Below are 57671 nucleotides of genomic sequence, written 5' to 3'. Positions count from 1 at the left end.
AGTTCAGCCCATGGGTGGAAGATCCGTACGCGGTCGCGAACATCCTTGAACTGTGCACCGGGTCGGCCTGCCTGGCGATCATGATGGCCGACTGCTTCCCCAATGCCGTGGTCGATGCGATCGATATTTCGACCGATGCGATTGCCGTGGCCGAGCGCAATATTCGCGATTACAAGCTTGATGGCCGTGTCAATCCGATTGTCTCGGACCTGTACCAGAATGTGCCGTTCAAGAAGTACGACATGATCATCACCAATCCACCGTATGTGAATGCCGATTCGATGGGCAAGCTGCCGCCGGAGTATTTGCGCGAGCCGCACATTGCGCTGGCCGGTGGCGAAGACGGCATGGATTTGGTGCGCAAGATCGTTGCGGGTGCGGCTGAACGCTTGACGCCGAATGGCATCCTGATGGTTGAAATCGGCAATGAGGCGGAGTATGCCGAGGCTGCGTTCGGGCACCTGGGGCTGACCTGGCTGACCACCAGCGCGGGTGATGATATGGTTTTCCTGCTGACGGCTGAACAGCTGCAGTTGCAGTAAAGTTTTTGGCGGCTCATGGCGGAATGCGCTTGCGCTTTTCCGCCCTACGGGCCGTATAAGTTTTTGGCGGAGCTTGGCGGAATGCGCTGACGCTTTTCGCCCTACGAAACCCGTCGCGGGCCGTAGGGCGGAAAAGCGAATGCGCATTCCGCCATGCTCCGCCACCACCATTTAGAAGAAGAAGTAATCAATGATCCGTTTCCTCAACGTTAGCCTCATGCGCGGCACCAAGCCGCTCCTCAAGGATGTCGACCTAACCCTCAATCCAGGCGATAAAATCGGTCTGATTGGCGCCAACGGCGCCGGCAAATCGAGCCTGTTCGCCATGCTGCGCAACGAGCTGCATCCGGATCAGGGCGAGATCGACTTTCCCGCCAAGTGGCGCATGGCGTACGTGGCCCAGGAAACGCCGCCGCTCGAACGCTGCGCGCTCGACTACGCGATCGACGGCGACACCACGCTGCGTAAACTTGAGGAAGAACTGGCGCGCCTCGAAGCGCAGCCGGAATCAACCGAGAACGGCATCGCCATCGGTAACATCTACAGCGCGCTGGCCGACGCCGACGCCTACACCGTGCAGTCGCGCGGCGAACAACTGCTGCTCGGCCTGGGCTTCACGCTCGACCAGATGCAGCAGCCGATCGTGAGCTTTTCGGGCGGCTGGCGCATGCGCCTGAACCTGGCGCAGGCGCTGATGTGTCCATCCGATCTGCTGCTGCTCGACGAGCCGACCAACCACCTGGACCTGGACGCCATCATCTGGCTCGAGGACTGGCTCAAGCGCTATCCGGGCACCCTGATCATCATCTCCCACGATCGCGACTTCCTCGACGAGATCGTCAACGTCATCGTCCACATCGACGAGTGCAAGCTAAAACGCTACTCGGGCAACTACTCGGGCTTCGAGCGCCAGCGCGCAGCGCAGATGATCCTCGCCGCCGGCGCACTGGCCAAGCAGCAGCGCCAGCGCGCCCACCTCGAATCGTTCGTGAACCGCTTCAAGGCCCAGGCGTCCAAGGCGCGTCAGGCGCAGAGCCGCATGAAGGCGCTCGAGAAAATGGAAGAGCTGGCCCCGCTGCGCGCGGCCGCCGAATTCTCGTTCGAGTTCCGCGAGCCGTTGGCCGCGCCCAACCCGCTCTTGGTAATGGAAGACGTCAACGCCGGCTACCATATCCTCGACGAACATGGCGACCGTGTATCGGACAAGGTGATCGTCTCGGGCATTAAGTTCTCGCTGCAGATCGGCCAGCGCATTGGCCTGCTGGGCGTCAACGGCGCCGGCAAGTCGACACTGATCAAGACCATCGCGGGCGAACTGCAACCGCTGACGGGCGACGCCACGCTCGGCAAGGGTCTGTCGATCGGCTATTTCGCCCAGCACCAGGTGGAGATGCTGCGCCACGACGAGTCGCCGCTGTGGCACCTGGCCAAAATCGCGCCCACGGTGCGCGAGCAAGAGCTGCGCAACTTCCTGGGCGGTTTCAACTTCCCCGGCAATATGGTGACCAGCTCGATCCGTCCATTTTCGGGCGGTGAAAAAGCGCGCCTGGCGCTGGCGCTGATTGTATGGCAGCGACCCAACTTGCTGCTGCTCGATGAGCCGACCAACCACCTGGACCTGGAAACGCGCGAGGCGCTGACGATGGCGCTGGCGCAGTTTGAAGGCACGCTGGTCGTGGTCTCCCACGATCGCCACCTGCTGCGCGCCACGACCGACCAGTTCATCATCGTCGCCGACGGCAAGCTGCAACCGTTCGACGGCGACCTGGACGACTACAAGGACTGGCTGTTCCAGACCAAGCTTGGCAAGGGCACCACTGTGCTGCCGGCGGCCGGCAAGGACAACAAGACGGAGTTCCCGACCGTGCCTGCGGTGGCCGTGCCGGTGACGCCCGCGGTCAACACCAAGGACCAGAAAAAGCACGACGCCGAGCAGCGCCAGCGCATGGCCACGCTCAAAAAACCGATCGAAAACAAGATCAAGCGCCTCGAAGAGCAAATCGCCAAGCGCAATGAACAGCAGGCCGAAGTCGATGCGAAGCTGGCAGAGTCAAGCGTCTACGAAGCGGCCAACAAGGCCAAGCTCAAGACGCTGATGGCCGACCAGGCCTTCTACAAGAAGGACCTGGCGACGCTGGAAGCGGAGTGGCTGCAATTGCAGGAGCAGCTCGAAGGACTGGCTGCGTAAAAAAGCATCACATCGTCCTCGCACGCGTGGCGCTTTGAGGACGATGGCCTTGCGTCGGGCTGTCCGATTCAGGGCGCCTTCAGCTGGCGTGATGCCGGAACGGATTGGCATGCTGCGCCGGGCGTCGGGCACAGGGCGGCACGGGTACGCCCACCGGTCGCGCGATCGCATGGTGCGCGGCCACCTTGACGGTTGGCGGCGCCAGATCGGTGAGCAAATAGGCCAGCCGCACGGCCTGGTATTCACTTTCCTGCACATCCGGCAAAATGGTCTCATTGTCGCTGGAGAGCTTGAGCACCCGCCATCCGCCCCCGGCGCGCCGCACGCACCACAGCGAACCACCATTATCCAGAAAGTCGCGCTCGATTTCGGTAAGTGGAACTGTTGACATGTTCTCTCCTGGCTGGGTTGATATCGGGATCGCCACCGTGGCAACTTTTACACATTTAATTTCCCAATAGCATCAGTATTAATTACTCTTGGAAATTTCTCTGTTAGCTAGCGAACAGAGATGCATAAAACCGACAGCAGGGGCGTGCGAAGTTGCCGAACGAGTGGAGTGATGACGCGAAGGGAAAGGTAGAAGACGCTGGCGGACGCTGCGGTGAAAAGAGCAGAACGCCCTTTCACCACAATGTTTTTTAGCAAGGCGGGAACTTACGCGACGCGCTTTTCATCGCGCGCGCTGTCGCGCTTGATCGACATAAGGCGGTCGATGTCGACCAGGATCAGGCGCCGGCCCTCGGCTTCGCCCAGCCCGAGCAGGTAGTCGCAATCGCCGTCGCCGTCAGTGCCGGGGATCGGCGTGATCTGGTCGGCGTACATGCGCACCACGTCGGTCACGCCATCGACCACCATGCCGACCACGCAGCTGGCCAGCTGCAAAATGATGACGTCGGTCGACGGTCCGGCCACGCCGGCGCGCGCATCAAAGGCCATGCGCATGTCGACAATAGGCATGATCACGCCGCGCGAGACGGCCACGCCGCTGATGATGGCGCCGTCCGAGGCGAAGCGTTCGAGCGACTTGAGCGTGCTCAGTTCCTTGACCTTGCGAAATTCAACACCGTAGTCGAGCCCGCCAAGCTGGAAACTGAGAAACTCCAACTTGCCGGCGGGCGCCGTCTTGGGTTCGGTGATGGACATGGTGTGCCTTTCGTTTCGTGCGTGGGGTAGCGCCGACGAAACCTATCGTAATGCGAGGGCATACTCCGCTCGTTGAGTGCGATCAATGTTTCCCAACGAACAGAACGACGCGCGCGCACGCCAGGACGCCCCGCGAGGAACTGATGGCCTTGCAAAGCGACTGGAACCCATTACAATGGGACAGCAATGCTGCGTGGGTAACATTGTAAAAATCAAGGACCGGACATGTTTCAATGGCTGCAGAAAATTTTTTCCTCCCCCGTTCCTGAGGCCCCGCCAACCGCGCCCGGCACACCGGCAGCCAGGCCGGCACCGCCGCCTGCGGCAAGGGCGATGGCCGCTGTCGCCGGTACCGGTACCGGCGACAGCGGCTCCATCGGCGGCTTGTCGTTCGACCAGCGTGACACCGTCAACACCACCTATTACAACTGGCTGTTCGGCAGCAAGGGGGCGTCGGAACTGGAGACCACGGAGCCTGAAAATCAGGTGCTGGGCGCCCTCGCCACCATCCTCAAGTCGCAGCAGTCGGGCGCCGCGCTGGTGCGCCGCCTGCCCGGCCTGATCCCGCAGCTGCTGCAAAGCCTGCGCAGCGATACTTTTTCAGGCGCGCACCTGTCGCGCACCATTTCCAGCGATGTGGTGCTGGTCGCGGCGGTGATCCGCGCGGCCAACAATTCCTTCATCGGCTACGGCACCACGATCACCAGCGTCGAACACGCGATCATGCTGATCGGGACCGAAGGCTTGCGCCACCTGATCACCAGCGTCGCCTTCCGCCCCATCATCGACATGAATTCGGGGCACTACACGCGCGCGCTGGCGCCGCGCATCTGGGACCAGTCCGAGCGGGCCGCCCTGGCCAACCGCATGCTGGCCGAAGAAATGGGCGTCGATCCTTTCGAAGCCTTCCTCGCCGGCCTGGTGCAGTACGTGGGCCTGATCGTCACGCTGCGCATCATGGACCAGTGCGACAAGGACGGCAAACAGCTCGGCTCCGACATGTTTTGCGCCAGCCTGCTGCGCGACGCCCGTGCGCTTAGCTGCAGTATCGGGCGCGAGTGGGATTTCCCGGCCAGCGTCGTCACCGCCATCGGCGAGCAGGCCGGCGCGCGCAAAGGTGTGCAAGTCTCGCCCATGGGGCGCCTGCTGTCGCAGTCCGACTACCTGAGCAAGGTGCGCATTTTGGCTGAAAGTGCGCTGGCCGACAGCGCCGATGCGGCCCTGTTCAAGGGCCTCACGCCTGCGGCGATGGCGTGCTATCACCGGCTCGACGCCATCGCCGACGAGGCGCCGGCCGCCATCGCAGTGCCTGCAGCGGCGTTGTGACGGCGCTCGTCAATCCAGCCGAAGTCGAGTTTTCCAACATCCGGGCCCAGGGCCCGGGCGGCCAGAACGTCAACAAGGTCTCGTGCGCGGTGCACCTGCGCTTCGACATCGCGGCCTCTTCCCTGCCCGAAGCGATCCGCGAACGCTTGCTGGCGCTGTCGGACCAGCGCATCACGCAAAACGGCGTGGTGGTGCTCAAGGCGCAGCAGTCGCGCAGCCTGGAACAGAACAAGGAGGACGCGCTGCGCCGCCTGCAGGAACTGGTCGACAGCGTGGCGGTGCTGCCTGCGCTGCGGCGCGCAACCAAACCCACCCGCAGCTCCCAGCGCCGCCGCCTCGATTCAAAAACCAGGAGCGGCCAGACCAAGGCGATGCGCGGCAAGGTCAGCGAGTAGTTCTCAGTAAAGCCGTGGCCGACGCCGCGTCACCCTGCCGGCAGGCTCCCCGGCCGGCCCGTCAGGTAGCCTTCCACCGTATGCACGCCCAGCTCGCGCAGCGTGCTCAGTTCGTCTTCCGTTTCCACGCCTTCGGCCACCACCTTGCTGCCGGTGGCCGCAGCAAACGTGATCAACGCGGCGGCCAGCGCGCGCGAGCCGGCCTCGTGATCGATGTTGCGGATCAGGCTCTGGTCAAGCTTGATCACGTCCGGCTTGAGCTTGAGGATGTGGCGAAAACTGGCGTACCCCGATCCCGCATCGTCCACCGCCAGGCGCAGCCCGTTCTTGCGCAACTGCGCCAGCGCTTGCGAAATCTGGTCGTAGTCGGTGATCGAACAATGCTCGGTCACTTCGAGCATCAGGCGATCGAGCGGCGCGCCGGCCAGCACCGCGTCGAGGACACCGGTCAGGATCGTCTGCGGCGAGACGTTGATGGCAAGGTAGACGCCGTCAGGTATCAGGGCCAGGCCCGCGAGCGCCTTTTCGATGGCAAGCATCTCAAGCCGGTGGCCCAGCTCCACGCCGTGCGCTTCGGTGAACCACTGATCCGGGCCGCGCCCGGACTCGGGCGCGAAACGGGCCAGCGCTTCGTAGCCGACCACGCGCTGGCGTTCGGTGTCGAACACACCCTGGTAGACCATTGTAAAGCGGCCGACGGAAATCACGTCGGTCAGCCGCTCCACGATCGCCGCGCGCGCGCGCTCGCCCACCACGCGCGACTCGATCAGTTCGCCGATCAGGTTGGCGAATGCGGCCAGCGTGCCTACATCGCAGTTCGACAAATTTGCTTCCGGGTTGCGGCTGTAGCAGCAAAAGGTGCCGAACACGGCGCCGTCGTGAAAGCGGATCGGCACGCCGACGTGGGCGCGGATGTCGAATTGATCGGTGGCGGCCAGCGCCACCAGCTCGGGATAGGCATGGCTGTCCTGCACGATCGCGGGAATGCGGCCATTGACCACCAGAGCGCAATAGCTTTCGTCGAGCGGATCGTAGTCGCCGGCACGCACCGGCGAAAAACCTTCGACCGACGCCACGTGGCGAAAAATGCGCAGGCCGTCGCGAAATTCGGTGACGAAGCCCACGTCCATGCCGAGGCAGGTGCGGGCCAGGCCCACGGCGCAGCGGATCAGTTCATCGGTTGAATGGGGCGCTGCCACCGCCATGCCTGCCACCGCAGAAGTTTGCTCAGCCATGTGTTCGTCCATCGAGAATTAAACTACCGCATCCACCAACGCCGTGCATGCGAGTGCTACTGGCTGCACCATTCGATCTTACCGCAATCGGCCGACAGGATCACTTCGCCGGCCTCGTAATTGGAGCGCAGGCGCGCCTTGATTTCCTTTGACGGCAAATCGTACAGGGTGCTGCCGTCCGGATTGAACTTCATCGACAGCAGCACCGTGTCGCCCGAGAGCATCTGCACGTTCACCGCGCTCTGGCCGGCATAGTCGCGGCGCTGCTGCTGCAACTGCGCGACCAGCGCCTCGGCGGCCTGCTGCTGGGTTTCGGTTGCCTTGACCTCGAGCGACACCTTGGCAATTGCCTTGAGCGCCGGCCCGACGCTGCTTGCCATCTTTTGAAACTGCGGCACCTGTTCGGGCGTCAGCGTCAGTTCATTCTTGCGAATTTTCGAGGCCAGCATCACGTACTTGCGCACCTCGCTCTGGCTGGTCAGGCTGTCCATCTCCACCTTGCAGGCCAGCGCCGCCGCGCCGTATTCGGTGGCTTTGGCCATCATGGCGGCGATCGCCTCGTCGATGCGCGCGCTGTCCGGCTCCAGCGCGAACAGCTGCATCTCGGTCTGCTTGCGGGGCCCGGCGCTCTCGATGGTGATCTTGCGCGCGGCAATCGCGCAGCCCTCGGCGTTCTTGATGATCACTTCATCGGCCATGATCTCGCAGTTGGCCGCGTGCTCGATAGTCACGCGGGTGCCGGAAATGATGCAGCTCTCGGCGCGGTTGAGCACCACCTCGCCCACGCTGGTCTGCAGCACAGAACCGGACACCACGCCCTTGACGCAAATGTCGCCGCGCGCGTTGTGGGCCGAGCCGCCCACCATATTATGGTTAAGCAGGATAGTGCCGCCGCGCGAGACGATATTGCCAAAGACGTCGGCGTGAATGGTCACGCTTTCGCCTTCGATCACGCGCTTTTCCTGCACCTCGCCGAATTCCTCGTAGTCGCCGGTCAGCTGCAGGTTGCCGGTGGTGCGCGAACTGACGCCGTCGCGGCTGACGATCTTGTCGTCCACCGAGAGCTGGTGCGTCTTGCTGTCCACGTTCAGAAAGCCGGCCTGCAGCGAGAGCAGGAATTCGCCCTCGGCGTTCGACTCGATGACAGTGCCGGGGCCGGCCATGGGCCCCATCTCGATATCCTTGGGCAGCGGCGGCTCGATCGGGATGCCCGACAGCTCGTAGCCGGTGGCGCCGTCCCGGCGTGGTATTTTCTGCAGCAGGCGCACGCCCGCCTTGATCTGCGGGAAGCGGTTCTGGAAGGCCATCAAGTCCAGTTTGCCGTTGGCCAGCTGGCGCGGCGCGTCGCTGCGGTGCAGCTCGGACGAGACTTCGATGATGTGCGCATCGATGCCGGGCACCGGATCGAGGCGCGCGGCGATCACCACCCGCTCAGTCTTGCCGGCAGCGATCGCAGCGCGCACGGCGGCCATGTCCAGGCCAAAGCGTATGCCCTTGGTCCACATGTCGGCGACAAATTCATCGGCCTCCAGCCAGGCTGGCGTGCCGGCGCCGTCCGGGTCGTTTGGGTCGGTCAGCACGACCGGCTCGAACTGGTATTCGGCGCGCCCGTCGCTCAGCTTGACGGCCTTGTAGAGCTCGCGCCGCTGCGGATCGAAGGGCAGCAAGTCGTCGGCGAAGCGGATCATCATCTCGGTGCCGGCCGCGCGCGGCAGATCGGGGCCGTGGTCGTAGATGGCCTTGATCAAGACCGTATGATTCAAGCCCGCAAAGTAGCTGTTGCCCGAAAAAACCCGGTCAATGGCGGCGGCGAACGTTGGACCCAGCACGCTGGGGTCGGCATACACGCCGTCAGGCCGCTTGACGATGCAGTGACCCACTTCGCCGGCGAGCGCGTCGCCCGCTGCTGGCGGGGTGTTGGCCACGGGTGAGTCAATCGGCACGGTCAGGCTCCATACGGAAAATGCTTACGCCGATGGCAACAGTATTTGCCATCAGTAAGATTTATGGAGCGTAACATGATGCAGCCCTGAAACGAGTATATCGCCGAGAAAAAATACCGCTGAGCCGCCCTGCCGGATGACGGCGTTGCGCGCGCCATGGTGACATAAAGCATGTGACAAGAATCACTGTAACGTCAAGCACTGTGACGGCGAGCGCCGCGATGTCAAGCGTGGTGACATAAAGCACGGTGACCTACAATATGGTGACGCGACGCACGGTGACGTGATGCATGCTGACGTAAAAACGGGCGCCTGGGGCGCCCGTCGCGGCTAACGGCGACGGCCGTGGTTGGGGTACAGGTCGGCGCCTGCCTCGTTGATCTGGCGCCGCAAATCGCGCCGTTCGTCGGCCGTCATGCGGCCATTGCGGCGCCCTTCATTGCTTTGCTGTTGCTGCTCGGCCTCGCGGCGCTGCTCTTCGGCGCGTGCCTGATTGGCGCGCTCGTCGTCCTGGCGCTGCTGACGCTCGTCGTACTGGCGCGGCTGCTGGCGGGGGTCGGCCTCGCCGCTGTACTCCTGGCGCTGCGGCTCGCCGCGCCGTCCCGGGCCGGCGTGCGCCGCCGACATCGCCGCACAGCCGATCAGCGCGCAGGCAAGCAGGCGCCGAACAAGCGCCGTACCGAAGACCGGCTGGCCTGCTGCCTTGCTGTTGAAATGCGCGTTATTCATGGTGAACCTCTTTGCGTTGCGACGCTGCCGGGGCGACTGATGGTGCGGCCTGTTGCGTTGCTTTATTCATTGTGCTCCTCTTCCGCGTTTGCTTATAAACAGATAAGCTCAATGACGCTGGATTCCAGTGTAGGGGGAATCAATTTTCCGAGTAAGCCGAATTGGGTAAAGTTTGTAATAATTTGTAATGCCCATGTCACCGCCCGTCGCATCGGGCGATAAGACGTTACCATAGCGACATCAATATGACAAATCTGACAGCGATATGAACTCACAATCGACACCAACAGCAGGCAACAATACAACGCCCGTGCAAACCAATGGTCACACCGCCAAGATTATGGTAGTGGACGATGACGTGCGCCTGCGCGACCTGCTGCGGCGCTACCTGACCGAGCAAGGTTTCAACGTGGTGACGGCCGAAAGCGCGCCGGCCATGAACAAACTATGGCTGCGCGAGCGCTACGACCTGCTGGTGCTGGACCTGATGCTGCCGGGCGAGGACGGCCTGTCGATCTGCCGCCGCCTGCGCGGCGCCGGCGACCAGACGCCGATCATCATGCTCACCGCCAAAGGCGAGGATGTCGACCGCATCGTCGGCCTGGAGATGGGCGCCGACGATTATTTGCCCAAGCCGTTCAACCCGCGCGAACTGGTGGCGCGCATCGGCGCCGTGTTGCGCCGCAAAGGCCCCGACGAAATCCCGGGCGCTCCGTCCGAAACGCCGCAAACGTTCGAGTTCGGCGCTTTCGTGCTCGACCTGGGCACGCGCACGCTGAAAAAAAACGGCGACACCGTGCCCCTGACCACCGGCGAATTTTCCGTGCTCAAGGTCTTCGCCCGCCACGCGCGCCAGCCATTGTCGCGCGAAAAACTGATGGAACTGGCGCGCGGGCGCGAATACGAAGTGTTCGACCGCAGCCTTGACGTGCAAATTTCGCGCCTGCGCAAACTGATCGAACCGGATCCCTCGTCCCCGCTGTATATCCAAACCGTGTGGGGCCTGGGCTACGTGTTCATCCCTGAAGGCCAGCCGCGCTAGTGCCGCGCGATCCGACCGGCGCCCGTAAAAGCGGCCCGACCTGGCTCAGGAGCGGGCTGTTCTGGCGCACCTTCTTGCTGATGGGGATACTGACGGCCGTGTCGATGGCGTCCTGGATCGGCATGATCAGCGCCGTGCAGCGCGGCCCGCAGGTGCAGCAGACGGCCGAACTGGTGATCTCGGTCGTCACCATCACCAAGACCGCCCTCACCAATTCGGCGCCCGAGCTGCGCACCGAACTGCTGTTCGAGTTGTTCAGCAACGAAGGCATTCGCATCTTCACGCTGGAAGACAGCGACATTGTCGACCCGCCTCCTGACAATCCTTTGATGAACGACATCGAAAAGATCGTCAAGGACAGGCTTGGCCCGGATACCCGTTTTTCCAGCCGCGTGAACGGCTCGCCCGGCTTTTGGATCAGCTTCAAGATCGACGACGACAAATACTGGCTGATGCTCGAACGCGAACGGCTCGAAGGGCTGACCGGCGTGCAGTGGTTCGGCTGGGCCAGCGTGGTGGGCGTGCTCTCGCTGCTGGGAGCGGGCATCATCTCGCGCCTGGTGAACCAGCCGCTGGCGCGCTTGTCGGTCGCCTCGCGCGCCATGGCCCAGGGCAAGCGGCCCGACCGCCTGCCCGAAAAAGGCCCCAAGGAAGTACGCGAAGCGAACCGCAGCTTCAACCAGATGGTGGACGACCTGCAGCGCGTCGATTCCGACCGCGCCGTGATTTTGGCCGGCATTTCGCACGACCTGAGAACGCCGCTGGCGCGCATGCAGCTCGAACTTGAAATGGCCAATCTGACGGACGAAGCACGCGAGGGCCTGCAGTCCGACATCGGCCAGATGGACGCGATCATCGGCCAGTTCCTCGACTACGCCAAGCCGACCGAAGCGGGCAGCTTTGTGCCGGTCGATTTGTCCGACCTGCTGCACGACTGCGCGCGCGAGGCCGGCCGCATTGCCGACGTGCGCATGACAACCGACATCGCGCCCGACGTGCACGTGCTGGGCAACGCGACCGACCTGCGGCGCGTCTTTAACAACGTCATTGAAAACGCGCGCCGCTACGGCAAGACGACCGGCCAGGACGCAACCCAGATCGACATCTGCTGCAAGATCGTCCAGCGCGGCCAGGGCCGGCGCGCCCTGATCGAGATGCAGGACCATGGCCTTGGGGTGCCAGAAGAAATGATCGAGAACCTGCTCAAGCCATTCACGCGGCTTGACAGCGCGCGCGGCCAGGCCAACGGCGCCGGGCTCGGGCTGGCCATCGTGCAGCGCGTCGTCACGCGCCACAACGCCGAACTGAAGGTGGGCAACCGCGACGGCGGCGGCTTGCGCATCCAGATCGCGATGCCGCTGGCCGACACTTGACCTTTACACGAGAGACCATCATGACCGACTATCGCGATATCGAGGCTGCGGCCGAACGCATCGAGGGTGTGGCCCACCGCACAGCGGTGCTCACCTCGCGCACCGCCGATGAGATCAGCGGCGCGCAGCTGTTTTTTAAATGCGAAAATTTCCAGCGCGCGGGCGCTTTCAAGTTCCGCGGGGCGTACAACGCGATTGCGCGTTTTACCGAGACGCAGCGCCAGGCCGGCGTACTCACTTACTCGTCGGGCAACCACGCGCAGGCCATCGCGCTGTCGGCCAGCCTGGCGGAGATACGCTCGGCGATCATCATGCCGCACGACGCGCCGGCGTTGAAGGTGGCGGCGACCAAGGCGTATGGCGGCGAAGTGATTTTCTATGACCGCTACAAGGAAGACCGCGAAGAGATCGGGCGCAATCTGGCGCGCGAGCGCGGCATGACCTTGATCCCGCCGTATGACCATCCGGACGTGATCGCCGGCCAGGGCACGGCGGCCAGGGAGCTGTTCCAGGAAACGGGAGAACTCGACGTGTTGCTAGTGTGCCTGGGCGGCGGCGGGCTGCTGGCCGGCTGCGCGCTGGCGGCGTCGGCACTAAGCCCGTCGTGCAAGGTAATCGGGGTGGAGCCGGAGGCCGGGAACGATGGCCAGCAGTCGCTGCGCAAGGGCGAGCTCGTGCATATCGGGGTGCCCGACACGATCGCCGATGGCGCCAAAGTCACGCACCTGGGCGCGCACAATTTTGAAGTGATACAGCGCCACGTGGATGACATCATAACTGTATCAGATTCACAACTAGTGGCCACGATGCGGTTTTTCGCCGAGCGCATGAAGATGGTGGTCGAGCCGACCGGGTGTTTGGCGGCAGCGGCCGCGCTGCATGGCGCGCTGCCGCTGCAGGGCAAGCGCGTGGGCGTGTTGATCAGTGGCGGGAATGTGGATCTGGCGATGTTTGCAAAGTATATTGCGTAGAGGCTCGCGAGACCGTCACAAAAGGTATGGGTAATGTGTAGGTCGGATAAGCGGCAGCGCAATCCGACATATGCGTCGCGTTGACGCATGTCGGATTGCGCTATCGCTTATCCGACCTGCTATCCGTAGCAGTGCGATGTAGTCCCCCACAAACGCTCTGCAACAGCCGCGTTTTTCATCAGCCAGCCGCCTCCACCGCTTCCTTCACCACATAATTGTCGATATCAAAGCGCCGCGTGATGCGCCGGTAGGTGAACGTGAACCCTGGCCACATAGTGTAATTGCGGCCCTCCTTGTCCAGGTACCAGCTGCGGCAACCGCTACTCCACACCGTCCCCTTCATCCGCCGGCGCAAGTCGGCGTTGAACGCCGCTTGCACCTCCTGCCTGACTTCCACCGAATGCAGGTCGAGGTCCAGGATATCCTTCACGGCGCCCAAGACATAACGCACGCCCGACTCGATCATGTAAATCATCGAGTTATGACCGAGCCCCGTATTCGGGCCGTTGATCATGAAGTAATTCGGAAAGCCCGCCACCGCGCACCCCTTGTACGCCTCGCGATTGACCGCGAACAGTCGCTTGCCGGCGCGCCCCACGATGTCGAGCGCGCTCCCCGCGTGCTCGACATCGAAGCCGGTGGCGAACACGATCGCATCGATTTGGCGCTCTTCGCCGGCGGCCGTGACGATGCCGTGCGCCGTCACGCGCGCAATCGGATCGGTGACCAGGGCCACGTTCGCTCTGGCGAGCGCCGGGTAATAGGTATTCATCAGCAGCACGCGCTTGCATCCCAGCGCATAGTTCGGCGTGAGCTTTTGCCGCAGCGCCGGGTCGGCCACTTGCGCGTGCAGGTGGCGCCTGGCCTTGCGCTCGGCCACGCGCAGCATGGTCGGCCGGTACACATACCAGAGCGCACGCGACTCGTACTGCACGTATGCGAGCGCCCGATACAGCCATTGCAGCGGCGGCGCCTTCGCCAGCAGCGACTGTTCGAGCCGGCTGATGGCGCGGTCCGGGCGCGGCAGTATCCACGGCGCCGTGCGCTGGTACAGGTCCAGCTGCGCCACCTGGCCGGCGATCTCGGGCACGAACTGGATGGCACTCGCGCCTGTGCCGATCACGGCCACGCGCTTGCCGCGCAGGTCGTAGCCATGGTCCCAGCGGCTCGAATGGAACATGGCGCCGGCAAAGTCGGCCAGGCCAGGTAGCGCCGGCAGCGCGGGCCGGTTCAGGGTGCCCAGCGCCCCCACCAGGCAGCGCGCCCTGATGACACCGCACCCGGCACGAACGTGCCAGCAGCCGCCCTCCTCGTCAAAGCGCGCGCTTTCGAGGGCGGTGCCGACGCGGATGTGCGGCGCCAGGCCGAACTCGCGCACCACGCGGCGCGTATAGGCCAGTAATTCTTCCTGGCGCGCGAAGCGGCGCGTCCAGCGCGCGTTCTGGGCAAAGGAAAATGAGTACAGGTGACTCGGCACGTCGACCGCGCAGCCGGGATAGCTGTTGGCCCACCAGGTGCCGCCATATTCGCGGTCCTGCTCGAGAATGATGAAGTTGTCGATCCCTTCCTGCTTGAGCCGGACCGCCATGCACAGCCCGGCAAAGCCGCTGCCCACGATGACGACGTCGAAGCGTTCCCTATTCATGCGCGTGGCATGTTCAGGGCAAAGCGTTCAACGGCGGGCGGCAACTGGCGCATAGTGATAGTCCACGACAAGGAGCCATGGACGATAGGCGCGGCATGCGGATTTGTCAACCGATGTCTATTCCAAAGTGTGTTGTGTGCCGCACATACCGATCGTATCTGGAGGGCGACAACTGAACTACATGAACTTGTCAGGAGTTGAAAATGATGAAAAAACTGTTAGTCGCTGCCATGCTCGCCGGTTCGCTTGGCACTGTCGCCGCCCCGGCGTCGTCTGCGATCATCGTAGTCCGGCAGGCGCCGCCCGCACCCCGCACGGAAGCCGTGCCGGCCGCACGTCGCGGCCATGTCTGGGTGCCAGGACACTGGGACTGGCGCGGCGAGCGCTATGTGTGGGTAAAGGGTAATTACATGCGCGAGCGCCGCAGTTACATGTACGACCAGCCAAGCTGGGAAGAGCGTGACGGCAGATGGCACAGGACTGGCGACGCCTGGCGGCGCGGCAACCGTGACAATGACGGCGACGGCGTGAAAAACCGCGACGACAACCGCCCTAACAACCCGAACCGCAATTAAGCACCAGTCAAGTCTCAGGCACCGCCAGCCTGAACAAGGCGGTCCAGGTATTCCCGGACCGCCTCGACGCTTGTAAATTCTCCAATCACCTGCTGTACGCCCTCGAGCGCCTCGCGCAGCGTTGCGTGATCGCTGTCGCTTGCCGGTACCAGGTGGTACACGCCGTTCTTGGTTGTAAACAAGCCGCGCTTGTTCGGAATGTCAAATTGCGCACCCAGCGCGTGCCCGTGTTCGTCCCAGAACAGCCACATGGTCGCCTCCACGGCGCTACCTTCGCAATAGGAGGCGGCGGTCAGCGCATCGGGGAAAACGTGTAGCGAACGGTCGTCAGTATCGGCGGCAAAAATCAATCTGGATTCCTCTTTCGAGTGTCGTCTCGCTGCGCGTGACGGAACTTTTCACGCGACAATATAATTAGTCCCTCCGGACAATACTTGGCACTGCCAGGCGCTTGCCTCAGTCGCCTGCAGCCAGTGCCTCGCGCACCTGGTCGGCATCGGCAGGGCGCACGATGCGCGCCAGCTCCTTGCCCTTGCGCAGCACCAGCAGCGTGGGCCACAGCTTGACGCGAAACGCACGGCCAAGCGCCCTGCCGCTGCCATCTTCGACCTTGATGTGCCGGACTGCGGGATAGGCGGCCAGCGCCGATGCGATCAAAGGGGCTGCATTGCGGCAATGGCCGCACCAGTCGGCGCCAAATTCAAGCGCAATCACGCCATCAAGGGCATCGACGGCCCGGCGTTCCGGCTGGGCAATGGTGTAAGGCTGGGACATGGAAGCTCCTGCACGTTCAGATGCACAAGCCTACCGCAGATTGGCTGATCGCTAACGCACGCATCGCAATCGCGCGCGCGATCGACGCTTGCCGGGGTGCTTCAGATTGAAGGGAAAACGCCACCGTGCTAATCTGGCATCAAAAGGCAGCCGCTGTTTGCCTTGGCGGCCCACATCCACGACAACCAGGAATCACTATGTTCAAGAAAATTGCCATTGTCCTCCTCGTCGTCATTGCCTTGATCCTAGGCCTGGCGTTCACCAAGCCCGACACTTTTGCGGTGCAGCGGGTGGCCACGATCACGGCGCCGCCCGAGAAAATCCTGCCTTTGATCAGCGACTTTCACAACTGGCCGGCCTGGTCGCCCTGGGAAAAACGCGATCCGGCCATGCAGCGCACCTTCAGCGGCGCACCCAACGGCAAGGGCGCGGTGTATCACTGGACCGGCGATGCTGACGTTGGCCGCGGTCGCATGGAGATCACGGACTATGCGGCGCCGGCCAGCGTCACCATCAAGCTCGAGTTCATCGAACCGGTCGCCATGGCCAGCATGACGCAGTTCGTCCTCACGCCGCAGGGCGAGCAGACCACCATCACCTGGAACATGTAAGGTCCGATGCCCATCATGAGCAAGATCATGAGCGTGTTTTACAGCATGGACGCCATGCTCGGCCCCGACTTTGAAAAAGCCCTGGCGCAGCTCAAGGCGGCGGCCGAGAAGTAGGCATGGCCGGCACCGAAAGCGGCATTGAGCGATAATCCCTGTTCTTGTTTTCGCCACCAGAGGAATAACCGTGCTCAATTTCGATTTCTACAATCCGACCCAGATCCTGTTTGGCAAAGGCCAGATCGCCGCACTGGCCAAGCAGGTACCACCGGGCGCGCGCGTGCTGCTCGTCTACGGCGGCGGCAGCATCAAGCAAAACGGCGTGTACGACGAAGTGATGCAGGCGCTCGCCGGCCACCACGTCAGCGAGTTTGCGGGCGTGGAGCCCAACCCCAGCTACGAAACGCTGATGGGCGCGATCGACCAGGTCAAGGCCGAGAAGATCGACTTCCTGCTGGCCGTGGGCGGCGGCTCCGTCATCGACGGCACCAAGTTCATCGCCGCCGGCGCGCTGCTGGCCGAGGACCCGTGGACCATCCTTGAAAAGCACGGCGCCAACGTCACCGCCGCCATGCCCTTCGGCGCCATCCTGACGCTGCCGGCTACGGGTTCCGAGATGAACGCGGCCAGCGTCGTCACGCGCAAGTCGACGCAGGAAAAATTCGCCTTCATGAACCGCAACGTGTTCCCGAAGTTCGCCATCCTCGACCCATCCAAGACGTTTTCGCTGCCCGTGCGCCAGGTCGGCAACGGCGTGGTCGACGCCTTTGCCCACGTCATGGAGCAGTACATGACCTACCCGGTCGGCGCCAAGGTGCAGGACCGGTTTGCCGAAGGACTGCTGCTCACGCTGATCGAAGAAGGACCGCAGGCACTGGCCCATCCCGACGACTATGACGTGCGCGCCAACGTGATGTGGTGCGCGACGCTGGCCTTGAATGGCCTGATCGGTGCCGGCGTGCCGCAGGACTGGTCGACCCACATGATCGGCCATGAACTCACGGCGCTGTATCACCTCGATCATGCGCAGACGCTGGCCGTCATCCTGCCGAGCATGCTGCGCACCCGCAAGGACGCCAAGCGCGCCAAGCTGCTGCAGTTCGCCGAGCGCGTATGGGACCTCAAGGGCGGCGACGAAGACACCCGCATCGAGGCGGCGATCGTCAAGATGGAGGCGTTCTTCAACCAGATGGGCGTCAAGACGCGCTTGAGCGACTATCAGCTGGGCGCAAAGGAGATCGATGCGGTGCTGGGGGTGCTGGAAAAGCACCGCATGGTCAAGCTGGGCGAGCATCGCGACGTGACGCTCGCGGTCAGCCGCAAGGTGCTGGAAATGAGTCTCTAGCAATCAAGCCACGACCAGCAATGCGCCAATGAGCGCCAGCACTGCAAGGGTGACGCCGAAGGCGTAGCGAAAAAGCAGGCTGATGCGCTTTTCATCATTGGCCTGCTCGTTCGAAGCGGGGGAACAAATTGCGGTAAGGGTTGTCATGCATATCTCCTGGTTGATGACGTTGTCGAAGAATTCAGCATAGATAACATCAGCAGGCAATACAATACGGTGAAATTGCACATCACTGTGTCTTCCGGAGAAACAATGGAATCCCTGTCCGACAATCTGGCTGATCTGTTCGTCTTCGTCAAAGTCGTGGAACTGAAAAGCTTCTCGGAAGCGGCGCGCGCGAGCGGCTCCACCAAGTCGACCGTGAGCAAGCAGGTGCGCCGGCTGGAAAATACGCTGGGCGCCAAACTGCTCAACCGCACCACGCGCCGCTTGGCGCTTACCGAAGTGGGCCAATTGGCGTACCAGCATGGCTTGCGCATTGTTGAAGAAACGGCCGCCCTGCGCGGCTCGGTCGAAGGCATGCAGGCCACGCCGCGCGGGCACTTGCGGGTCACGACCTCGGTCGCCTTCGGCAATTTGCACCTGAGCCGGCTGATCGGGCAGTTCCTGAACCTGTATCCGGATATCAGTGTCGCGCTCACGCTCAGCGACCGCTATGTCGATATCGTTGAAGAGGGCTTCGACGTCGCTATCCGGCTTACCAGCACGCCGATTGACAGTTTTGTCGCGCGGTGCCTGGCGCCAATTGCCTATGTGGTGTGCGCTTCGCCAGCGTACCTGGCCAGCCATGCGTCCGTTGCCACCCTTGCGGATCTGGCCTCGCACAACTGCATGGTCAATGGCCTGGCGCGCGACGCCATCTGGCGTTTCGCGCGCGATGGCCAGGTCAGCGACGTGAAGGTCACGGGACGGTTTGCCGTCAACAGCAGCGAATCGCTGCGCCGGGCGGTGCTTGACGGTATCGGCATCGGCTTGCTGCCGACCTTCGCCATCGCCGACGACCTGCGCGCCGGCCATCTCAACGTCCTTCTGCCCGAGTACAGCATCGAAGGCACGTTCGGAAACAGCATTCATGCGATTTTTTTGCCGAGCAAATTTGTCGCGCCCAAGATGCGTGTCTTCGTCGACTTCCTGCTTACCCGCTTCAAGGACGAAGAGCACTGGAGCCGCACACCGGCCGATGAGCCGGGACAGCCGTGGTAAGGACCGTTCTGCACAGGCATGCCATGCATCGACAGCTGGCAAACACGGCATGTGATAAAATCACGATTCGCTAGGGGTCCTGGAACGCACGTTCCGGGTGAGAGATACCCTCCGTACCTGATCTGGATAATGCCAGCGAAGGAAAGCGCAAGGTTGCAAGTCGTCCCTCCTTTGTCCTTCCCCCACGCGCGTCATTCCAGCTCTTTTTTTAAGCACGGCACCGGCACGCCCGGTGCGTAACAAGAGCCATTATGTCATCGCCAAACTTGAAGCAAACCCTCCTCGCCCTGGCCATCTGCCAGGCGTTCACCTTGCCGGCGCACGCGCAAGACAGCACCCAGGCCATGGCCGAAGTGGTCGTCACCGGCAGCAAATTTGTCGCCACCGACCGCGCCAGCGTGGCCGGCTTTTCCGAAACGTCGCTGATGCAAACGCCGGCCTCGGTGGTCTCGATTGGCCGCGAGCAGATGCAGGAACTGGGCATTCGCAATGCCACCGACGCCATGCGCTTCGACGCGAGCGTGAGCGATTCGTATAATGCAGTGGGCTACGCCGAGATGTTCTCGATCCGCGGCTTCAAGCTCGATAACGCCTCGAGCTACCGCAAGGATGGCCTGGTCATCTCGGGCGACGCCCAGATCCCGCTTGAAAACAAGGAACGCATCGAAGTCCTCAAAGGCATCGCCGGCTTGCAGGCCGGCGTAACCGGCCCTGGCGGCATCGTCAACTACGCCGTCAAGCGCCCCACCAACACCGCCCTGCGCTCGGCCACGATGGAATTGCGCGAGCGCGGCACCGCTTACGGCAGCGTGGACCTGGGCGGGCGCTTTGCGGACAAGCGCTTCGGCTACCGCTTCAACGCGGCCGCCGAAAACCTGAAGTCTTACGTCAAGGGCGCCGACGGCCAGCGCCAGTTTATCTCGGCCGCGTTCGACTGGCAGATTTCGCCGCAGGCGCTGGTGCAGCTCGACATGGACTACCAGCACAAGTCGCAGCTCACGGCACCTGGCTACCAGCTCATTCGCGGCACCGAACTGCCGTCGCACGTTTCGCCATCGATGCTGCTCAATGACCAGCCGTGGGCCAAGCCGGTCGACACCCGCACCAGCAACGTCGGCCTGCGTTTCGAATACAAGTTCAGCGACGCCTGGCGCGCCACGCTGGCCGCCAACCGCCACAGCTTCAAGCGCGACGACTACACCGCCTTCCCCTACGGCTGCAGCGAAGAAGGCAAAGGCTTCTATCCGGGCTACTGCTCCAATGGCGACTACGACGTCTACGATTACCAGAGCGCGGACGAGCGCAAAAATCCGTTCGCCAGCCAGGCGCTGTTGCAAGGCAAATTCGCCAGCGGCAGCGTGCAGCACGAACTCACGCTCGGCTACGCCGACATGGAGCGCAGCGACTATTACGGCGACTATGTCTACGACTACGCTGGTGCGAGCAACATCTACAAGAACGTGATCGTGCCGCCGGCGCCGGGCAACCCAGGCACCGGGCCGGTCACGGAGCGCAACCACGACGTGGAGCGCTCGCTGATCGTCCAGGATGTGCTCACGCTCACGCCCCAGCTCAAGGTGCATGCGGGCCTGCGCCACGTGGCGGTCAAGCGCAACGCCAACGTCGACACCAGTTTTAACCTGCCGAACCTGTCGCTGGTCTACAACCCGAATCGGGACTGGATGGTCTACGGCACCGTCGCGCACGGCATGGAGCATGGCGGTGAAGCGGAGTTCGGCACCAAGAACTACCCCGACGTACTGGCGCCGAGCCGCTCGCGGCAAATTGAAATCGGCGCCAAGGGCGTGGTCAGCAGCATGCTGACCCTTTCCGGCGCGCTGTTCCAGATCAAGCGCGGCAACGAATTCACCAGCACCGACAATTACTTCGTACGGGGCGGTACGCAGACCCACCGCGGGCTCGAACTGGGCGCCCAGGGCAACGCCACCAGCGCGCTGAAATACAGCCTGTCGCTCACCGCGCTCAACATGCTGATCGACGGCACCGGCAACGCGGCCTTCGACGGCAAGCGCACCGCCAACGTGGCGGCCTTCAAGTCGGCAGCCGTGCTGGAATATGCGGTGCCGTCGGTGGCCGGACTGAAGGTCAATGGCGTGTGGACCTATTCGGGCAAAAAAGCCTTTGACGCGGCGAACACGGTGTTTGTGCCCGGCTACCATGTACTGGGCCTGGGGACGGCGTATGCCACGCGCATCGGCGGCGTGGCCACGGTGATTCGCCTGAACGTGGACAACGTGACCGACAAGTTCTACTGGCGCGACGCCACCCCGGAACTGGGCGGCTACCTGTTCCCGGGCGCGCCGCGCACGGCAAGACTGTCGGCGCAGTTCGACTTTTAAGCGGGATTGATCAGGCGGCCGGCCTGGAGCACCCTCTGGTGCAGGCTGCCGCTCACCAGCAGGTACGGTATGGCGCGCTGCTGGAGATTCTCGATTAGCAGGGCATGCACGCACTGGCGCACTTGCTCCGATTCGCGCTGCAGGCCGTCGGCCTGCCACGGGCTGTCAAGTGCCGTCACCAGCGTGAATGCATAGTCGTGGCGGCGCTCGAGCAGCGCCAGCTGCGCATCCACCCTCCCCCAATACCAGCGGCTGTACACGCCCGTCATCAAGGGCGTCGTGTCGCAAAACAGAAAGCGCGACGCTTTCGCGCAGGCGGCGTCTTCGCGTTCCATCTGCGTGCGCGCGATGCCATACTGGTCGCTTTCGTCAGGCACGCGCGCGTGGATGTCGACAAACTCGCGCAGGTATTCGGGCACCCACAGCGTGTTGTACTGAAAGGCCAGAGCATGGGCCAGAGTCGATTTTCCGGACGATTCCGCGCCCAAAATGGCGACCCGTTTTACATCACTCATACCGGCTCGCGCGCGGCGTCGCGCTGCCAGGCGACCAGGCCTATGCCGGCCAGCACCACGAACAGGGCGTACAGAACGGCGGTCAGCGCCAGGCCCTTGTAGACGTACAGGCCGACGTACAAAATATCGACGATGATCCAGACGGTCCAGTTCTCCACTTTTTTACGCGAGAGCAGGACCTGGCCAACCAGACTGCCGGCGGTAAGAAAGCCGTCGATGTGGGGGACGTCGGTGTCGGTGTAACGCGCGAGGAAGACGGACAGGATGGCAAAGCCGATTGCCCAGCCGATGGCGCAGTAAACCAGGCTTTTGGGCGTGCAGCTTGTTACGGCCAGCGGCGCGCGCGCGGCGCCGCCATGCAGCCATTGGTACCAGCCCCATACCGATACAACGATGAACACGCCCTGCAGGCCCATGTCGCCGTACAGCCTTGCGTCGTAGAAGACGACGGCGTAGGTGGCCGAGGAGACGATGGCGAACAGCCAGGCCCAATGCAGCTGACGGATGTTCAGGACCACGGTCATGACCGACAGGACAAAGGAGATCAGTTCGAGGGGCGTGGTGGTAAAAAGGCCAAGCAGGTCGATGGGGGTATTCATTCGGGAAGGAGCGCAGGGATGGAGCGCTATTGTACTGAATGGTGAAAGCTGGCACTGAACTAATTGTTGCAGGTCGGACGAGCGCACGTGCCTTCCAACACGGGCCGCGGGCGGCTCTGAATGGTGAAGCTGGTACTGAACTAATTGTTACACGATGGCTTGTCGTAGGTCGGATAAGCGCAAGCGCAATCCGACACGGGCCGTCGGCGGCTCATGTCGGATTGCGCTTGCGCTTATCCGACCTACGTTGTGCAGCATCCTCGCGACGTGAAATTACTTTTTCGGATACTTGATCGTCATTTCCTTGAGCAGGTTGTCGGCGTGATCGATCTCCTTCATCACCCACAGCATGTACCGGATATCGACATGAATGGCGCGCGTGATGCCGCTGTCGAAGTACCAGTCCTTGGTGATCGACTCATAGGTCGAATCGAAGTTCAGGCCAACCAGCTCGCCGCGCTTGTTCATGACGGCGGAACCGGAATTGCCGCCCGTGGTATCGGCACTCGACAGGAAATTGACCGGCACCGTCCCCAGCGCAGCATCCTTGAACACGCCGTAGCGCTTTTGCTTGACGGCGTCGAGCAGCGGCTGCGGTGCAATGAAAGGATGCACGTTGGTGTGCTTCTCGGCGATCCCTTCCAGGGTCGAAAACGGCCCCTTGACCAGGCCGTCGCGCGGCGAGTAAGGCGACACGGTGCCGAACGTCACGCGCAGCGTCGAATTGGCATCCGGGTACACCGGTTTGCCCTGCGTCTTTTTGTAGGCGATCAGCGCCAACATGTATTGCGGCACCACGCGTTCCATGTTGCCGTCGATTTCCTTGCGCCGGTCTTCCAGCGCCATGTTCGCTTCATGCAGCTTGACGGCCAGCTTGATGAACGCGTCGTCCGACTTGACGAAGGCATCGGCATCCTTGTTCATCCACGCCAGGCGCTTGGCGGTGTCGCCCAATTCCGACTGCTTGTACAAAGCGGCAACCGCGCCCGGTGCAGGCAGCAAGGAATCCACGCCTTGCGGATGCATGTTGGAAGGCAGCTTGGCGTAGCGGGCCAGCGACGCGCCAAAGCGCGCCTCGTCAACCCGCGCATCATACGACTGCTCCAGGCGTGCCAGGCGCGCCTTGATGAACGACAGGTCGCGTTCCTGGTAGCCGCTCTCGCGCTTGGCGTCGGGTTTCTGCTTTTCCAGCGCCAGGCGGTACAGGGTGGCGGCGCTCTTGAGCAAGTCGCTTTTGGATGCCACCGCCGCGCCGAACTCTTCGTTCTGCAGCGTGATGTCGGAGGCGATCAGTGCATCGAGTTCGGCCAGCATGGTGCCCGACACGCCGCCCGTTGCGCCCTGCTTGCCGATCCAGGTACGAAACTCGGCGTCTTGCGCGTCCTTGATGGCGGCGATGTCCTTGCGCTTGAAGCCGTCAAGCAGGCCCTGGGTTTTCTTGAGCACGTTGTTGATGCTCTTAACCACGCTGGCGTAGCGTACTTCGCTGCCGCCTTTGCTGGACGCGGCGATCACTTCAAGGTCGGCCTGCATGTCGGCCACGCGCACCGGAAAACTGACGTCGCGCACAAAGCGAATTTCGGTGGGCAGCTTGTAGCGGCTGGTGCGGCCCGGGTAGCCGGCCAGCAGGATCGGGTCGCCGGCCTTCAAGCCTTCGGCCGAGACGACCAGGAAATCCTTTGATTTGAACGGCACATTGTCGGGCGACGGATCGGCCGGACGGCCATCCTTGCCGACGTAGGCGCGCAGGAAGGAGAAGTCGCCGGTCTGGCGCGGCCACTCGAAGTTGTCGACGTCGCCGCCAAATTCGCCAATCATGTCGGACGGCGCATACACCAGGCGCACATCGCGGATCATCATCTGGCGGATGCGGTAGTACTCAAGGCCGCGGTGAAAGCTCGGCACCGAGCAGCGGTAAGCCTTGTCAGTCTCGCATTCGGCGATCAAGGCCTTCACGCGCGAAGCGACTTCTTCGTAGCGCGCGCGGCCCGACATACCAGGGGTCAAGCCCTTGAGCACGCGGTCGGTGACGTTTTCCAGCTTGTCGGTCACGTACACGCGCAGGTTTGGGCCGCCCGGCAGTTCGGCCGCGCGCGTGGTGGCCAGAAAGCCTTTCGCGATCAGGTTGTTCGCGGGGGTCGAGTTGCGCTGGATGGCGTCGTAGCCGCAGTGGTGGTTGGTGACGACCAGGCCATCGCCGGAGACGAACGATGCCGAGCAACCGCCGGTGGAGACGATGGCGCTCATCGGATGCTTGGAAAGGTCAGCCAGTTTTTCAGCCGGGATGGTAATCCCGATGCGCTTCAATTCGGCTTTCAGTTGCGGCAGCTGGTGTGGCTGCCACTGGCCTTCATCGGCGTTCGCGGTAGCGAAGACGCTTAGCAAGGCGATGGGCAATGCGATGGATTTCAACAAGATATACCCCAAAAATAAATGCAAGCGGGGAGTATATCGTTGTTAGTGAGCGAGGGAAATTAATTTGAATCGGGGCGTATTGACGCCTTACAGCGTGCTGATGCTGGCGGGTGTTGCGCATGCTTTGAGAACATGAGGCTGAGCGGAAAAAGCTTTGACCGGTAACTGGAGCAACATCGGTACATCGGCAACATGATCAGCATCAGCAGCCTCAGCAGCCTCAGCAGTATGTGCAGCATGTGCAGCATGTGCAGCATGTGCAGCATGTGCAGCATGTGCAGCATGTGCAGCATGTGCAGCATGTGCAGCATGTGCAGCATGTGCAGCATGTGCAGCATGTGCAGCATGTGCAGCATGTGCAGCATGTGCAGCATGTGCAGCATGTGCAGCATGTGCAGCATGTGCAGCATGTGCAGCATGTGCAGCATGTGCAGCATGTGCAGCATGTGCAGCATGTGCAGCATGTGCAGCATGTTCGACGCCAGCTACATCGTCCTCGCGGGGACCCATGTAACAGTTGCTCAGTTGAACCGTTCCATGGGTCCCCGCGTTCGCGAGGACGATGTGGGTTTGGGGGTTCGCAAAAACATCCGGTTATCTGTTGCGGCGATGGGCGACACTTCCTTTCCAACAACCCCGCTGCATTTCAAAGTGTCCGGAACCGGACACTCCCCTGCACAGGCGGGCATTTTTCGGCCCCATACCCCCCCTCGCCCCTTGGCAGCGGCTGGCACAGCGCTTGCTATACCACCCGCATGGATATCCCAATCACCCCCGCCACCCTCCAGCGCCGCCGTCGCCTCACCATGCTGACCGGCGCCCTCGTACTGGCCGCGCTGTGCGCCAGCGCGTGGGGCGTGAACCGCATCCTGCGCCCAAGCGTCAACGCCGCGGACATCCGCGTGGCCGAGGTGCGCCTGGGCGACATCGCCAACACCATCAACGCCGCCGGCGTCGTCATCCCGATGCACGAAGAACTGGTCACCAGCCCGATCCAGAGCCGCGTGGCCAAAGTGCACGCCAAGCTCGGCCAGAGCGTGGCCGCCGGCGCCCTGCTGCTCGAACTGGACGACCACGCCATCGTCCTGGCCCGCGACAGCTTCAAGGAACAACTGGCGCAACAGGAAAACCGCATCCTGGGCCTGACGCTGGAACTGGAGCAAAGGCGCAAGCAGATCACCAGCGCCATCGAACTGCTGCAACTGGACCTGCAAAGCGCACGCGTCAAGTTCGAGCGCTACACCACCTTGCGCAAAGCGGGCGGCGTCTCCGGCGAAGACATGCTGACCGCAGAACTGAACGTCAAGCGCTTCGAAATCCAGTTGCGCCAGCAGCGCGAACTGATCGACGACACGCGGCGCGCCACCAGCAGCAGCATCGAAGGCGCGCGATTGCAAAAAAGCATCCTCCAAAAGCAGCTGGAGCAGCAACAGGAACTGCTCGAACGCACCCGCGTGCGCGCACCGTTTGCCGGCGTGCTCACGCTGCTGGTGGAGGACGAAGGCGCCAGCCTGGCTATGGGCCAGCAGGTGGCGCGCGTGTCGGAACCGAACAACTACCGGGTCGAGGCGTCGCTGTCGGACTTTCATGCGCGCAGCCTCAGCCCCGGCCAGTCGGTGCGCATCGAGCAGGGCAAGGAGACTTTAACGGGCCATGTGCAGACGGTGCTTCCTGAAATCCAGAACGGCACCGTCAAGCTGCTCGTCACGCTCGACCAGCCAAGCCACCCGCTGCTGCGTAACAAGATGCGGGTCGACGTCAACATCGTCACCGACCAGAAGCAGCAGGTGCTGGTGGCCGACAGCGGCCCGGCGATCAACGGCAAGGGCCGCCAGCAGCTATATATCGTCAAGGATGGTATCGCCCGCAAGACGGAAGTGAACATTGGCGCGGGCGACGGCAAGGCGGTCGAGATCATCGCCGGCGCCGCCCTGGGCGACAAGATTATCGTTTCCGACACCAGCGCGTTCAAGCAGCACGAGCGCATCAGAATCAACAATCAACACTAAAAACTAGCCATCAAGGAACATCGTGATCAAACTCGACAAAGTCAGCAAGACCTACCAGACCGACAAGGTCGAAACGCTCGCCATCAAGGAAATCGACCTGCATGTGAAGAAGGGCGAATTCGTCTGCATGATGGGCCCTAGTGGTTGCGGCAAGAGTACTCTGCTCAACCTGATTGGCTTACTCGACCGTCCCGGCACCGGCACCGTGCAGGTCGACGGCGTGAGCGTCACCAACTACCGCGACAAGCAGGTCGCCGCGCTGCGCAACACGACCTTCGGTTTCATTTTCCAAAGCTTTCACCTGATCAACGACTTGCGCGTGATCGACAATGTCGAACTGCCCCTGTTGTACCGCAAGCTGTCGGGCGGCGAACGGCGCCGTCTGGCGCGCGAGGCGCTGGAAAAGGTTGGCCTGGGCGCGCGCATGGATCACTACCCGAACCAGTTGTCGGGCGGACAGCAGCAGCGCGTGGCGATCGCGCGCGCCATCGTCGGCCGCCCGCAAGTGCTGCTGGCCGATGAGCCGACCGGCAACCTTGACAGCAAGATGGGCGCCGACATCATGGACATCCTGCTCAAGTTGAACAGCGAAGGCACCACCATCGTCATGGTCAGCCACAGCGAGCAGGACGCCAAGCTGGCCGGGCGCATCGTGCGCGTATTCGACGGCCAGCTGGTCAGCTAGGAGCGTACCGTGTTCAAAAACTATCTGCTGACCGCCTACAAGGTCTTCATGCGACGCAAGCTGTTTACCGCCATCAATTTGCTGTGCATCGTGCTGACGCTGGTGGTGCTGATGGTCGTTACGGCCATGCTCGAAAACGCCTTCTATCCGTCCGGTGTGGAAGGCAAGAGCAACCGATTCCTGCAAGTAATGCCCGTGCGCATGGAGTCGCTAGACAAGACGCGCACCTCGACCAGTCCGCTCGGCTACCGGATCATCGACAAATACTTGAAACCTCTGAAGTCGGTCGAGCTGGTCTCGGCGGTAACAATCACGTCGACCGTGGCGGTGTACCAGGAAGGGCGCGTCACGGAGTTGCAGATGCGCCGGGCCGACGCCAATTACTGGCGCATTCTGGACTTCACCTTGCTGGCCGGGCGCCTGACGACGGCGGACGATGACGACAAGGGGCGCTTCGTCATCGTCATCAATGAGTCGTCGGCCAGGAAGCTGTTCGGCCAGGCCGACGCGGTGGGCAAGACGATCAGCGTCAGCGGCCAAAAATTTGAGGTGGTCGGCGTGGTCAAGGATGAGCTGCACATCAATGCGTTTTCCGACCTGTGGGCGCCGATTACGACCTTTCCCTCCACGGAATACCGCGAGCAACTGTCGGGCGAATTTACCGCGCTGCTACTGGGCAAGAGCCCTGCGGACTTGCCGCTGATCCAGCAAGAGGTACAAATGGTCGCCAAGAGCGTCCAGGCGAGCGACCCGAAAGCGTGGGGGCGGGTCTATTTCTGGGCAGACAGCAAGCTTGACGCCATTGCACGCACGACCATCGGCGACCCGGACAAGGAAAATTCCGGCGCCGGTATTTTACTGGGGACAGTGGCGGGCGTCATGCTCGTGTTCATGATGCTGCCGGCGCTCAACCTGGTGAACTTGAATACGGGGCGCATCCTGGAACGCAGTTCCGAGATCGGTGTACGAAAAGCCTTCGGCGCCACCAGCGCCCAGTTGGTGTTCCAGCTGATTATCGAAAACGTGCTCTTGTGCCTGGCAGGCGGCATCATTGGCCTGTTGTGCGCAAAAGGCGTGCTGGTGTGGCTGGAACACTCGGGCTTGATTCCGTCCATGAAAATTGACATGAATTTCGCCGTGCTGTGCTACGGCCTGCTGCTGACCCTCGTGTTCGGCCTGCTCTCCGGTGTCTTGCCGGCTTGGAAAATGTCGCGCCTCGATCCTGTTCACGCCCTCAAGGGAGCCATTTGATGTTTCGCCACTTACTCAAGCTGATCTGGAAGCGCAAGTCCAGGAACCTGTCGCTGAGCCTGGAAATCCTGCTCGCCTTCGTCGTCGTGTTCGGCATTGCCGCCGCCGGGTTGCGCAATTATCAGCTGTACCAATTGCCAACCGGTTTCGTGAGCACCGACGTCTGGGCGGTGGATATCATCGGTGCCGGCGAAGTCCTTAACGGCCCCTCGCTGGGCACCTACGACCAGTTCAAGCGGGGCCTGCTGGCCGTGCCTGGGGTGCAGCAGGTGGCCTTTTCCAGTTCCGCACCCTATGCGCATGCCAATTTCCGCACCGGTTTTACGCTGGAAAACGGACGTCATGTCCGAACCGAAATTGCCTTTGTCAGCGATGATTTCTTCAAGGTGTTGGGCATCAAGGCTGTCCAAGGCCGCACCTTCGAGCAGAGCGACGCCGGCGCGGCGGCCGTACCGGTCGTCATCAACCGCCGCGTTGCGCTGGAGATGTTCGGCAGCACCGACGTGCTGGGCAAGCAATTCAATTCCGAAGAGCGCGGCAAAACCGTTTCCACGACGAAGCGCGTGGTGGGCGTGATCGACGATTACCGCAAGAAGGGCGAATTTGACGCGCCAGGCAACGTTGTCATCGCCCTTCACTCAGCGGCGAACAATGACGGCCCGCGCACGATCCTGCTCAAGATGGCGCCGGGCACGCCGCGCGCGTTCGAGGAAACGCTGAACCGCGAACTGAAACTGCTCAACAACGCATGGTCGTACCGTATTGTGCCGGTGGAAGCGCTGCGCGCCGCGTCGATCCGCGACATGGCAACCCCGCTGATCATCCTGTCCGTCATTGCCGCCTTTCTGCTGCTGATGGTCGCCTTTGGCCTATTCGGCGTGCTGTGGCAAAACACCACCCGCCGCATCCCCGAGATCGGCCTGCGGCGCGCGATCGGCGCCAACGCGGGGGACATTTACCGGCAAATCATCGCCGAGCAGTTCCTGCTCAGTTCCGGCGCCATGCTGATCGCCTTGTTGCTGCTGGTGCAGTTGCCGATCACCGGCGCACTGGGCGAAATGCTGAACTGGAACGTCTTCCTGGCGGCGACGGCAGTATCGATGGCAGTGATCTATCTGCTATCCTTGCTTTGCTCGGTGTATCCGGGCTGGCGCGCCAGCCGCATGAGCCCGACCGAAGCGCTGCATTACGAATAGCACGAACAGAAAAGAGACAATGGATTCACGTACCCAACGCATTTTGATTGTCGATGACGACGCCGCCGTCCAGGTGTCGCTTGCCCTGCTGCTCAAGCAGTCCGGGTTCGAGACGGCGTGCTGTGACAATCCGCGCCAGGCGCTCGAAGCGCTGGCCAAATCGCCGTATGACCTGGTGGTGCAAGATATGAATTTTTCGCTGCAAACGAGCGGCGAGGAAGGCATGGCGCTGCTGGCGCAGATCAAGGAAAAGTATCCGGCGCTGGCGGTGTTGCTGATGACGGCGTGGGGCTCGATCACGCTGGCAGTGCGCGGCGTCAAGGCAGGCGCGGCCGACTTTTTCACCAAGCCGTGGAACAACGCGCAACTGATCGAACTGATCGAGAGCACGCTGGAACTGTCGGCCAGCCTGTCGCCGCAACGGCTCAACCGCAAGGCGCTCGACCAGCAATTCGATTTTTCCGCGATCGTGGGCGAGCACCCTAAACTGCTGCGCGTGCTGGGCACGATCGGCCAGGTGGCGCGCACCAAGGCGCCTGTGCTCATCCTCGGCGAAAGCGGTACCGGTAAGGAATTGATTGCCGACGCCATTCACCGCAACAGCCCGCGCGCTACCCGTTCGCCCGTCAAGATCAATATGGGGGCGATCACGCCGTCGCTATTCGAGAGCGAAATGTTCGGCCATGTGCGCGGCGCCTTTACCGACGCCAAGGCCGACCGCAAGGGCCACGTGGCCTGCGCCCACGAAAGCACCCTCTTCCTTGACGAAATTGGCGAACTCAATCGCAGCGACCAGGTCAAACTATTACGTGTCCTGCAGGACCAGAGCTACCAGCCCGTGGGCGCCAGCCGCCCCGAGCAGGCCGACATCCGCGTGGTATCGGCCACCAACCAGGAGCTGGCCGAGCTGGTTGCGTCGGGCGACTTTCGCGAGGACTTGTTTTACCGGCTGAACCTGATCACCATCCGGCTGCCACCCTTGCGTGAACGGCGCAGCGACATTGCGCTGCTGGCTGAACATATCATCACGGGGGTGTCGCACCACTATGGCATTGATCCGGTAACGATTACGCCGCAGGCGCTGGAATGGCTCAGCGCCCAGCCGTGGCCGGGCAATATTCGCCAGCTCAAGCAGACGCTGGAACGCACCGTGCTGCTGGTCGGTAAAAGCCAGCTGACGCAGGCTGACTTTATCGCCGCCGAGCAGCGCGACGATGGCGGCGCGCACAAGCTGGGCGTCGATGGCATGACGCTCGAACAGGTCGAGCGCCACATGATCGGGCAGGCGATGGAACAGCATCGCGGCAACATCTCGCGCGTGGCGCAGGCGCTCGGTTTGTCGCGCACGGCGCTGTATCGCAGGCTTGAACGGCACGGCATCGGGGCCGGGGCCGACGAATGAAGCTGCGCTCGCAGTTTGGCACCTACCTGCTTGCCGTTCACCTGGGGCTGTTCGCCCTGACGGTGTTTCTGTTCCGCCAGAACATCGCGCTATTTCTGGCGATCGAAGTGCTGCTGCTTGCCAGCCTGGCATGCGGCTTTCGGCTGGTGCGGCGCGCCCTGCGCCCGCTCGAATATACGGCGCGCTTTCGCGACCTGCTGCAAGACCAGGATTACGCCGCCCGCATGACCGACAGCACCTTGCCCGAGCTGGACGAACTGGTCAGCCTGTTCAATACCATGCTCGCCACGCTCTACCGCGAAAGACTGGAATTGGGCGAACAGCGCGGCTTTCTCGACAGCCTGCTGGAAGCGACGCCAAGTGCCGTCATCGTGTTCGATTTCGAAGGCAATATCAGCCTGATGAACGCCAGCGCCAAGGCACTGCTTGCGCTCGACGACCCCAAGGGTAAACCGCTGAGCTACTGGGGCGAGAGCGGCCTGCCAAGCCAGCTCGACGCCTTGCCGTTGGGTGAAAGCCAGTTGCTGACCGACCGGGAAGGCCGGCGCTTTCGCGGCCAGCGCGGCCAGTTTTTTGATCGCGGTTTTGCACGCGGCTTCGTGCTGGTGGAGGAAATGACGGATGTGCTGGAAAGTTCCGAACGCGCCACCTACGACAAACTGATCCGCGTGCTCGCTCATGAAGTCAACAATACCGTGGCCGCGACCGGCTCGGTGATGGATTCGCTGCTGTACTACAAGACCCAGCTGGCAGAGCACGACAGCGAAGATTTTGGCACTGCCGTGGATGCCGTCAAGCGGCGCAATGTCAGTCTGGGCGAATTCATCGAGCGTTTTACGCGCGTCGTAAAAATGCCCGAGCCCGAGCTGCGGCCGGCGTCGGTGGCGGCGATGATGGACGACATCTTGTACCTCAACCGTGAACAGTGCAAGCGCAGCGGCATTGCGATTGGCTGGGCGCGGCGCTCCGAAGCGGCGCCGGTGCGGCTGGACAGCCACCTGATGGAACAGGCGCTGCTGAACATCGTCAAGAACGCGGTCGAGGCGGTGGAAGCGAGCCAGGCCGAAACGGGGGCGGCGGGCTACATTTCGTTCGAACTCGACGATGAAGGCGATCGCCTGCGCCTGTCGATCGTTGACTCAGGCAACCGGCTGGGCGAAGTGCCGGCGCGCCAGTTGTTCACGCCCTTTGTCAGCACCAAAAAAGGCGGCCAGGGCATCGGCCTGATGTTCGTGCGCGAAGTGCTTAACCGCCACGGCTTGCCGTACAAACTGGCCGCCAACGGCGCCAACGAAACGGTGTTCGATATCTGGTTTCCCGTCGCAAAACGCGTGTTAGCGCTTAGCAAGGAATGACGGAAGGGATTCAACGGCGCTGCCGCTGGTGTGAACGTGCCGCAGTGAGGAGCGTAGGTCGGATAAGCGTCAGCGCAATCCGACCTACCGCCGCCACGCATTAATTAGGAGAGCCATTGCCATCCGTTCTATAGGTCCCCGCGTGCGCGAGGACGATGTAACTGTGCTGCATCGTTGCCACTTTTGCGGCCGCCTCCTGCGCGAAAACGACCTTGCCACGTTCCCGATGCTGCCGACCTTTCTGTCACAGTTGCGCAGGCATACCAGCGCGTATGTGCTCAACTGTAAGGAACGCCAACTGCACCGGAAAGCGGGCATTATTCTTGGTGTAAGCTACGCATTGGTCACCCATCGGAGAAAAATATGGTCAGCAAAAACACGATTTGCCTCTGGTTCAACGGCTCCGCAGCAGAAGCGGCGCGATTTTACGCAGAGACGTTTCCCGACAGTGCGGTAGGAGCCATCTTTCGCGCACCCAGCGACTACCCCGCCGGCAAAGAAGGCGACGTCTTGACAATCGAATTCACCGTGCTTGGCATCCCATGTATCGGCCTGAACGGCGGCCCGGCCTTCAAGCACAGCGAAGCGTTCTCGTTCCAGGTTGCCACGGACGACCAGGCGGAAACCGACCGCTTGTGGAACGCCATTGTCGACAACGGCGGCGAAGAAAGCGCATGCGGCTGGTGCAAGGACAAGTGGGGCCTGTCATGGCAAATTACGCCACGCGTTCTCACCACGGCGATCGCCAGTCCTGATCGCGCGGTGGCGAAGCGCGCATTTGAAGCAATGATGCAAATGCGGAAAATCGACGTCGCCAAGATTGAAGCAGCGGTACGCGGATAACTTGTTGAGCGTCCGGCTGGCCATCCCCGCTGGCCAGCCACTGTCGTACTAAAGCGCTTATTTTTTCCTGGCGCGCTTTTTCGGCGCCAGCATGGTCCCCGTGCACGACGGCGCCCCGCAGCGGCACGCGAACAGTTTTTTCACGGCAGCCGTATGCCGCTCTTCATAGATGAGCGCGTAGTTGTAATTGAGTTCCTCGCCCTTTTCAATTTCTTGCAGCGAGTAGATGAACACGCGCCCTTCCTCCTCGTACGCCTCGCAGTTGGGCTCGCATGCGTGATTGATGTAGCGCGAGTCATTCCCGCCGCTGCCGCCATCGATCACATTGCCGTCCGCAAGCGAAAAGAAAAACGTATGGTTCACCGGCCCGCCGCCATTTTCGGCGCGGATGGCTGATTCGTCAGCCGTGATGCGCTCGCCCTCATATTCCACGATGCGCTCGCCGGCGTCGATCTTGCGGCGCGAAAAGACGCCATTGCCGTGAATGTGGGAGCGCCGCACTTCATATGCGACGCCATCGGCGCCGGCCGCCTTGGTGGTATTGGAGGTTTTATTGGTCATGGTGGCGCTATTCTAACGAAGCTTGCCAGCCGCCGCCCAACGATTGAATCAAAGCGACCGTAGTCGTCTGGCGGTCGGCCTGCGACTGCACCAGCGAGCGCCGCGCCGACAAGGCCGTAGACTGCGCCTGCACCACTTCGGTGTAGCCCACCTGCCCCGCCTTATAGCGATTCAACATCTGCGCTTCGACCTGGTCGGCGGCAGATGACGCCTGCCTGCGCAGCACCTGCTGCTGCGCCAGCACGCGCGTGGCGGACAGCTGATTTTCCACGTCGCCAAAAGCGTCCAGCACGGTCTGCCGGTAGCGCGCCACCGCAACGGCATGCTGCGCCTGGGCGCCGGCCACGTTGGCGCGCGTGGCGCCCGCGTTAAAGAGCGACTGCGCCACGCTGGCGCCAAACGACCATAACAGGTTCGAGGCGCTGAACAGCTCGCCCATCTTGCTGCCGCCCGCACCGAGCGAAGCGGACAGACCGATGTTCGGATAGTAGGCCGAGCGCGCGATGCCGATCTGCGCGTTGGCCGCCGCCACGCGCCGTTCGGCACCGGCGATATCCGGACGGCGCTCGAGCAAGGTCGATGGCACCAGCACTGGAATGTCCGGCACGTTGGCCGTCCACGGCGCGCTTACCAGCGCAAAATTGGCGGGCGCCTTGCCGATCAGGATGGCGATTGCGTGTTCGGACTGGGCGCGCGAGCGGGTCAGCGCCAGCTCGTCGATACGGGCATTGGCCAGCTGCGTCTCGGCCTGCAGCACGTCCGACTTGCCGACGATGCCGGCCTCGTAACGGTTCCTGGTAATGGTCAGCACGCGCTCATAGCCGTCCAGCGTGGTGGCCAGCAGCGCCTTTTGCGCGTCGCTCTGGCGCACTGCAAAGTAATTGATGGCCAGCTCACCCTGGGCTGACAGGCGCGCCGCCGCCAGGTCCGCCGCACTGGCCGCGGCGCCCGCGCTGGCGCCGCTCACGCCGGCGCGCAGGCGTCCCCACACGTCCGGCTCCCAGCTGCCGCCGATATTGAGCCGGTAATTGCTGGCACTGTCCTGGTCCCTGCCCCCTGACCGGTCGCCCAACAAGCCCAGGTTCACGCTCGGGAACAGCGATGCGCGCTGCTGCGCCAAGGCCGCGCGCGCTGCGGCATACGACGCCACGGCTGCGGCCACGTTCTGGTTCGATACTTCCACCTGGCTGGCCAGGCTGCTCAGCACCGGGTCGTTAAACAAGGTCCACCAGGGACCGCGGTCAAGCGCGTCTGCCGGGGCGGCCGGCGACCAGCCGGCGGCCTCCTTGAAGCTGGCGGACGTGGGCGCGGCCGGCACCTGGTAGGCCGGGCCGACAGCGCAACCGGCGGTGAGCGCCGCAGCCAGGACGAGCGGGAAAATGGGACGCATAGGAGCACTCATGGTTGGTTAGTTGATGGCACGCGCTCGGCATGGTGGCCGAACTCACGCTCGGCCGGGCTGCGGCGGCGCAGCTTGTCCATCACGATGTAGACGACCGGCGTGGTCAGGAGCGTGAGCAGCTGGCTGGCCAGGAGGCCCCCGATGATGGCCACGCCAAGTGGGCGGCGCAATTCAGAGCCTTCGCCAAAGCCGATCGCCAGCGGCAAGGCGCCGAGCGCGGCGGCCAGCGTGGTCATCAAGATCGGCCGAAAGCGCAGCAGGCACGCTTCGCGCACCGCCTCGTGCGGGCTCACACCACGCGTGCGCTCCGCTTCCAGCGCAAAGTCGATGATCAAGATGGCGTTCTTCTTGACGATGCCGATCAACAGGAACACGCCAATGAGCGCGATGATCGAAAAATCCATCTTGAACAGCAGCAGCGCCAGCACCGCGCCCACCCCGGCCGAAGGCAAGGTGGACAGCACCGTGATCGGATGCACCAGGCTTTCGTACAGGATGCCCAGCACAATGTAGATGACGACGATGGCCGCCAAAATCAGCAGCGGCTGCTCCTTGTTCGATTCTTCTGCCGCGCGGGCCGTGCCTTCAAAGCTGCCACGCACATTGTTGGGCATGGCGATGTCGGCCTCGGCCTGCTTGACGGCGGCCTTGGCGTCGGCCAGATTGGCCCCTTCGCCCAGGTTGAACGAGACGGTCGTGGTCAGCTCGCCATCCTGGTGGTTGATCGAGGTGGGCGTGGCGCTTTCGGCAAAGCTGGCAATGGCCGACAGCGGCACCATCGTGGTCGCTTCGCTGCTCAGCGCCTGGCCACTGGACGGGTCGCGCGCCGCAGTGGTGTTGGCCGGCGCCCCGGCCACCGACGTGCCGCGCGAAGGCACGTAAATGTCGCTCAGCGCTTGCGGCGTTTGCGCGTAGCGCTTGGCCACGCCCATGATGATGCTGTACTGATTGAGTTCATCATAGATGGTGGCAACCTGGCGCTGGCCAAAGGCGTTGTAGAGCGCATTGTCGACGTCGCGCGGGTTGATGCCCAGCCGCGCCGCGCTCTCCTTGTCGATCTTGACGAACATCTCGACGCCGTTTTCCGCCTGGTCGGTGTCGACGTCGGCCAGCTGGGGCTGGCGCTTCATGGCGTCGGCCAGTTTGCCGGCCCACAGCTTGAGGTCTTCGCGGTTGTCGCTTTTCAGGCTGTATTGGTAGGTCGAGTTGGACTGGCGACTACCCATGCGCAAGTCCTGCACCGGGTTCAGGAACATCGACACGCCCGTCACCTGCGCCAACTGCGGGCGCAGACGGGCAATCACGGCCTGGCCGCCAACGTCGCGCTGCGACACCGGTTTCAGGTTGATGAACATGAAACCGCCGCCGGCCCGTCCCCCGCCGGTAAAGCCAACCACCGTTTCCACGGCTGGATCGGCGCGGATGATGTCGACCAGCTGCTTGAGCTTTTCCTGCATCGCCTGGAATGAAATGCTCTGGTCGGCGCGCAGGCCGCCGTTGATCTGGCCCGTATCTTGCTTTGGAAAAAATCCTTTTGGCGCTGCCGTGAACAGGTAGACATTCAAGCCGATGACGAACAGGAAAATGAGCATGACCAGCGCCTTGCTGTCCAATGCCCAATCGAGCGAGTGTTCATACATCTTGTGAATTTTGTCGAAACCGCGTTCGGCCCAGCGCGCCAGGCGCCCGTCCTTGCGTTCGACCCCGCCCGGCTTGAGCAGCCAGGCGCACATCATCGGCGTGGTGGTGAGTGAAATCACCAGCGATATCAAGACCGCGGCCGACAGCGTGACGGCAAACTCGCGGAACAGCCGGCCCACCTGGCCGCCCATGAACAGCAAGGGGATGAATACGGCTACCAGCGACAGGCTGATCGAGAGCACCGTAAAGCCAACCTCGCGCGCGCCCAGCAAAGCGGCCTGCATGCGGTCCATGCCCTGCTCGATGTGGCGGGCGGTGTTTTCGAGCACCACGATGGCGTCGTCGACCACAAACCCGGTAGCGACCGTGAGCGCCATCAGGGAAAGGTTATTCAGGCTGAAACCGAGCATGTACATCACGCCAAAGGTGCCCAGCAGCGACACCACGGTGGCCACGGCCGGGATGATGGTCGCGCGCACGCTGCGCAGGAACATGCTCACCACCAGCACCACCAGCAGGATCGAGATGATCAGGGTGATTTCAATTTCGTGCAGCGAGGAGCGGATCGAATTGGTGCTGTCGGACGCCACCTGCAGCTTGATATCTTTGGGCAGCTGCGCCTGCAGCATGGGGATGAGCGCACGCACGCCGTCTACCGTTTCAATCACGTTGGCACCCGGCTGGCGCGTGATCAGCACCACCACCGCCGGCGCGCCATTGAACAGGCCCAGGGTATTGATGTTCTCGACGCCGTCGATCACTTCGGCCACGTCGTCCAGTCGCACGGCGGCCCCATTGCGCCACGCGACAACCAGGCTGCGGTAGTCGGCCGCGCTGCGCCCTCCGCTGGCGGTGCTGGCCTGCGAGTAGATCTGCAGGCGCATGCCATTGCCTTCGATCGCCCCTTTCGGACGGTTGGCGTTGGTCGACTGGATCGCGGCGCGCACGTCCTCGGTCGAGACGCCGTAGCGGTTCAGCGCATACGGCAGCAGTTCGACGCGCACCGCCGGCAGCGAGCCGCCGCCAATTTCCACGTCGCCCACGCCCTTGACCTGTGCCAGCTTCTGCTGCACCAGGTTGGAGACCGATTCGTAGATCTGGCCAGGCGACTTGCTCTTGGAGGTCAGCGCCAGGATGATGACCGGCGCGTCCGACGGGTTGACCTTGCGGTAGGTCGGGTTGCTGCGCAGCGTGGCCGGCAGGTCGGCGCGCGCGGCGCTGATGGCCGCCTGTACTTCGCGCGCGGCCGAGTCGATCTTGCGGTTCAGGTCAAACTGCAGGCTGACGCGGGTCGAACCGTTGCCGCTGTTGGACGTCATTTCGTTCACGCCCGAGATGACGCCAAGACGCCGCTCGAGCGGCGTGGCCACGCTGGTCGCCATGGTGTCCGGGCTGGCGCCGGGCAGCGAGGCGCTTACGGTAATGGTCGGAAAATCCACCTGCGGCAGCGGCGAGACGGGCAGCACAAAGAACGCGCCGATGCCGGCCAGTGCAATGCCCAGCGTCAGAAGTACCGTGGCGATGGGGCGCCGGACGAATGGCTCGGACAGGTTCACTTTGCCGCCCCGGATGGCGTGGCTTGGACCGGATTTACCTGCGCCCGATTGCGGTCCCAGCGCCGCGCCAGGCGGTCAAAGCCGAGGTAGATGACCGGCGTCGTAAACAAGGTCAACAGCTGGCTGACAATCAGGCCGCCGAAAATCGCCAGGCCCAGGGGACGGCGCAGCTCGGCGCCCTCGCCCCAGCCGAGCATCAGCGGCACGGCAGCGAACAGCGCGGCCAGCGTCGTCATCAGGATCGGCCGAAAGCGTAGCAGCGCCGCCTGCTGGATAGCTTCGCGCGCGCCCATGCCCTGTTCGCGTTCAGCCTCGATGGCAAAGTCGATCATCATGATGGCGTTCTTTTTTACGATGCCGATTAACAGGATGATGCCGATGATGCCGATCACGCCCAAATCCTGGCCGCTGATCATCAAGGCCAGCAAGGCGCCCACGCCGGCCGACGGCAGCGTCGACAAAATCGTCAGCGGGTGGATATAGCTTTCATACAGCACGCCCAGCACAATGTACACGCACACCACCGCTGCCAGGATCAGCCACAGCTGGTTGGACAGCGAATTTTGGTACGCACCGGCCGCGCCCAAAAAGCTGAGCGTGACCGAGGCCGGTAGCCCGATCTGCTTGGCCGCAGCGCTGATCGCCTCGACCGACTGGCCCAGCGACACGCCGGGTGCGGTGTCAAAGCCGATGGTGGTGGCCGGGTATTGCGCCACGTGGGTGATCTGGAGCGGCGCATTTTGCTCGGTGACGGTGGCCACGGCGGCCAGCGGCGTGGTGTTGCCCGAGCCTGTTTTCAGCGGCAGCTGGCCGAGCGTGGCGATCGACATGTTGGCGTCGCGCTGCGCCTCGAGGATCACGCGATACTGATTTGTTTCGGTGAAAATCGTCGAGACAATGCGCTGGCCGTAGGCGCTGTACAGCGCGTCGTCAATCGACGCTGCCGTGATCGACATGCGCGAGGCCGTATCGCGGTCGATGCTGACAAACGCCGCGGCGCCCGTCGCGCCGGCGTCGGTGACGACATTGCGCAGCTGTTTTTCATCCTGCAGCCGCTTGACCAGTTTGCTCGCCCATTCGGTGACGGTGGCGTTGTCGGCCCCTTCGATCGATGCGCGGTATTGGGTGGGGCCGGTTTCGGCATCGATGGTCAAGTCCTGCGTCGGCTGCACATAGAGCGTCACGCCCGCCACCTGCGCGGCGCGGCGGCGCAGTCGCTCCATGATGGCCGCCTGGTCGCTCGTGCGGTCGTGCTTGAGATTGATCAGCATGCGTCCGGTGTGCAGCATCATGTTGTTGGCCGCGTCAACGCCGACGTTGGAGCTGAGCGACTCGACATCCGGATCGGCCAGGATTTCCCTGGCCGTCGCCTGCTGCAGCTCTGCCATGCGGTCATACGAGATCGCCTGGCGCATTTCAACGCGCGCCTGCAACTGGCCGGTGTCCTGGGTCGGGAACAAGCCCTTGGGTATCAAGATGTAGAGCAGCACGGTGAGCAGTAGCGTTGCCAGCGCCACGATCAGCGTCAGGCCCTGGCGCGCCAGCACCCAGTTCAAGGCATGGTCGTAGCGCACGATCACGCGGTCGAAAAAAGCCTGGGTCTTGAGCGCGAAGCGGCCCGGCTTTTCATCTGCGCTTGCCCGAAGCCAGCGCGCCGACATCATCGGCACCAGCGTGAGCGAGACCACGGCCGAGATCAGAATCGTGATCGCCAGCGTGATGGCAAACTCGCGAAACAGGCGCCCCACCACGTCACCCATGAACAGCAGCGGAATGAGCACAGCGATCAGCGACACCGTCAGCGAAATGATGGTAAAACCGATCTGCTGCGCGCCCTTGATGGCCGCAGCCATCGGCGTTTCGCCTTTTTCGATGTAGCGCGCGATGTTCTCGATCATGACGATGGCGTCGTCGACGACAAAGCCGGTGGCAATCGTCAGCGCCATCAGCGACAGGTTGTTCAGGCTGTAGCCGAGCATGTACATGGCGCCGCAGGTGCCGATCAGGGAAATGGGCACGGCCAGGCTGGCGATCACGGTGGCGCGCACGCTGTGGAGGAAGGCAAAAATCACCAGCACCACCAGCAGCACGGCCAGCAGCAACTCCAGTTCCACGTGTTCGACCGAGGCGCGAATGCCGGTGGTGCGGTCCGACAGCACGTCGAGCCGGACCGCCGCCGGCAGGCTGGCCGACAGCTCGGGCAGGCGCTTTTTGATGGCGTCGACGGTGGCGATGACGTTGGCGCCGGGCTGGCGCTGCACATTCAGGATGATGGCCGGCTTCAGGTTTGCCCAGGCGCCGAGCTTGACGTTTTCGGCGCTGTCGACCACCTTGGCCACGTCTTTCAGGCGCACCGGCGCGCCGTTCTTGTAGGAGACGATCAGGTTTTCATAGTCGGGCACGGTCAGCAACTGGTCGTTGGCGTTGATCGCGTAGGAGCGCGTGGGGCCGTCGAAATTACCCTTGGCGCTGTTGGCGTTGGCGCCGGATATGGCGCTGCGCAGCGTGTCCAGGCCGAGGCCGTAGGACGCCAAGGCGCCGGTATCGGCCTGGATGCGCACCGCCGGCCGCTGACCGCCGCTGAGCGTCACCAGGCCGACGCCCGAGACCTGGCTGATTTTCAGCGCCAGGCGTGTATTGACGAGGTTTTGCACTTCGGTCAACGGCAGCGTGTCCGACGTAATAGCCAGCGTGAGCACTGGCGCGTCGGCCGGGTTGACCTTGGCGTAGACCGGCGGCGCCGGCAGGTCGGCCGGCAGCAGCGAGCCGCCCGCGTTGATCGCGGCCTGCACTTCCTGTTCGGCGACGTCGAGCGTTTCTCCAAGCCCGAACTGCAGCGTCACGACCGACACGCCCGAGGCGCTGTTTGAACTCATGCGCTGCAAGCCCGCCATCTGGCCGAAGCGCCGTTCGAGCGGCGCGGTGACGGTGCGCGCCATCACTTCGGGGCTGGCGCCGGGATACAGCGTTTGCACCTGGATGGTCGGGAAATCCACCTGCGGCAGCGCCGACAGCGGCAGGAACTTGAAGCCCACCAGCCCGGCCAGCACGATGGCCAGCATCAGCAGCGATGTCGCTACCGGGCGTTGGATGAACGGGGAGGACGGATTCATTGCGCCTCCGCGCCTTCACGCTGGCGCCGCGGGCGCTCGCCTGTGGGCGCGGTTTCGCCCGTGCGCGGCGGACGCTCGCCGGTGGCGCCGTCACGCGCACGGCGGCCCTCGCCGGCTGCTGGTGCGGCTGCCGGTGCGGCGGTTGGCACGGCGCTTGGTACGGTAGCCGGTGCAGGTGCCGCTGCCGCAGTCTCGGCAGCGGCACCTTCAGGCCGCTGGCGGCGGCCCGCGCCACCGCGTTCGCCACGTTTACCGCCGGCACCGGCTGCCTGCGGCTTGTCACCCGGCAGCGTCACCTTGGCGCCATCCTTGAGGCGGTCGGCCCCTTCGGTAATCACCTGCTCGCCGGCTGACAAGCCGGTCTTGATTTCGACCTTGTCGACGGTGGCCTGGCCGCGCGTGACGGGCCGCACGGCCACCGTGCGTTCTGCGGCGTTGAGCACATACACAAAGTCGCCCGTGCTGCTGTTGCGCAGCGCCGTTACCGGCACCATGACGGCGCCCTTGATGGTGCGCAGTTCCAGGCGCAGGTTGACGAACTGGCTCGGGAACAGCGATTGGTCGGCATTGGCAAAGCGCGCCTTGGCGCGCACGGTCCCGGTTTGCACATCGACCTGGTTGTCGAGGGCGGCGAACTTGCCCGTTGCAAGCGGCACCGTGCGGGTGCGGTCAAAAGCGGTCGCCGGCAAAGGGCTGTCGGCGCGCACGCTGGCCTGCAGGTCGGGCACGCGGTCTTGCGGCACGGCAAATTCAACGTCGATCGGCGAGAGCTGGGTTATGACGGCGATGCCGGCCGCGTCGCCGCTGCCGACCAGGTTGCCCATGTCGATCACGCGCAAGCCCACGCGGCCACTGATCGGCGCCTTCACTTGGGTATAGCTCAGGTTCAGCTTGGCGATGCCCTCGGCGGCGCGGTCGGTCATGGAGGTGCCTTCGAGCTGCTTGACGAGGGCAGCCTGGGTGTCGACCTCCTGGCGCGCGATGGAGTCTTGCGCCAGCAGCGTGCGAAAGCGTTCGAGCGTGACGCGCGCGCTGGCCAATTGGGCCTCGTTGCGCTGGCGCGTCCCGGAAGCTTGCAGCAGCGCCATCTCGAACGAGCGCGGGTCGATGGTGGCGAGCACCTGGCCGGACTTGACCAGTTGCCCTTCGCTGAAGTTGATTTTCTGGAGGATGCCGGACACCTGCGGGCGCACCGTGGCCGTGGCCGCTGCGGTAACGGTGCCCAGCGCGTCGACGCTGACGGGAATGTCGGCCAGTTCGGCAGTGGCCACGCCGACGGTGGTGGCCAGCCCTCCACGCCCGCCTCGTCCGCCGCCGCCGCCGCCGCCACCGGCGGCCCCGCGCGCACCGGCTGCGCCCTGCGCCGCGCCGCCTTCAGGCGCTTGGTGCGTCAAGTACCACGCCAGCCCACCCAGAGCGGCCATTGCCAGCACGGCGATAACGGTGCCAATGAGCTTGGCGCGCCGGGTACGCGCGGGTTTTGTCGTGAGGGCATCCATGTTTTTCCTTGTCTTGATAGCAACGATTGTTGTAAAGACTGTAGCATGTGGAGCGGTAAAAATATGTTTCGGACCGTACATTAAAGTTGGAACTTTTAAGCAAGCAGCCTTGTCGGGCTTGGCTGGTCAAGGCGCTGTCATAGTGCAACGCAATAAAAAACGGGCGCATGATCATCATGCGCCCGTCAAAATGGCCGTCTATTCAGCTACATAGCGTTACAAACTCGCTACAAAACTCCCGTTATGGTCGCCTTATGGCAGGGTGCACATGCAGTGGGTGATTGTCTGGAACGGGTTATGGCTGCCGCTCATGTCGGTCAGCCACGCCATGTCCTTGCCCACTTGCGCAACCGAACTTTGCGGCAAGCCGGCCGGCAGCAAGCCCAGTTTCACCTGGACCGTGAAGGCAGTTGACGCGCTGGCGCCGAACATTTCTAGGAAATGCTCGAAGGCCGAACCATCGCGCTCGATGTAAGCAACCCGAAAGCCCGGGGCCAGCTTGGCCAGCTTGGCGGCCGACTTGAGCGCGTCGCCGTAGCTGCCGATGGTGTCGACCAGGCCACGTTCCTGCGCCTGCAGGCCGGTCCATACCCGGCCCTGGCCCACTTCATTGATCTTGGCCGGCGTGGTCTTGCGCGCTACAGCCGCCTTGGTGGTGAAGTCCGTATAAATACGTTCCACATTGCTTTGCAACAGCTGGGCCACGCGCGGGTCGAGCGGGCGCAGGGGGTTGTAGGCATCCGCCAGCCAGGTCGTGGTGTGGCCCGCCGTGTGCACGCCCAGCTTGTCGGCCACCTTGTCGGCGGTCGGAATCAGCGCAAACACGCCGATCGAACCGGTGATGGTGGAGCGGTCGGCGATGACTTCATCGGCCGCCATCGCGATCCAGTAACCGCCGGACGCGGCAACGTTGCCCATCGACACCACGACCGGTTTGCCCGCCGCGCGCGTGAGTTCAAGTTCGCGCCGGATCAGTTCGGAGCCGTACGGGCTGCCGCCGGGCGAATCGACGCGCAGGACGATGGCCTTGATGGCGTCGTCTTCGCGCGCCTTGCGGATCATGTTGGCCGTGGACAGGCCGCCGATGGCGCCCGGGCTGGCGGTGCCGTCGGTAATTTCGCCTTCGGCCACGACCACGCCGACGCCGTCGCCAAACAGCTTGGGCGTCTGGCGCACCAGGTAGTCATGGAAGCTGACCTGGCGGAACGTCTTGTTGTCTTCATCTTTGGCGCCGCGCTTGATCATCATGGCGCGGATTTCGTCGCGCGTTTTCAGGCCGTCGACCAGTTTGTTGGACATGGCCAGCTTGCCGATATCGCCTTTCGCCTCTTCAAGCAGCTTGGGCAGATTGTCGATCAGCGTCATGACTGTGCCGGCGGGCAGCTTGCGGTTCTTTTCAATGTCGGCGGTGTAACCTGCCCACAGCGCGTCGTACAGGTAGGCTTCAGCCTCGGCTGCGGCGGGCGACGGGCCGTTGCCGATGAACGGCTCGGCGGCGCTCTTGTAGGTGCCCACTTTGAGCAGGTTGACCGTCACGCCCAGTTTGTCGAGCGCATCGCGATAGTAATTGCGGTGGCCGCCGAAACCGCGAATGAGCAAGGTGCCCATCGGGTGCATGTAGACCTCGCTGGCGTGCGAAGCGAGCAGGTAGCGCTTCTGGTCATAGCTGCCGCCCCAGGCGATGACGGGCTTGCCGGCCGCGCGCACCCGGTCGAGCGCGGAGCCGACTTCGTGCAGCGTGGCCAGGCCGGCGCCGTTGAGGTCGTCAAGCATGAGGACGACGCTGCCGATGTTTTTGTCCTTGGCGGCTGCATCGAGCACGGTGAGCACGTCGCGCAACTGCACCGAGCGCTCCTGTTCGCCGCTGATATTGGACACCAGCGCATCGCGCACGGTTCCGCTGTGCTGCTCGACCAGGTCGCCCTTGAGTTCCAGGACAAGCGACGTCTTGGCGGTGATCGGCTTGGCGCCGCCGCTGAACATGGCCGCGACGATGATAATCAGGATCAGCAGGAACAGCAGATTCAGGACAGCGCGGCGCGTGGCGTCGAGCGTTCTCCACACCGCGCCGAAGCCGCGGCGCAAGGGGGAAATGGGTTTGGATGACATTAAAGCTCCGGCAGGTAAAAGTTATGGTTATGGTGGGAAAAACGCGTACTGTAAGCGAAAGCGAGGTGATTATGGTCTAAATGATCATTGTATGGGGTGCGACGCGACGAGCAAGGGTTATATGCCGCTGAAACGCATCAATTCAAGAACGAACGCCTAAGCCAGGTTCAATTCGACGATGCGCGCGTGCATGGTGCCGTCGTTGACGTCGATGAGGGCCACCGAAACGGGCAGCTTGAAGCGGCGCGGCCCTGCGCTGCCGGGATTGAGGTAGAGCACCGGGCCGCGCTGCTGGGCCAGCGGGCGGTGCGAGTGGCCGTAAATGACGACTTGCACCCCTTCGCGCACGGGATCGATGTCGAGGGTGGCGATGTCGTGTACCGCGTAAAGCAACACCGATCCGACCTGCAGGCGCGCGCTGGCAGGCACGGCGCGCGCCCACGCCCCCGTGTCGTTGTTGCCGCGCACCACCGTCAGCGGCGCGATGGCGGCCAGCTCGGCCAGGATAGCGGCGTTGCCGATGTCGCCGCCGTGGACGATGTAGTCGCTCCCGGCGAGCGCCGCCATTGCTTCGGGCCGCAGCAGGCCGTGGGTGTCGGAGATGACGCCGATGCGGACCATGCGATCAGGTCTCCTGGCCCTGCATGCGGCGAAACGGCCCGATGCAAGCCTCAAGCGACTCGGACGCGCACATCAGGAACAGCGCGCCGGACGGATGAAAGTGAACGAAATGGGTCGCCTTGGCGCCTGCCTTGGTGATCTGGCCGACGCAATCTTTTTTGCCGTTGTCCTTGACCAGGCGGTCTTCGAGCTTGTAGAAGCCCTTGGCGCTGGGCTGGGGCAGGATGTTAAATTCGCTCTGGGCGATTTCTTCGGCGCTGGTGACGAGCGTAGTGCCGTCGCCGCGGAAGCGATAGACTTCGGAGCAGCTGCCGTCAGGGAGCGTGAGTTTCCAGATGCCGAGAATGGGATGGTCGGCCGCAGGCGGCGCCGCGATGGCGGGCTGAGCGAGAATGACCAGGGAAAGCATGACTCCAATGAGCGAACGCATGGCGGACTCCTTGATGCCTGATGGGTGTGCAGGTTAGACAGGGATGCTGCTTGTCAGTTTGCCCGTTTTTTGGAGATTGTGCATGGCGCAAGTGCGGATGGCAACAAGCGAAGTGCACGCATACGAGCACGTCAGTCCAGGTCTTTCGCGCTAAGGAGCGCAGCAGAGTCACGTCGTCCTCGCGCACGCGGCTGTCGCAAATGGGGCTGCAGCGCCGCAAAGTTACATCGTCCTCGCGCACGCGGGGACCCATGGAACGGTTCAACTGAGCAACTGTTCTATGGGTCCCCGCGTACGCGAGGACGATGTGGTGGTGCTCATAGCGCCACTTACCCCGCAAGAGTGGTGCTCACAGCGCCAGTTACTTCGCAAGTGCGGCGCTCACAGCGCCACTTACCCCGCAAGAGTGGTGCTCACACCACAAGTATCCCGCAAGAGTGGTGCACACAGCACCATTTACTTCGCAAGTGTGACGCTCACACCACCACTCGCCTCACAAGCGGAAAGCTTACTCCGCTTCCGCCTTCGGCTTGGCCGGCTTGCGCGGACGCGCCGCCGGCTTGCGGGCAGCCTTCTTCGGGGCCTCGGCTTCGACAGCAGCCTCGGCCGCCTCAGGCGCGTCTTCCACCCGCGCCTCGGCCACCGGCTCTTCGGCCACTGGCTCTTCCGCCATCAGCGCAGCGTCAACCTTGCTCACTGCACTCTTGCGCGCACCACGCGTGCTGCGGCGCTTTTCCTGCACGGGCTCTGGCACCAGCTCCGGGGCTGGCTCCGGCGCCACCTGAATTACTTCAGCGACGCTCTCGTGCTCGTCCTCATCGTCGCCTTGCGCCAAATGCATCTGGCGTTCCAGCTCGGCCTGATTAGGCACCGGCTCGTAGACATCGGCCCCCTTGCGACCATTGCGCCCGCCCCGGCCCGCACCACGGCGCGCGTCGCCCTTGCCCTGCGGCTTGGGCATCGGCGGCTGCAATTCGATCGGGTCGATCGCTTCGCTGTCCTGCGCCGGCGGCGCCTGGTCGTTGACCACTGCCTCGCTGCGGTAACCACGCCCACCACGGCGGCGCGCATCGGATTGGGGCGCCTGTTGCTGGCGCTCGCGCGGCGCTCTTGGCTCCCGCGGCGCGCGCCCTTCGCGCGGTGGGCGCGCTTCGCGTGGCTCCTGCACTTCACGCGCAGGACGCGCTTCGCGTGGCTCCTGCACCTCGACCAGCGCGCTGTCCTGCTCGCCCGCCTGCTCCGTCGCCGGCTCGCCGGCGGCCGCGTTCAGGGCCGGCGGATTGCTGCTGCGGTACACATAGGCGCCCGATTTCTCGTCACGGCCAAATTCAAGCATGCCGCGGTTCTGCGCTTCTTCGAGCAGGTTGCCGAAGGTGCGAAAGCCGTAGTAAGTCTCGTTGAAATCGGGACGGCGGCGCTTCAAGGTATCCTTGAGCAGCGAGGCCCAGATCTTGCCGCTGTCGCCGCGTTCGGATACCAGCGCGTCGAACATCTCGACCACCAGCTCGATCGCCTTGGCCTTGCGCTCTTCCAGTTCTTCCTTGCGGCGGATGGCTTCATCGGACGTGCCGGCAACAGCGGGACGGCGCGCTTCAGGCTTCTTGCGCTCGTCGCGCTTGGCGGCGGCGCGTTTCACTTCGCGTACCAGGTCGTCGTAGAAAATGAATTCGTCGCAGTTGGCCACCAGCAGATCCGAGGTCGACTGCTTGACGCCCACGCCGATCACCTGCTTGGCGTTCTCGCGCAGCTTGGACACCAAGGGCGAAAAGTCGGAGTCGCCACTGATGATAACGAAGGTGTTGACGTGCGATTTTGTGTAGCAAAGGTCGAGCGCATCGACCACCAGGCGGATGTCGGCCGAGTTCTTTCCCGACTGGCGCACATGGGGAATCTCGATCAGCTCGAAGTTCGCTTCATGCATGGTGGCCTTGAAGCCCTTGTAGCGCTCCCAATCGCAATACGCCTTCTTGACCACGATGCTGCCCTTGAGCAGGAGACGTTCGAGTACCGGCTTGATGTCGAATTTTTCGTAGTTCGCGTCGCGCACGCCGAGCGCGACGTTCTCGAAGTCGCAAAAGACGGCCATGCTGATGTTGTCGTTCGATGATGCCATATTGTGTGTTCTCTGATGATGGTTGGTCTGACTAAGGACAGATTATACGCAACAACCAAAAAAGGGCGGTTTGGGCTTGACCTGGCGCCTGCCACATGTCATTGGGCGATCCTTGCCAATCACTGCTTCGGGAGAAGAAACGATACTGATCGCGTCCCTACCGCCGTTTTCCCTCGCCTTTGCCCAGCGTGCGCCGGTTTTGCCATCAGCTACACATACCACATCGTCCTCGCGATCGCGGGGACCCAAAGAACGGTGGATCTGAGCAACTGCTCCATGGGTCCCCGCGTTCGCGAGGACGATGTTGTTTTAGTTTTTCGATTGCCGAACTTCGCGATTTCTGGGTCAGTCACCGCTTGTAAAAATGGATGACGACTGCCGCCTATGGCGCCACGCGGGTGTCCCCCTTGGCGCGCTCGATGTAGCGCTCGACATCTTCCTGCAGCAACAGTCCTTGGTCGCGCAGCTCGCGCGCGGCCAGCGCCACCGCCTTGGCGTATGCAATCCGGCTGGCGTATCGCTGGGCGATGGCGCGGCGCGAATCGCCGACGCGCTCGCTCGCCGGGAAAGGCAGGTGCATGCCGTTCAAGCCGCACAGCTGCCCTTCGGCGTAGCCCCTGCGGCGCAGGTTCCAGCCAGTGTAGGTCGCCAGCGGCACGGCCACGTCGGGCAGGCGGATGCCGGCGATGTCGTTGCCGTCCACATCGACCATCGGCACCTGCACGTTGTAGCGCAGGCCCGGCTGCGCGCGCGCCGACTCGCCGCTGTAATCGACTACTATCAACTCATTAAGCGCGGCTGGAAAATCCACTCCGGCCAGGTCGGGAAAGCCGACAGCCTCGCGCGTAGGCTGGGTCAGCATGCTGTCGGCATGGCGCGGGTAGCGGCTGGCAGGCGGCTCCTTGCCACTGCGCGCCCAGTCGACCAGCCGGTCGAGCAGCACGCGCACCGCCGGCCCCTGGCGCGCCGGATTGCTCGGGTATTTGCATACGACAGTAAATGGCCGGTCGGCGGCCATGTGCTGGGTGGACGACATCAGGTACGCGCGCACGTCATTTGGCAATGCGATGTCCTTGCCGGCGCCGTTGTCCACCACCAGCGACGCGCGGCCCTGCCAGAATTCGACGCTGCTGTCGACATGCATCAGCTTAGGACAGGTGGCCGTGGCCTGGCAGCGCGCAAAGATGCCGTCGGTCCTGCCGCTGACCGGGTCGGTGGTGACCGCATAGCTGAAGGGGAACTGGTCGCCATAAGTGACGTGATCCAGATGCTGGGTCGAGTAGCGGCCCGGTTGGCCAAAGCGCACGTTCACAAAACTTTTGCGGCTTCCGGCGATCAGCGGCATGGCGCCGTCGAAGACTTTGCCACCGGCCGGATCCTGGTTGAAGCCCTGCCAGATCAGGTCGCGCAGCACCCGCCCGGACTGCGATACGCCAACCGCGATGGCCACGTTGGGCCGGATGTCGGACAGCGGATTGGCCTGCCCTGCCCCGTCAGGCGCGCCCGACTTGAGAAAGCTGGTCACGTCGCGCACGGCCGCCATGCCAAGGCCCATCAGACGGGGGTTGCTGGCCTGGTAGTCAAAGCGGTAGATGGCGCCGGCATCAACCCCGCCGGGGCGGGCGATCGTGACGGCCGACGCGCCCTCGAAGCGCCACGCGCTGCGCGCCACGAGCACCGGAGCCGCCGTGGCGTAGGCGCGCACCGTGAGCGCAGCTTGCGACTGGTCGAGCGAGGCGGCGGGATAGGCAAGCGCCATCGTTCCCGTGGTCTCGCCATTGTCGAACACGGCCTCGGCGAAGCTTGGCCCTGTGATCGGCATGCCGGCCCGCGTGGCGAGCGGCAGTTGCATGCCGGCCGCGCTGCCATTGGCGGCCAGCGGGACATCGCCCTGCCAGCCGATCCAGGCCAGCGTGTGCCCGCGCCGCATGGTAAAGCCATTGCCGGCGGTGGCCGGCTTTCCGGCCTCGCTGACGGCGTCGTTGGCCATGACGGGGAACAGATAGCCGCCGCGATTGGGCAGCTCGACCAGCAGTGCGCGCGACGCGTGCACTGCTTCGCGCGGACGCAGGATCACGACATCGGTCTGGTATGAAATCCAGGCGAGCGGCGTGCCGCCCTGGTCAATATCGGCGATGATCCGGTTCAACGGGTGGCGCGGATTGATGCGCATGTGGGCTACCGCAACGATGGTCTCGTATTCGCCGCCGCCTTCGAACGGGGCGCCGGCAAAGGCGGGGGTGCGGCTGACGATGTCAAAGCGGTCGACGACGCTGGCGAGCGTGTCGGACGGGCCGGTGGATGCACAGCCGGCCAGCAATAGCGCGGGAAATAGGCACAGCAGGTGGCGCGTTCGGGTCAATGAAGGCTCCTCAGGAAAGCAGCGCCAGCGTGGCCGCATCGGGCGCGCCGTTGTAGAATTTTTTTAGGCACGTGCGAAACAGCGGCTCGTCCGGCGCCGCCTGGGCGAACAGGGTCAGCGAGGAATGCAGTTTCAACTCGTCCGGATCGCCGAAGATCTGGTGGGCGCTGCGCCCTTCGGTGGCGGCGAGCAAGGCGGCGCATTCGCGCAGCCGCGCGCCAAGCACCGGATGGGCGAGCAAGGCGCGCGCTTCAGCGATCGAGGAAATCGCATAGCGCTGCGCCATCGCGCTGCGGCCAAGGCCGGCAAGCTGCGGGAAAATAAACCACATCCAGTGGGTGCGTTTGTGCGCCGCGCGCAGTTCGGCGACGACGGCGTCGTAGACCGGCGCCTGCGCCTCGGTGAAACGGGCAAGATCAAATGGTTCTTCCATGCTTTTCTCCTTGGGCACGATTATGCACTGGCGTGACGGTTGCGCTTACAAATAGCCGGTTTCCATGGGCATGCTATCCCAGCGATCGTTGTGCCCGTCCAGATAGGTCACTGGCGTCGCTGCGAGCTCCTGGTCCGTGACATCGTCCAGACAGGTGACGTTCACGCCGTAGAATCTGCCCCACCGCGGCGAGTTGCCAGTGCCGAACGACCTTACGCCGCAATGCTTGCAGAAAAAGTGCTCATCCGTTTTGGTGCCGAACTGGTAGAGCGACAGCGCCTCGGCGCCGGCAAGCAAGCGAAAGGCGTCGGGCTTCACCACCGCCGGCCAGCATCGCAATTTTTTGCAAATCGAGCAATTGCAGCGCAAAGTGCCCAGGCTCAAGTCAATGTCGGCCTCGAAGCGCACCGCCTTGCAATGGCAGCTGCCGTGATAAGTCTTGCGCATCGTTTCCCCGTTATGTCATTTTGCGTTAGAGTGTTGCCTACCATGAAGCCCGAACATCTCCAACTGCTGCTAACCCGTGAAATACCTTATGGAAAATACAAAGGCAAATTCATTGCCGACCTCCCTGGTCACTACCTCGGCTGGTTCGCGCGCGAAGGGTTTCCGCGCGGCGAACTGGGCGAGCTGCTCGCGCTGATGTACGAGCTTGACCACAATGCGCTGCGCGGCTTGCTCGACCCTTTGCGCCCCACCCGTAGGCGCTATTAAGCAACATTGGCCGAAAATTAAGTAATAATGAGCACTGCCTTATCACTGGAGCGCTCATTGAAAAAGCTGTTTTTTGCCCCGTTTTTTGCCATGTGCATGGTCGCCTTGTCCAACACTGCCTGGTCGCAGGCCGCGCCGCCCTACGTTCTTGACGATACTGCCGTGCACAGCCTGCACGCCAAGGAACTCAAGCGCGATTACCAGATCATGGTCGGCCTGCCGCCTTCGTACAACAGCTCGACCAGGCGCTATCCCGTCGTCTTTGTGACCGACGCAAATTATGCGTTCCCGCTCACGCGCAGCGTGGCAAAGCGGGTCGGCGCCAATGGACGCGGCCTGGAAGAATTCATTTTGGTGGGCCTGGGCTATGCGACCGGCGATACGAGTGAATTTAGCCGGCGGCGCGACTACACGCCGGTTAATCCTCCGGATTCCAATTATGTGTCCGACATGCCGGGCCGAACGCCGCAATTTGGCAAGGCAGAAGCTTACCGGCGCTTTATCGCTACCGACGTTTTCCCGCTGATTGCGCAGCGTTACCGATCCGATATGGCCCGCAAGGTCTTTGTGGGCCACTCGTACGGTAGTTTGCTCGGGTTGCAGGTGCTGTTCACCGAGCCGTCGATGTTCGACCAATATATTTTGGGCAGTCCGTCACTGTGGTACGGCAAGCGCGTGATGTTCGAGCGCGAAAAGGCCTTCGCGGCATCCCACAAGGAGTTAAAGGCACGGCTGTATTTTGGCGTCGGCTCGCTCGAGACGGGGCCGGAGGAAAACATGGTGGCCGATCTCAAGCAGTTTCAGGCGCTGCTCAAAGCGCGGCATTATCCGGGCTTGCAGATCGAGAGCCGCGTGTTTGCCGATGAAGACCATCTGACGCTGGCGCCCGGCTTGATTACCCGCGGCCTCAAGTGGACGCTGCCAGGGAAAAAATAGCGGCTGCGGACGGCGGCTGGCGTCACGCGCTGGCAATTTTCCGTCCCGGCGCAGTGCGCATTAAGGGCGCGCCTTACCTGCGCCGTTTGTGCGGCATCGTGATGACGCGCAGGATGGTGTCGAGCGAGACGCCGTTCGAAAGCAGGTACCAGGTCGCCACCTCGTGCCCAAGCGACTCGAGCGACACCAAGCCTACTGCCACCTTCCCCGCCAGCTCCTGGTGCTTCCTGCGGTCCGTGTAGGATATGACGATCTCGCAGCGCATGCGCTTCAAGCTGCGCTCCTCGCGCTCGAGGACGCCCCGCTGGCACTGGCGATCACCGTGCGGAAAAACGCCACCAGGTCCGGTACATGATGGTCGAAGGTGAACAGCGCACGCTGCGCCCACACGTTAGCGCGCACCGCTTCCATGGCGCTGCGCTCGCGCAGCTGGTGCGCCAGGCCGGCGACCGTGTCGTAAAAGACGCCAATGCCAAGTTCGCGCGCGAGCGTCTGGCTGGCGACGATGGCGCCTGGGTTGGCGCGCTGGATCATCGGCAGCCCCGCCGCAGCCAGCGTTGCCATGCGCGCGGGGATGTTCAGGTCGTCCCAGTTGGCGCGCCGCAGTTCGCCGTGGTTTTCGCTGACAAAGGCGTGCAGCCAGCCGGCGTCGTAACGCGAAAACTCCTGCACCCAGCGCGCCTGTTCGACGTTGGCGTGCAAATGCAGGTGCGCCGGCGCCAGCGCGCGCGCCTTGGCGATCCATTCGCGCCATTGCCCCTGGGTGAAGTCGCCGTAAAAATGCAGGTGAACGCCACGCTGCGCCAGCTCGGCCACCGTTTGCGGATGCAGGCCCATGGGCCGGCCCGGCACCACGGTGTGGATCTCGCCGCTGCAAGAAGAAAGCAATTCGCCGGCGCTTTGCTCGAACCAGTCTTTTTTGGGCAAGTCGCCGTCAAGCACAAAGCATGGCCGGGTGTGCGACAGGCCCGGCACCACGGTGTCGAACCAGTCGCGCATTTCGGCACTGGCGAACATGCGCCCGTCCGCATACCGGAACAAGTCAATGAGCTGTGGCCAGGTTCCTTTTTCCATGCAGATGAACGGGCCTTCCTTGAAGTGCCAGACAAACGGAATGCCGGCGGTGGACATGAGCACCTCATGCGCGAAAGGCACGGCCTGCCAGTTAAGCTGCGCGTAGATGAGATCGGGCTTGATGCGCGCGATCTCTTCGCGCCACTGGTCGTGCGCCAGTTCGGTCACGCGGCCAAACGGCAACGGGCCGATGCTGTTGTACCAGTACGGTTCCTGCATCCACAGACCATACAGCGTGTGACCTTGCTCTTCGAGCGCCAGCACGCGCTCGGCGTTGTAGGCCAGTTCGCCCGCCAGCAGGATCTTGAGACCGTCGGGCGCACTGGCTGTTGCAGGCCGCGCGCGCATGGCCGCGTAGTGCGCCACCTCGTCGATCGCGTTGCCAACGGTGCTGTGAAACCTGAGCGGCTCCTGCACGCGGTAGCGCAGGCGGAAAGGGTTGATGCCGCCCACCGGTTCCTGCATCACCTTGTGCCGCTGGTGCGGATGATCGACCCACTCGCAGGTGACGTGGCCGGTGTACGCAACATCACCTGCCAAGCGCAGTTTTCCCCAGAACAGCCGCTCCAGATCATCCGATTCGATCTGCGAGCGTTCCAGCCAGCGCTCGCTGCCTTGGCGGTGCATGCACTGCACCAGCTGCAGCGGATAGCCGGCGATGTGCCCTTCGGCGCTGCGGTTGTAATGGTGGCGCACCCCGGCGCAGGCAAGCGAAGCGCGCGGGTTGGCGTCCAGTGCCTGGCACAGCGCCAGCAGATGATCGCGGTAATACACGTCGTCGCTGGGCAGATAGGCAACGCGCGGCGCGCGGGCGCGCGCCAGGCCTTGGTTAAGCGCCGCGCCCAGGCCGCCGTTACGCGGCAGGCGCACGTAGCGCACGCGCGCGTCTTCCAGGTAAGGCAGCACCGCGCTGCCCGTATCGTCTTGCGAGCCGTCGTCGATGATGATCAGCTCCCAGTCGTCCAGGCTTTGCGCCAGCAGGCTGTCGAGCGCGCGCCGGATGAAACGGCTTTGTTGAAACGTCGGCATGACGACACTAGCCTGTGGCACGGCACCCTCCCCTGATTGGAACACGCAGCAAATAATGGGCTAAAAAGTGTCGATTCGATTGAGCTAAAACAGCCGGGCGAAGGCGCGTCACGGAGAAAGCAGCAGCGTCTTTCCTGCGCGCAGCATGGCGGCGAATTCGTCGGCAGTTACAGCCGGACTGAACAAGTAACCTTGCAATTGGTCGCAGCCAAGGTCGCGCAGGAAAGCCATCTGTTCGGCTGTTTCAACGCCTTCGGCAACAATCTCCTGGCGCAATTGCTGGGCCATGGTGACGATGGCGCGCGCGATGGCGCAATCGTTTTCCTCGTGCGGCAGGCCGATCACGAAGCTGCGGTCGATCTTGAGCGTGCTGATGGGAAAACGCTTCAGGTAGGCCAGGCTGGAGTAGCCGGTGCCAAAATCGTCCAGCGCCAGCGTCATGCCCATCGCCACCAGCGCGTTCATGATGGCGACGACGTCGGCGCCCTTGACCAGCAGGCTCTCGGTAATTTCCAGCATCAGCTGGCGCGGCTCGACGCCATGGCGGCCCAGCACTTCGTGCAGGCGCGCGGGCAGCTGCGCGTCGAACTGGCGCGCCGACAGGTTGACCGCGATGGGCGGGGTGGCAAGGCCGGCGTCGCCCCAGGCGCGCACCTGGCGGCACGCCTGGTCCAGCACCCAGCTGCCGATGTCGAGTATGAGCCCGGTTTCCTCGGCCAAGGGGATGAACATGGCAGGCGCGATCATGCCGCGCTGCGGATGGCGCCAGCGCAGCAGCGCTTCGGCGCCCACGATGCGTCCGCTGCGCAGGCTGACCTTGGGTTGGTAGTGCAGCGCCAGCTCACCGGCGGCAAGCGCGGCGCGCAGCTCGGTCTCCAGTCGCATGTGCTCCTTGGCGCGCTGGTCCATTTCGCGGTGGTAGAACAGGTAGCCGCAGGCGTGCAGAGCGGCGCACTTGGTCATGGCCACGTCGGCGTAGCGCACCAGCGTGGCGCTGTCGGCGGCGTCGTCGGGATAAATCGCAATGCCGATCCGCGCGCTCACCTGCAGGCTGTGGCCGGCCACGACGATCGGGTGCGCCAGGGCGCTGAGCAGCTTGTCGGCGACGATGGCGGCGTGCTCGCGTTTTTCAATCAGCGGCATGGCGACGGCAAAGCGGTCCCCTTCGATGCGCGCCAAAATGTCGTCGGGGCGGATCAGTTGCCGAAAGCGCCGTCCGATCTCGCACATCAAGTCGCTCGCAACGTCGTCGCCGAGCGTGTCGCCAATGGCGCCGATGCGGCCAATTTCAACGACCATCAGCGCGCCGTGCTGGCCGATGCGGTGCGCCTCGGCCAGCACCTGGCGCAGCAAGGTGCCAAGCAAGGCGCGGTTGGGCAGCCCGGTCACGCTGTCGTAGTTGGCCATGCGCTGCATGCGCGCCTCGGCGTCTTTGTGCACGCTGATGTCGGAAAACAGCGAAAACGTATGCGTGATCACGCCTTGCGCACTCCTCACCACGCTGATGGTGACCGACTGCGGGAACAGTTCTCCGTTCTTGCGCCTGCCGATGATTTCGCCACGCCAGGCGCCTTCGCCGGCCATCGCGGCGCGCACCTTGGCGCGAAACTCGGCGTCGTGCACGCCCGAGCGCAGCAGGTCGGGCGTCTGGCCGATGGCTTCAAGCGGCGAATAGCCGGTGATGCGCGTAAACGAACTGTTGATCGAGACGATGCGCTCACTGGCGTCGGTAATGAGCACGCCCTGGTCGCTGTCTTCGATGATGCGCGCGTGCAGGCGGGTCTTTTCGGCCGCGTTCAAGTGCTCCACCGCGTTCGACAGGTGCACCAGCCTGCCCGCCGGCTGCAGGGCGTCGTCGTGGAGCATCGACACGGCCAGCCGTACCCAGATCAGAAACCCGCTTTTGGTGCGGCGCTGCGCTTCGATCAGCCCGGCGCCGCCTTCCAAAAACAGTTCGGGTACGGTCTCGCCGCGGTCGGCGTCGCCGTACAGGAACAGCACGTGCTGGCCGATCGCTTCCTGGCGGGTGTAGCCGAACATCGCTTCGGCGCCCTTGCTCCAGCCGGTCAGGTAGCCGGCCGCGTCGAGCATGATGACCGGATCAAGGGCCTCGTCAACACGTTGCGCGTGCTGCTCCGTGTTCGCTTGCAAGAGCGCCGCTTCCAGCTGCGCCAGGGTGTGTGCCGAGGTGTGTGCCAACTCCGCGCCGTCAAGAGCGCGGGCCGCGCGCACCAGGAGCAGACAGCGCTCCAGCGCCGTTTCAGGCATCGAAGCCGGCCTGGGCGCCGTCTAGCCTGAATTTTGCATAAAAAAGGGCAAGAATGCCGTAAGTGATTGATAGAATGGGAGTTATCTAGAAACCTAAGCCATCAGCACGAACACACCTTGCCCGATATGAATTCTACTCC

49 protein-coding genes and 1 riboswitch (1 of these 50 running past the window's edge) are annotated in these 57671 nt (G+C 63.2%); of the genes, 21 read left to right on the top strand and 28 right to left on the bottom strand.

Translation table 11 applies throughout. The features are described 5' to 3' along the window. Together prmB and ACP7D4_RS17160 are read left to right on the top strand one after the other, a co-directional pair. On the top strand, nt 1-542 hold the 3' portion of the coding sequence (gene prmB / locus ACP7D4_RS17165) for a 50S ribosomal protein L3 N(5)-glutamine methyltransferase (RefSeq protein ID WP_426210324.1). 361 nt of this gene lie to the left of the window's left edge; 542 of the gene's 903 nt are visible here — the last part of the coding sequence; its start codon lies beyond the left edge, outside the window; the stop codon is at nt 540-542. Between the two features lie 190 nt (nt 543-732). Next, nucleotides 733-2730, top strand: a complete 1998-nt coding sequence (locus tag ACP7D4_RS17160) for an ATP-binding cassette domain-containing protein (protein WP_426210322.1) — start codon at nt 733-735, stop codon at nt 2728-2730. A gap of 79 nt (nt 2731-2809) precedes the next feature. On the opposite strand, the gene ACP7D4_RS17155 is transcribed toward ACP7D4_RS17160, so the two are convergent. Further along, nucleotides 2810-3121, bottom strand: coding sequence for a hypothetical protein (locus tag ACP7D4_RS17155; RefSeq protein ID WP_426102834.1), 312 nt, complete (start codon nt 3119-3121; stop codon nt 2810-2812). A 266-nt stretch (nt 3122-3387) separates the two neighbouring features. Continuing rightward, entirely contained in the window at nt 3388-3876 is a 489-nt protein-coding gene (locus ACP7D4_RS17150) for a chemotaxis protein CheW (RefSeq protein ID WP_426102832.1), read from the bottom strand. A gap of 225 nt (nt 3877-4101) precedes the next feature. Between ACP7D4_RS17150 and ACP7D4_RS17145 the strand changes: the two genes are divergently transcribed. Together ACP7D4_RS17145 and arfB are read left to right on the top strand one after the other, a co-directional pair. Further along, nucleotides 4102-5202, top strand: a complete 1101-nt coding sequence (locus tag ACP7D4_RS17145) for an HDOD domain-containing protein (protein WP_426210320.1) — start codon at nt 4102-4104, stop codon at nt 5200-5202. Beyond that, nucleotides 5199-5597 carry an alternative ribosome rescue aminoacyl-tRNA hydrolase ArfB gene (arfB, locus tag ACP7D4_RS17140; RefSeq protein WP_426210318.1) on the top strand — a complete coding sequence of 133 codons (399 nt, stop codon included), beginning with the start codon at nt 5199-5201 and terminating at the stop codon, nt 5595-5597. Before ACP7D4_RS17145 ends, arfB begins: the two co-directional genes overlap by 4 nt. A 29-nt stretch (nt 5598-5626) precedes the next feature. On the opposite strand, the gene ACP7D4_RS17135 is transcribed toward arfB, so the two are convergent. The 3 genes from ACP7D4_RS17135 to ACP7D4_RS17125 form a co-directional block, all read right to left on the bottom strand. Beyond that, nucleotides 5627-6832: an EAL domain-containing protein gene (locus tag ACP7D4_RS17135; RefSeq protein WP_426210317.1), complete on the bottom strand. Its 1206-nt coding sequence runs from the start codon at nt 6830-6832 to the stop codon at nt 5627-5629. A gap of 56 nt (nt 6833-6888) precedes the next feature. Then, nucleotides 6889-8775, bottom strand: a complete 1887-nt coding sequence (locus ACP7D4_RS17130) for a flagellar assembly protein A (protein ID WP_426210315.1) — start codon at nt 8773-8775, stop codon at nt 6889-6891. A gap of 330 nt (nt 8776-9105) precedes the next feature. Beyond that, on the bottom strand, nt 9106-9504 hold the full coding sequence (locus tag ACP7D4_RS17125) for a hypothetical protein (RefSeq protein ID WP_426210313.1): 399 nt from the start codon (nt 9502-9504) through the stop codon (nt 9106-9108). A 265-nt stretch (nt 9505-9769) separates the two neighbouring features. Between ACP7D4_RS17125 and ompR the strand changes: the two genes are divergently transcribed. The 3 genes from ompR (at nt 9770) to ACP7D4_RS17110 (ending at nt 12890) form a co-directional block, all read left to right on the top strand. Further along, complete coding sequence (ompR, locus tag ACP7D4_RS17120; protein ID WP_426102820.1) at nt 9770-10546, top strand: two-component system response regulator OmpR; 777 nt, start codon at nt 9770-9772, stop codon at nt 10544-10546. Nucleotides 10547-10626: 80 nt separating this feature from the next. Further along, complete coding sequence (locus tag ACP7D4_RS17115) at nt 10627-11919, top strand: ATP-binding protein (RefSeq protein ID WP_426210373.1); 1293 nt, start codon at nt 10627-10629, stop codon at nt 11917-11919. Nucleotides 11920-11939: 20 nt separating this feature from the next. Continuing rightward, on the top strand, nt 11940-12890 hold the full coding sequence (locus ACP7D4_RS17110; protein WP_426102818.1) for a threo-3-hydroxy-L-aspartate ammonia-lyase: 951 nt from the start codon (nt 11940-11942) through the stop codon (nt 12888-12890). Nucleotides 12891-13068: 178 nt separating this feature from the next. Here ACP7D4_RS17110 and ACP7D4_RS17105 read toward each other — a convergent pair whose 3' ends face one another. Further along, the gene (locus ACP7D4_RS17105) at nt 13069-14535 is read right to left on the bottom strand and encodes a flavin-containing monooxygenase (protein ID WP_426102816.1); all 1467 of its coding nucleotides are present in this window, start codon (nt 14533-14535) and stop codon (nt 13069-13071) included. A 206-nt stretch (nt 14536-14741) separates the two neighbouring features. Between ACP7D4_RS17105 and ACP7D4_RS17100 the strand changes: the two genes are divergently transcribed. Continuing rightward, the gene (locus ACP7D4_RS17100; RefSeq protein WP_426210312.1) at nt 14742-15110 is read left to right on the top strand and encodes a YXWGXW repeat-containing protein; all 369 of its coding nucleotides are present in this window, start codon (nt 14742-14744) and stop codon (nt 15108-15110) included. A gap of 14 nt (nt 15111-15124) precedes the next feature. On the opposite strand, the gene ACP7D4_RS17095 is transcribed toward ACP7D4_RS17100, so the two are convergent. Both ACP7D4_RS17095 and ACP7D4_RS17090 read right to left on the bottom strand, forming a co-directional pair. Continuing rightward, entirely contained in the window at nt 15125-15460 is a 336-nt protein-coding gene (locus tag ACP7D4_RS17095; RefSeq protein ID WP_426102812.1) for a hypothetical protein, read from the bottom strand. Nucleotides 15461-15566: 106 nt separating this feature from the next. Continuing rightward, a complete protein-coding gene (locus ACP7D4_RS17090) occupies nt 15567-15884 on the bottom strand; it encodes a thioredoxin family protein (RefSeq protein WP_426102810.1) in 318 nt (105 codons plus the stop codon). Between the two features lie 197 nt (nt 15885-16081). Between ACP7D4_RS17090 and ACP7D4_RS17085 the strand changes: the two genes are divergently transcribed. Then, entirely contained in the window at nt 16082-16495 is a 414-nt protein-coding gene (locus ACP7D4_RS17085; RefSeq protein WP_426210310.1) for an SRPBCC family protein, read from the top strand. A 184-nt stretch (nt 16496-16679) separates the two neighbouring features. Next, nucleotides 16680-17837: an iron-containing alcohol dehydrogenase gene (locus ACP7D4_RS17080; RefSeq protein WP_426210308.1), complete on the top strand. Its 1158-nt coding sequence runs from the start codon at nt 16680-16682 to the stop codon at nt 17835-17837. Nucleotides 17838-17840: 3 nt separating this feature from the next. Here ACP7D4_RS17080 and ACP7D4_RS17075 read toward each other — a convergent pair whose 3' ends face one another. Then, complete coding sequence (locus ACP7D4_RS17075; RefSeq protein ID WP_426102804.1) at nt 17841-18065, bottom strand: hypothetical protein; 225 nt, start codon at nt 18063-18065, stop codon at nt 17841-17843. Between the two features lie 24 nt (nt 18066-18089). Between ACP7D4_RS17075 and ACP7D4_RS17070 the strand changes: the two genes are divergently transcribed. Beyond that, the gene (locus ACP7D4_RS17070; RefSeq protein WP_426210307.1) at nt 18090-19040 is read left to right on the top strand and encodes a LysR family transcriptional regulator; all 951 of its coding nucleotides are present in this window, start codon (nt 18090-18092) and stop codon (nt 19038-19040) included. Between the two features lie 62 nt (nt 19041-19102). Continuing rightward, nucleotides 19103-19201, top strand: a riboswitch (TPP riboswitch). Nucleotides 19202-19291: 90 nt separating this feature from the next. After that, nucleotides 19292-21400 carry a TonB-dependent siderophore receptor gene (locus ACP7D4_RS17065; protein ID WP_426210306.1) on the top strand — a complete coding sequence of 703 codons (2109 nt, stop codon included), beginning with the start codon at nt 19292-19294 and terminating at the stop codon, nt 21398-21400. Here ACP7D4_RS17065 and ACP7D4_RS17060 read toward each other — a convergent pair. The 4 genes from ACP7D4_RS17060 to ACP7D4_RS17045 all read right to left on the bottom strand — a co-directional run bounded on the left by ACP7D4_RS17060 (nt 21397) and on the right by ACP7D4_RS17045 (nt 25402). Continuing rightward, nucleotides 21397-21915, bottom strand: coding sequence for an AAA family ATPase (locus ACP7D4_RS17060; protein WP_426210305.1), 519 nt, complete (start codon nt 21913-21915; stop codon nt 21397-21399). The genes ACP7D4_RS17065 and ACP7D4_RS17060 overlap by 4 nt on opposite strands. Continuing rightward, complete coding sequence (gene pnuC, locus ACP7D4_RS17055; RefSeq protein ID WP_426210303.1) at nt 21912-22514, bottom strand: nicotinamide riboside transporter PnuC; 603 nt, start codon at nt 22512-22514, stop codon at nt 21912-21914. The genes ACP7D4_RS17060 and pnuC overlap by 4 nt, the downstream gene beginning before the upstream one ends. A 273-nt stretch (nt 22515-22787) precedes the next feature. Then, a complete protein-coding gene (locus ACP7D4_RS17050; protein WP_426210301.1) occupies nt 22788-24929 on the bottom strand; it encodes a S46 family peptidase in 2142 nt (713 codons plus the stop codon). Between the two features lie 59 nt (nt 24930-24988). Then, complete coding sequence (locus tag ACP7D4_RS17045; RefSeq protein WP_426210300.1) at nt 24989-25402, bottom strand: hypothetical protein; 414 nt, start codon at nt 25400-25402, stop codon at nt 24989-24991. A gap of 282 nt (nt 25403-25684) precedes the next feature. Between ACP7D4_RS17045 and ACP7D4_RS17040 the strand changes: the two genes are divergently transcribed. The 7 genes from ACP7D4_RS17040 (at nt 25685) to ACP7D4_RS17010 (ending at nt 33670) form a co-directional block, all read left to right on the top strand. After that, the gene (locus tag ACP7D4_RS17040; RefSeq protein ID WP_426210298.1) at nt 25685-26938 is read left to right on the top strand and encodes an efflux RND transporter periplasmic adaptor subunit; all 1254 of its coding nucleotides are present in this window, start codon (nt 25685-25687) and stop codon (nt 26936-26938) included. Between the two features lie 22 nt (nt 26939-26960). After that, entirely contained in the window at nt 26961-27623 is a 663-nt protein-coding gene (locus ACP7D4_RS17035; RefSeq protein ID WP_426102790.1) for an ABC transporter ATP-binding protein, read from the top strand. A 9-nt stretch (nt 27624-27632) separates the two neighbouring features. After that, nucleotides 27633-28874 carry an ABC transporter permease gene (locus ACP7D4_RS17030; protein WP_426210296.1) on the top strand — a complete coding sequence of 414 codons (1242 nt, stop codon included), beginning with the start codon at nt 27633-27635 and terminating at the stop codon, nt 28872-28874. Beyond that, entirely contained in the window at nt 28874-30070 is a 1197-nt protein-coding gene (locus ACP7D4_RS17025) for an ABC transporter permease (protein ID WP_426102786.1), read from the top strand. The genes ACP7D4_RS17030 and ACP7D4_RS17025 overlap by 1 nt, the downstream gene beginning before the upstream one ends. A gap of 19 nt (nt 30071-30089) precedes the next feature. Further along, a complete protein-coding gene (locus tag ACP7D4_RS17020; RefSeq protein ID WP_426210295.1) occupies nt 30090-31472 on the top strand; it encodes a sigma-54-dependent transcriptional regulator in 1383 nt (460 codons plus the stop codon). Then, nucleotides 31469-32827, top strand: coding sequence for a sensor histidine kinase (locus tag ACP7D4_RS17015; RefSeq protein WP_426210291.1), 1359 nt, complete (start codon nt 31469-31471; stop codon nt 32825-32827). Before ACP7D4_RS17020 ends, ACP7D4_RS17015 begins: the two co-directional genes overlap by 4 nt. Nucleotides 32828-33190: 363 nt before the next feature. Next, nucleotides 33191-33670 (top strand): VOC family protein, encoded by a 480-nt coding sequence (locus ACP7D4_RS17010; protein WP_426102780.1) that lies wholly within the window; start codon nt 33191-33193, stop codon nt 33668-33670. Nucleotides 33671-33727: 57 nt separating this feature from the next. Here ACP7D4_RS17010 and ACP7D4_RS17005 read toward each other — a convergent pair whose 3' ends face one another. The 12 genes from ACP7D4_RS17005 to ACP7D4_RS16950 form a co-directional block, all read right to left on the bottom strand. Beyond that, nucleotides 33728-34231 carry an SET domain-containing protein gene (locus ACP7D4_RS17005; protein WP_426102778.1) on the bottom strand — a complete coding sequence of 168 codons (504 nt, stop codon included), beginning with the start codon at nt 34229-34231 and terminating at the stop codon, nt 33728-33730. A 7-nt stretch (nt 34232-34238) separates the two neighbouring features. Next, nucleotides 34239-35621, bottom strand: coding sequence for an efflux transporter outer membrane subunit (locus ACP7D4_RS17000; protein WP_426210289.1), 1383 nt, complete (start codon nt 35619-35621; stop codon nt 34239-34241). Nucleotides 35622-35629: 8 nt separating this feature from the next. Then, nucleotides 35630-38830 carry an efflux RND transporter permease subunit gene (locus ACP7D4_RS16995; RefSeq protein ID WP_426210287.1) on the bottom strand — a complete coding sequence of 1067 codons (3201 nt, stop codon included), beginning with the start codon at nt 38828-38830 and terminating at the stop codon, nt 35630-35632. Continuing rightward, entirely contained in the window at nt 38827-41943 is a 3117-nt protein-coding gene (locus ACP7D4_RS16990; protein WP_426102774.1) for an efflux RND transporter permease subunit, read from the bottom strand. Before ACP7D4_RS16990 ends, ACP7D4_RS16995 begins: the two co-directional genes overlap by 4 nt. Next, nucleotides 41940-43442: an efflux RND transporter periplasmic adaptor subunit gene (locus tag ACP7D4_RS16985; protein WP_426210285.1), complete on the bottom strand. Its 1503-nt coding sequence runs from the start codon at nt 43440-43442 to the stop codon at nt 41940-41942. Before ACP7D4_RS16985 ends, ACP7D4_RS16990 begins: the two co-directional genes overlap by 4 nt. A gap of 252 nt (nt 43443-43694) precedes the next feature. Then, nucleotides 43695-45551 (bottom strand): signal peptide peptidase SppA, encoded by a 1857-nt coding sequence (gene sppA / locus ACP7D4_RS16980; RefSeq protein ID WP_426102770.1) that lies wholly within the window; start codon nt 45549-45551, stop codon nt 43695-43697. Nucleotides 45552-45707: 156 nt separating this feature from the next. After that, nucleotides 45708-46172, bottom strand: coding sequence for a metallophosphoesterase family protein (locus tag ACP7D4_RS16975; RefSeq protein ID WP_426102768.1), 465 nt, complete (start codon nt 46170-46172; stop codon nt 45708-45710). 4 nt (nt 46173-46176) lie between these two features. After that, complete coding sequence (locus ACP7D4_RS16970; RefSeq protein WP_426102766.1) at nt 46177-46602, bottom strand: hypothetical protein; 426 nt, start codon at nt 46600-46602, stop codon at nt 46177-46179. A 508-nt stretch (nt 46603-47110) separates the two neighbouring features. Continuing rightward, nucleotides 47111-48715 (bottom strand): NYN domain-containing protein, encoded by a 1605-nt coding sequence (locus ACP7D4_RS16965; protein ID WP_426210283.1) that lies wholly within the window; start codon nt 48713-48715, stop codon nt 47111-47113. Nucleotides 48716-49097: 382 nt separating this feature from the next. Beyond that, nucleotides 49098-51077 (bottom strand): alpha/beta hydrolase domain-containing protein, encoded by a 1980-nt coding sequence (locus ACP7D4_RS16960; protein WP_426210281.1) that lies wholly within the window; start codon nt 51075-51077, stop codon nt 49098-49100. A 10-nt stretch (nt 51078-51087) separates the two neighbouring features. Then, on the bottom strand, nt 51088-51510 hold the full coding sequence (locus ACP7D4_RS16955) for a DUF1810 domain-containing protein (protein WP_426102760.1): 423 nt from the start codon (nt 51508-51510) through the stop codon (nt 51088-51090). Nucleotides 51511-51555: 45 nt separating this feature from the next. Then, complete coding sequence (locus ACP7D4_RS16950; RefSeq protein WP_426102758.1) at nt 51556-51957, bottom strand: GFA family protein; 402 nt, start codon at nt 51955-51957, stop codon at nt 51556-51558. A gap of 42 nt (nt 51958-51999) precedes the next feature. On the opposite strand from ACP7D4_RS16950, the gene ACP7D4_RS16945 reads away from it, so the two are divergent. Both ACP7D4_RS16945 and ACP7D4_RS16940 read left to right on the top strand, forming a co-directional pair. Continuing rightward, nucleotides 52000-52224: a DUF3820 family protein gene (locus tag ACP7D4_RS16945; RefSeq protein WP_426210279.1), complete on the top strand. Its 225-nt coding sequence runs from the start codon at nt 52000-52002 to the stop codon at nt 52222-52224. A 57-nt stretch (nt 52225-52281) separates the two neighbouring features. Then, entirely contained in the window at nt 52282-53160 is an 879-nt protein-coding gene (locus tag ACP7D4_RS16940) for an alpha/beta hydrolase (RefSeq protein WP_426210277.1), read from the top strand. A gap of 73 nt (nt 53161-53233) precedes the next feature. On the opposite strand, the gene ACP7D4_RS16935 is transcribed toward ACP7D4_RS16940, so the two are convergent. The 3 genes from ACP7D4_RS16935 to ACP7D4_RS16925 all read right to left on the bottom strand — a co-directional run bounded on the left by ACP7D4_RS16935 (nt 53234) and on the right by ACP7D4_RS16925 (nt 57531). Next, a complete protein-coding gene (locus ACP7D4_RS16935) occupies nt 53234-53434 on the bottom strand; it encodes a hypothetical protein (RefSeq protein ID WP_426102752.1) in 201 nt (66 codons plus the stop codon). Beyond that, nucleotides 53431-55284, bottom strand: coding sequence for a glycosyltransferase family 2 protein (locus ACP7D4_RS16930; protein WP_426210275.1), 1854 nt, complete (start codon nt 55282-55284; stop codon nt 53431-53433). The genes ACP7D4_RS16935 and ACP7D4_RS16930 overlap by 4 nt, the downstream gene beginning before the upstream one ends. A gap of 87 nt (nt 55285-55371) precedes the next feature. After that, complete coding sequence (locus ACP7D4_RS16925) at nt 55372-57531, bottom strand: putative bifunctional diguanylate cyclase/phosphodiesterase (protein ID WP_426210273.1); 2160 nt, start codon at nt 57529-57531, stop codon at nt 55372-55374. Nucleotides 57532-57671 lie beyond the last annotated feature (140 nt).

It is taken from the genome of Massilia sp. TWP1-3-3, from assembly GCF_049897805.1.
Taxonomy (GTDB): Bacteria; Pseudomonadota; Gammaproteobacteria; order Burkholderiales; family Burkholderiaceae_D; genus Telluria_A.
Note: the sequence above shows the minus strand (reverse complement) of the source record. Positions and strands in the feature narration are given on the sequence as shown.

What these genes read in the sequence shown, in the direction of transcription:
- pnuC (WP_426210303.1), bottom strand. Translation starts at nt 22,514, where the DNA reads ATGAATACCCCCATCGACCTGCTTGGCCTTTTTACCACCACGCCCCTC.
- ACP7D4_RS17025 (WP_426102786.1), top strand. Translation starts at nt 28,874, where the DNA reads ATGTTTCGCCACTTACTCAAGCTGATCTGGAAGCGCAAGTCCAGGAAC.
- sppA (WP_426102770.1), bottom strand. Translation starts at nt 45,551, where the DNA reads ATGTCATCCAAACCCATTTCCCCCTTGCGCCGCGGCTTCGGCGCGGTG.
- ACP7D4_RS17100 (WP_426210312.1), top strand. Translation starts at nt 14,742, where the DNA reads ATGAAAAAACTGTTAGTCGCTGCCATGCTCGCCGGTTCGCTTGGCACT.
- ACP7D4_RS17105 (WP_426102816.1), bottom strand. Translation starts at nt 14,535, where the DNA reads ATGAATAGGGAACGCTTCGACGTCGTCATCGTGGGCAGCGGCTTTGCC.
- ACP7D4_RS17125 (WP_426210313.1), bottom strand. Translation starts at nt 9,504, where the DNA reads ATGAATAACGCGCATTTCAACAGCAAGGCAGCAGGCCAGCCGGTCTTC.
- ACP7D4_RS17000 (WP_426210289.1), bottom strand. Translation starts at nt 35,621, where the DNA reads ATGCGTCCCATTTTCCCGCTCGTCCTGGCTGCGGCGCTCACCGCCGGT.
- ACP7D4_RS17090 (WP_426102810.1), bottom strand. Translation starts at nt 15,884, where the DNA reads ATGTCCCAGCCTTACACCATTGCCCAGCCGGAACGCCGGGCCGTCGAT.
- ACP7D4_RS16990 (WP_426102774.1), bottom strand. Translation starts at nt 41,943, where the DNA reads ATGAATCCGTCCTCCCCGTTCATCCAACGCCCGGTAGCGACATCGCTG.
- ACP7D4_RS17145 (WP_426210320.1), top strand. Translation starts at nt 4,102, where the DNA reads ATGTTTCAATGGCTGCAGAAAATTTTTTCCTCCCCCGTTCCTGAGGCC.
- ACP7D4_RS17010 (WP_426102780.1), top strand. Translation starts at nt 33,191, where the DNA reads ATGGTCAGCAAAAACACGATTTGCCTCTGGTTCAACGGCTCCGCAGCA.
- ACP7D4_RS17005 (WP_426102778.1), bottom strand. Translation starts at nt 34,231, where the DNA reads ATGACCAATAAAACCTCCAATACCACCAAGGCGGCCGGCGCCGATGGC.
- ACP7D4_RS17110 (WP_426102818.1), top strand. Translation starts at nt 11,940, where the DNA reads ATGACCGACTATCGCGATATCGAGGCTGCGGCCGAACGCATCGAGGGT.
- ACP7D4_RS17070 (WP_426210307.1), top strand. Translation starts at nt 18,090, where the DNA reads ATGGAATCCCTGTCCGACAATCTGGCTGATCTGTTCGTCTTCGTCAAA.
- ACP7D4_RS16985 (WP_426210285.1), bottom strand. Translation starts at nt 43,442, where the DNA reads ATGGATGCCCTCACGACAAAACCCGCGCGTACCCGGCGCGCCAAGCTC.
- ACP7D4_RS17015 (WP_426210291.1), top strand. Translation starts at nt 31,469, where the DNA reads ATGAAGCTGCGCTCGCAGTTTGGCACCTACCTGCTTGCCGTTCACCTG.
- ACP7D4_RS16925 (WP_426210273.1), bottom strand. Translation starts at nt 57,531, where the DNA reads ATGCCTGAAACGGCGCTGGAGCGCTGTCTGCTCCTGGTGCGCGCGGCC.
- ACP7D4_RS16975 (WP_426102768.1), bottom strand. Translation starts at nt 46,172, where the DNA reads ATGGTCCGCATCGGCGTCATCTCCGACACCCACGGCCTGCTGCGGCCC.
- ACP7D4_RS17155 (WP_426102834.1), bottom strand. Translation starts at nt 3,121, where the DNA reads ATGTCAACAGTTCCACTTACCGAAATCGAGCGCGACTTTCTGGATAAT.
- ACP7D4_RS16970 (WP_426102766.1), bottom strand. Translation starts at nt 46,602, where the DNA reads ATGCGTTCGCTCATTGGAGTCATGCTTTCCCTGGTCATTCTCGCTCAG.
- ACP7D4_RS17150 (WP_426102832.1), bottom strand. Translation starts at nt 3,876, where the DNA reads ATGTCCATCACCGAACCCAAGACGGCGCCCGCCGGCAAGTTGGAGTTT.
- ACP7D4_RS17020 (WP_426210295.1), top strand. Translation starts at nt 30,090, where the DNA reads ATGGATTCACGTACCCAACGCATTTTGATTGTCGATGACGACGCCGCC.
- ACP7D4_RS16945 (WP_426210279.1), top strand. Translation starts at nt 52,000, where the DNA reads ATGAAGCCCGAACATCTCCAACTGCTGCTAACCCGTGAAATACCTTAT.
- ACP7D4_RS17065 (WP_426210306.1), top strand. Translation starts at nt 19,292, where the DNA reads ATGTCATCGCCAAACTTGAAGCAAACCCTCCTCGCCCTGGCCATCTGC.
- ACP7D4_RS17045 (WP_426210300.1), bottom strand. Translation starts at nt 25,402, where the DNA reads ATGCTGCACATGCTGCACATGCTGCACATGCTGCACATGCTGCACATG.
- ACP7D4_RS16950 (WP_426102758.1), bottom strand. Translation starts at nt 51,957, where the DNA reads ATGCGCAAGACTTATCACGGCAGCTGCCATTGCAAGGCGGTGCGCTTC.
- ACP7D4_RS17135 (WP_426210317.1), bottom strand. Translation starts at nt 6,832, where the DNA reads ATGGCTGAGCAAACTTCTGCGGTGGCAGGCATGGCGGTGGCAGCGCCC.
- ompR (WP_426102820.1), top strand. Translation starts at nt 9,770, where the DNA reads ATGAACTCACAATCGACACCAACAGCAGGCAACAATACAACGCCCGTG.
- ACP7D4_RS17060 (WP_426210305.1), bottom strand. Translation starts at nt 21,915, where the DNA reads ATGAGTGATGTAAAACGGGTCGCCATTTTGGGCGCGGAATCGTCCGGA.
- ACP7D4_RS17085 (WP_426210310.1), top strand. Translation starts at nt 16,082, where the DNA reads ATGTTCAAGAAAATTGCCATTGTCCTCCTCGTCGTCATTGCCTTGATC.
- ACP7D4_RS17040 (WP_426210298.1), top strand. Translation starts at nt 25,685, where the DNA reads ATGGATATCCCAATCACCCCCGCCACCCTCCAGCGCCGCCGTCGCCTC.
- ACP7D4_RS16955 (WP_426102760.1), bottom strand. Translation starts at nt 51,510, where the DNA reads ATGGAAGAACCATTTGATCTTGCCCGTTTCACCGAGGCGCAGGCGCCG.
- ACP7D4_RS17160 (WP_426210322.1), top strand. Translation starts at nt 733, where the DNA reads ATGATCCGTTTCCTCAACGTTAGCCTCATGCGCGGCACCAAGCCGCTC.
- ACP7D4_RS17115 (WP_426210373.1), top strand. Translation starts at nt 10,627, where the DNA reads ATGGGGATACTGACGGCCGTGTCGATGGCGTCCTGGATCGGCATGATC.
- ACP7D4_RS16965 (WP_426210283.1), bottom strand. Translation starts at nt 48,715, where the DNA reads ATGGCATCATCGAACGACAACATCAGCATGGCCGTCTTTTGCGACTTC.